The organism is Blastocatellia bacterium (assembly GCA_035275065.1).
In the GTDB taxonomy this organism is placed as follows: Bacteria; Acidobacteriota; Blastocatellia; order UBA7656; family UBA7656; genus DATENM01.
The window spans coordinates 1-57,671 of record DATENM010000065.1 but is presented as its reverse complement, the minus strand read 5'-3'; the positions used below and the strand labels follow the sequence as shown (position 1 = coordinate 57,671).

Annotated in this window: 59 protein-coding genes and 1 pseudogene (1 of these 60 running past the window's edge); 50 read left to right on the top strand and 10 right to left on the bottom strand. The window is 58.3% G+C overall.

The window, feature by feature from the left end; translation table 11 throughout:
• From VJ464_16110 to frr, 8 genes and pseudogenes are all read left to right on the top strand, one after another.
• A protein-coding gene (locus VJ464_16110) for a hypothetical protein (protein ID HKQ06658.1) crosses the window boundary here: on the top strand, window positions 1-1,131 show its 3' portion. It extends 111 nt beyond the left edge of the window; only the last 1,131 of its 1,242 coding nucleotides appear in the window; its start codon lies beyond the left edge, outside the window; the stop codon is at window positions 1,129-1,131.
• Between the two features lie 351 nt (window positions 1,132-1,482).
• Window positions 1,483-4,164 (top strand): GNAT family N-acetyltransferase, encoded by a 2,682-nt coding sequence (locus tag VJ464_16105; GenBank protein HKQ06657.1) that lies wholly within the window; start codon window positions 1,483-1,485, stop codon window positions 4,162-4,164.
• A gap of 188 nt (window positions 4,165-4,352) precedes the next feature.
• Window positions 4,353-4,793, top strand: a complete 441-nt coding sequence (rplM, locus tag VJ464_16100) for a 50S ribosomal protein L13 (protein HKQ06656.1) — start codon at window positions 4,353-4,355, stop codon at window positions 4,791-4,793.
• A gap of 38 nt (window positions 4,794-4,831) precedes the next feature.
• Window positions 4,832-5,230: a 30S ribosomal protein S9 gene (rpsI, locus tag VJ464_16095; protein HKQ06655.1), complete on the top strand. Its 399-nt coding sequence runs from the start codon at window positions 4,832-4,834 to the stop codon at window positions 5,228-5,230.
• A 186-nt stretch (window positions 5,231-5,416) separates the two neighbouring features.
• Window positions 5,417-6,106 (top strand): annotated as a pseudogene (rpsB, locus tag VJ464_16090) (30S ribosomal protein S2).
• Between the two features lie 606 nt (window positions 6,107-6,712).
• Window positions 6,713-7,384, top strand: coding sequence for a translation elongation factor Ts (tsf, locus tag VJ464_16085; protein HKQ06654.1), 672 nt, complete (start codon window positions 6,713-6,715; stop codon window positions 7,382-7,384).
• A gap of 74 nt (window positions 7,385-7,458) precedes the next feature.
• Entirely contained in the window at window positions 7,459-8,226 is a 768-nt protein-coding gene (pyrH, locus tag VJ464_16080) for a UMP kinase (protein ID HKQ06653.1), read from the top strand.
• A gap of 127 nt (window positions 8,227-8,353) precedes the next feature.
• Window positions 8,354-8,914, top strand: a complete 561-nt coding sequence (gene frr / locus VJ464_16075; protein ID HKQ06652.1) for a ribosome recycling factor — start codon at window positions 8,354-8,356, stop codon at window positions 8,912-8,914.
• A 304-nt stretch (window positions 8,915-9,218) separates the two neighbouring features.
• Here the strand turns inward: frr and VJ464_16070 are convergent, their stop codons facing one another.
• From VJ464_16070 to VJ464_16040, 7 genes are all read right to left on the bottom strand, one after another.
• Entirely contained in the window at window positions 9,219-10,193 is a 975-nt protein-coding gene (locus tag VJ464_16070; protein HKQ06651.1) for a DUF6328 family protein, read from the bottom strand.
• 159 nt (window positions 10,194-10,352) lie between these two features.
• A complete protein-coding gene (tsaE, locus tag VJ464_16065; GenBank protein ID HKQ06650.1) occupies window positions 10,353-10,811 on the bottom strand; it encodes a tRNA (adenosine(37)-N6)-threonylcarbamoyltransferase complex ATPase subunit type 1 TsaE in 459 nt (152 codons plus the stop codon).
• A 10-nt stretch (window positions 10,812-10,821) separates the two neighbouring features.
• Window positions 10,822-12,432: an NAD(P)H-hydrate dehydratase gene (locus VJ464_16060; GenBank protein ID HKQ06649.1), complete on the bottom strand. Its 1,611-nt coding sequence runs from the start codon at window positions 12,430-12,432 to the stop codon at window positions 10,822-10,824.
• A gap of 49 nt (window positions 12,433-12,481) precedes the next feature.
• Window positions 12,482-14,683, bottom strand: coding sequence for a WD40 repeat domain-containing protein (locus tag VJ464_16055; protein HKQ06648.1), 2,202 nt, complete (start codon window positions 14,681-14,683; stop codon window positions 12,482-12,484).
• 238 nt (window positions 14,684-14,921) lie between these two features.
• Window positions 14,922-16,922, bottom strand: a complete 2,001-nt coding sequence (locus VJ464_16050) for an alpha/beta hydrolase domain-containing protein (protein ID HKQ06647.1) — start codon at window positions 16,920-16,922, stop codon at window positions 14,922-14,924.
• 20 nt (window positions 16,923-16,942) lie between these two features.
• The gene (locus VJ464_16045) at window positions 16,943-19,102 is read right to left on the bottom strand and encodes a hydantoinase/oxoprolinase family protein (GenBank protein HKQ06646.1); all 2,160 of its coding nucleotides are present in this window, start codon (window positions 19,100-19,102) and stop codon (window positions 16,943-16,945) included.
• Between the two features lie 75 nt (window positions 19,103-19,177).
• On the bottom strand, window positions 19,178-19,618 hold the full coding sequence (locus VJ464_16040) for a peptidylprolyl isomerase (GenBank protein ID HKQ06645.1): 441 nt from the start codon (window positions 19,616-19,618) through the stop codon (window positions 19,178-19,180).
• Window positions 19,619-19,799: 181 nt separating this feature from the next.
• Here VJ464_16040 and VJ464_16035 point away from each other — a divergent pair, with 181 nt between their 5' ends.
• Both VJ464_16035 and VJ464_16030 read left to right on the top strand, forming a co-directional pair.
• Entirely contained in the window at window positions 19,800-20,918 is a 1,119-nt protein-coding gene (locus VJ464_16035) for a VWA domain-containing protein (GenBank protein HKQ06644.1), read from the top strand.
• Window positions 20,919-20,942: 24 nt separating this feature from the next.
• A complete protein-coding gene (locus VJ464_16030; GenBank protein ID HKQ06643.1) occupies window positions 20,943-21,908 on the top strand; it encodes an ornithine cyclodeaminase family protein in 966 nt (321 codons plus the stop codon).
• Between the two features lie 267 nt (window positions 21,909-22,175).
• On the opposite strand, the gene VJ464_16025 is transcribed toward VJ464_16030, so the two are convergent.
• Window positions 22,176-23,012, bottom strand: coding sequence for a hypothetical protein (locus tag VJ464_16025; GenBank protein HKQ06642.1), 837 nt, complete (start codon window positions 23,010-23,012; stop codon window positions 22,176-22,178).
• 698 nt (window positions 23,013-23,710) lie between these two features.
• On the opposite strand from VJ464_16025, the gene VJ464_16020 reads away from it, so the two are divergent.
• Window positions 23,711-24,802 (top strand): hypothetical protein, encoded by a 1,092-nt coding sequence (locus tag VJ464_16020; protein ID HKQ06641.1) that lies wholly within the window; start codon window positions 23,711-23,713, stop codon window positions 24,800-24,802.
• Between the two features lies 1 nt (window position 24,803).
• On the opposite strand, the gene VJ464_16015 is transcribed toward VJ464_16020, so the two are convergent.
• Window positions 24,804-25,199, bottom strand: coding sequence for a helix-turn-helix domain-containing protein (locus tag VJ464_16015; GenBank protein HKQ06640.1), 396 nt, complete (start codon window positions 25,197-25,199; stop codon window positions 24,804-24,806).
• A 58-nt stretch (window positions 25,200-25,257) separates the two neighbouring features.
• Between VJ464_16015 and VJ464_16010 the strand changes: the two genes are divergently transcribed.
• The 5 genes from VJ464_16010 (at window position 25,258) to VJ464_15990 (ending at window position 30,213) form a co-directional block, all read left to right on the top strand.
• Window positions 25,258-25,479 (top strand): hypothetical protein, encoded by a 222-nt coding sequence (locus tag VJ464_16010; GenBank protein ID HKQ06639.1) that lies wholly within the window; start codon window positions 25,258-25,260, stop codon window positions 25,477-25,479.
• Window position 25,480: 1 nt separating this feature from the next.
• Entirely contained in the window at window positions 25,481-27,895 is a 2,415-nt protein-coding gene (locus tag VJ464_16005; protein HKQ06638.1) for a hypothetical protein, read from the top strand.
• Window position 27,896: 1 nt separating this feature from the next.
• Window positions 27,897-28,172: a hypothetical protein gene (locus VJ464_16000; GenBank protein ID HKQ06637.1), complete on the top strand. Its 276-nt coding sequence runs from the start codon at window positions 27,897-27,899 to the stop codon at window positions 28,170-28,172.
• 523 nt (window positions 28,173-28,695) lie between these two features.
• The gene (locus VJ464_15995) at window positions 28,696-29,139 is read left to right on the top strand and encodes a hypothetical protein (GenBank protein HKQ06636.1); all 444 of its coding nucleotides are present in this window, start codon (window positions 28,696-28,698) and stop codon (window positions 29,137-29,139) included.
• Between the two features lie 54 nt (window positions 29,140-29,193).
• Entirely contained in the window at window positions 29,194-30,213 is a 1,020-nt protein-coding gene (locus VJ464_15990) for an ATP-binding protein (protein HKQ06635.1), read from the top strand.
• A gap of 12 nt (window positions 30,214-30,225) precedes the next feature.
• On the opposite strand, the gene VJ464_15985 is transcribed toward VJ464_15990, so the two are convergent.
• Window positions 30,226-30,504, bottom strand: a complete 279-nt coding sequence (locus tag VJ464_15985; protein ID HKQ06634.1) for a hypothetical protein — start codon at window positions 30,502-30,504, stop codon at window positions 30,226-30,228.
• Window positions 30,505-30,537: 33 nt separating this feature from the next.
• Between VJ464_15985 and VJ464_15980 the strand changes: the two genes are divergently transcribed.
• The 34 genes from VJ464_15980 to VJ464_15815 form a co-directional block, all read left to right on the top strand.
• The gene (locus tag VJ464_15980) at window positions 30,538-31,185 is read left to right on the top strand and encodes a hypothetical protein (GenBank protein HKQ06633.1); all 648 of its coding nucleotides are present in this window, start codon (window positions 30,538-30,540) and stop codon (window positions 31,183-31,185) included.
• Window positions 31,182-31,637 carry a hypothetical protein gene (locus VJ464_15975; protein HKQ06632.1) on the top strand — a complete coding sequence of 152 codons (456 nt, stop codon included), beginning with the start codon at window positions 31,182-31,184 and terminating at the stop codon, window positions 31,635-31,637. Before VJ464_15980 ends, VJ464_15975 begins: the two co-directional genes overlap by 4 nt.
• Complete coding sequence (locus VJ464_15970) at window positions 31,634-31,831, top strand: hypothetical protein (protein ID HKQ06631.1); 198 nt, start codon at window positions 31,634-31,636, stop codon at window positions 31,829-31,831. The genes VJ464_15975 and VJ464_15970 overlap by 4 nt, the downstream gene beginning before the upstream one ends.
• Window positions 31,828-32,283: a hypothetical protein gene (locus VJ464_15965; protein HKQ06630.1), complete on the top strand. Its 456-nt coding sequence runs from the start codon at window positions 31,828-31,830 to the stop codon at window positions 32,281-32,283. The genes VJ464_15970 and VJ464_15965 overlap by 4 nt, the downstream gene beginning before the upstream one ends.
• 7 nt (window positions 32,284-32,290) lie before the next feature.
• Window positions 32,291-32,533, top strand: coding sequence for a hypothetical protein (locus VJ464_15960; GenBank protein ID HKQ06629.1), 243 nt, complete (start codon window positions 32,291-32,293; stop codon window positions 32,531-32,533).
• A gap of 249 nt (window positions 32,534-32,782) precedes the next feature.
• Window positions 32,783-33,367, top strand: a complete 585-nt coding sequence (locus VJ464_15955) for a hypothetical protein (protein HKQ06628.1) — start codon at window positions 32,783-32,785, stop codon at window positions 33,365-33,367.
• Window positions 33,368-33,801: 434 nt separating this feature from the next.
• Window positions 33,802-33,993 (top strand): hypothetical protein, encoded by a 192-nt coding sequence (locus tag VJ464_15950; GenBank protein ID HKQ06627.1) that lies wholly within the window; start codon window positions 33,802-33,804, stop codon window positions 33,991-33,993.
• Window positions 33,990-34,187, top strand: coding sequence for a hypothetical protein (locus tag VJ464_15945; GenBank protein HKQ06626.1), 198 nt, complete (start codon window positions 33,990-33,992; stop codon window positions 34,185-34,187). Before VJ464_15950 ends, VJ464_15945 begins: the two co-directional genes overlap by 4 nt.
• 1 nt (window position 34,188) lies before the next feature.
• A complete protein-coding gene (locus tag VJ464_15940) occupies window positions 34,189-34,428 on the top strand; it encodes a hypothetical protein (protein ID HKQ06625.1) in 240 nt (79 codons plus the stop codon).
• Window positions 34,418-34,729: a hypothetical protein gene (locus VJ464_15935; protein HKQ06624.1), complete on the top strand. Its 312-nt coding sequence runs from the start codon at window positions 34,418-34,420 to the stop codon at window positions 34,727-34,729. The genes VJ464_15940 and VJ464_15935 overlap by 11 nt, the downstream gene beginning before the upstream one ends.
• Window positions 34,730-34,733: 4 nt before the next feature.
• Complete coding sequence (locus VJ464_15930) at window positions 34,734-35,756, top strand: phage Gp37/Gp68 family protein (protein ID HKQ06623.1); 1,023 nt, start codon at window positions 34,734-34,736, stop codon at window positions 35,754-35,756.
• Window positions 35,757-35,773: 17 nt separating this feature from the next.
• Entirely contained in the window at window positions 35,774-35,968 is a 195-nt protein-coding gene (locus VJ464_15925) for a hypothetical protein (protein ID HKQ06622.1), read from the top strand.
• 289 nt (window positions 35,969-36,257) lie between these two features.
• Window positions 36,258-36,710 carry a hypothetical protein gene (locus tag VJ464_15920; protein ID HKQ06621.1) on the top strand — a complete coding sequence of 151 codons (453 nt, stop codon included), beginning with the start codon at window positions 36,258-36,260 and terminating at the stop codon, window positions 36,708-36,710.
• A 3-nt stretch (window positions 36,711-36,713) separates the two neighbouring features.
• Window positions 36,714-37,049, top strand: coding sequence for a hypothetical protein (locus tag VJ464_15915; protein ID HKQ06620.1), 336 nt, complete (start codon window positions 36,714-36,716; stop codon window positions 37,047-37,049).
• Window positions 37,046-37,414, top strand: a complete 369-nt coding sequence (locus tag VJ464_15910) for a hypothetical protein (protein ID HKQ06619.1) — start codon at window positions 37,046-37,048, stop codon at window positions 37,412-37,414. Before VJ464_15915 ends, VJ464_15910 begins: the two co-directional genes overlap by 4 nt.
• A complete protein-coding gene (locus tag VJ464_15905) occupies window positions 37,414-38,067 on the top strand; it encodes a hypothetical protein (protein HKQ06618.1) in 654 nt (217 codons plus the stop codon). Before VJ464_15910 ends, VJ464_15905 begins: the two co-directional genes overlap by 1 nt.
• Window positions 38,060-39,859: a hypothetical protein gene (locus tag VJ464_15900; protein ID HKQ06617.1), complete on the top strand. Its 1,800-nt coding sequence runs from the start codon at window positions 38,060-38,062 to the stop codon at window positions 39,857-39,859. The genes VJ464_15905 and VJ464_15900 overlap by 8 nt, the downstream gene beginning before the upstream one ends.
• A 37-nt stretch (window positions 39,860-39,896) precedes the next feature.
• Complete coding sequence (locus VJ464_15895) at window positions 39,897-40,211, top strand: hypothetical protein (protein ID HKQ06616.1); 315 nt, start codon at window positions 39,897-39,899, stop codon at window positions 40,209-40,211.
• A 124-nt stretch (window positions 40,212-40,335) separates the two neighbouring features.
• A complete protein-coding gene (locus VJ464_15890) occupies window positions 40,336-40,566 on the top strand; it encodes a hypothetical protein (GenBank protein ID HKQ06615.1) in 231 nt (76 codons plus the stop codon).
• Window positions 40,566-42,077: a hypothetical protein gene (locus tag VJ464_15885; protein ID HKQ06614.1), complete on the top strand. Its 1,512-nt coding sequence runs from the start codon at window positions 40,566-40,568 to the stop codon at window positions 42,075-42,077. The genes VJ464_15890 and VJ464_15885 overlap by 1 nt, the downstream gene beginning before the upstream one ends.
• Window position 42,078: 1 nt before the next feature.
• Entirely contained in the window at window positions 42,079-42,945 is an 867-nt protein-coding gene (locus VJ464_15880) for a hypothetical protein (GenBank protein ID HKQ06613.1), read from the top strand.
• 2 nt (window positions 42,946-42,947) lie between these two features.
• Window positions 42,948-43,226, top strand: coding sequence for a hypothetical protein (locus tag VJ464_15875; protein HKQ06612.1), 279 nt, complete (start codon window positions 42,948-42,950; stop codon window positions 43,224-43,226).
• Between the two features lie 169 nt (window positions 43,227-43,395).
• Window positions 43,396-45,831, top strand: coding sequence for a hypothetical protein (locus VJ464_15870; GenBank protein HKQ06611.1), 2,436 nt, complete (start codon window positions 43,396-43,398; stop codon window positions 45,829-45,831).
• A gap of 82 nt (window positions 45,832-45,913) precedes the next feature.
• Entirely contained in the window at window positions 45,914-46,837 is a 924-nt protein-coding gene (locus VJ464_15865; GenBank protein ID HKQ06610.1) for a hypothetical protein, read from the top strand.
• 13 nt (window positions 46,838-46,850) lie between these two features.
• A complete protein-coding gene (locus VJ464_15860) occupies window positions 46,851-47,558 on the top strand; it encodes a hypothetical protein (protein HKQ06609.1) in 708 nt (235 codons plus the stop codon).
• Window positions 47,555-48,073 carry a hypothetical protein gene (locus VJ464_15855; protein HKQ06608.1) on the top strand — a complete coding sequence of 173 codons (519 nt, stop codon included), beginning with the start codon at window positions 47,555-47,557 and terminating at the stop codon, window positions 48,071-48,073. The genes VJ464_15860 and VJ464_15855 overlap by 4 nt, the downstream gene beginning before the upstream one ends.
• 7 nt (window positions 48,074-48,080) lie before the next feature.
• The gene (locus VJ464_15850; GenBank protein HKQ06607.1) at window positions 48,081-48,563 is read left to right on the top strand and encodes a hypothetical protein; all 483 of its coding nucleotides are present in this window, start codon (window positions 48,081-48,083) and stop codon (window positions 48,561-48,563) included.
• Between the two features lie 7 nt (window positions 48,564-48,570).
• A complete protein-coding gene (locus VJ464_15845; protein ID HKQ06606.1) occupies window positions 48,571-48,894 on the top strand; it encodes a hypothetical protein in 324 nt (107 codons plus the stop codon).
• A gap of 34 nt (window positions 48,895-48,928) precedes the next feature.
• Window positions 48,929-49,963 carry a hypothetical protein gene (locus VJ464_15840; GenBank protein HKQ06605.1) on the top strand — a complete coding sequence of 345 codons (1,035 nt, stop codon included), beginning with the start codon at window positions 48,929-48,931 and terminating at the stop codon, window positions 49,961-49,963.
• 90 nt (window positions 49,964-50,053) lie between these two features.
• Window positions 50,054-50,458 (top strand): hypothetical protein, encoded by a 405-nt coding sequence (locus VJ464_15835; GenBank protein ID HKQ06604.1) that lies wholly within the window; start codon window positions 50,054-50,056, stop codon window positions 50,456-50,458.
• Between the two features lie 107 nt (window positions 50,459-50,565).
• Window positions 50,566-50,859, top strand: coding sequence for a hypothetical protein (locus tag VJ464_15830; GenBank protein ID HKQ06603.1), 294 nt, complete (start codon window positions 50,566-50,568; stop codon window positions 50,857-50,859).
• Window positions 50,860-53,835 carry a hypothetical protein gene (locus VJ464_15825; protein ID HKQ06602.1) on the top strand — a complete coding sequence of 992 codons (2,976 nt, stop codon included), beginning with the start codon at window positions 50,860-50,862 and terminating at the stop codon, window positions 53,833-53,835.
• 1 nt (window position 53,836) lies between these two features.
• The gene (locus VJ464_15820) at window positions 53,837-54,250 is read left to right on the top strand and encodes a hypothetical protein (GenBank protein HKQ06601.1); all 414 of its coding nucleotides are present in this window, start codon (window positions 53,837-53,839) and stop codon (window positions 54,248-54,250) included.
• A 1-nt stretch (window position 54,251) separates the two neighbouring features.
• Window positions 54,252-57,671 (top strand): hypothetical protein (locus VJ464_15815; GenBank protein HKQ06600.1); only part of this gene is annotated, 3,420 nt, incomplete at its 3' end.

The following is a 57,671-nucleotide window of genomic DNA, read 5'->3' as shown; positions in this document are numbered from 1 at the left end:
GCCTACGTCGAGCGCCGGCTGTCGGCAAGCGCGGTGGCGGGCTACGAGTCGCACCTCGCGGCATGCTCGCCCTGCCGCAAGTCAATCATCGCTCTGACGCGACTGGCACAGGCCGAGGCCGCGCCGACGCCGGCAGTGGCGACCGTCGAGCGCCGGCCAGCCATCTCGCCGGCCAGACGCTGGCTCGGGGCGCTGACCGCGCCGCAATGGGCGATGGCGGCGGCGGCGGCGATTGTGCTTGCGATTACCTTGCCGCTGGCCGTGTCGCACCGCGCGACGCCCGCCGGGCAGCCTCCTTCGACTACTGAACCGGCCAACGCCCAGGCGACGGCAAGCGCGCCCGCTGCTAACCCTGTTCAGGATAACGCGACCGGCGGCTCAGTCGCCGCAGCGAATACCGCGACGGAAGCGCCCGCGACAAAGACCGTGGCCGCAGCGCCGAGTGAAAAGCCGGCACCGGGCGCGACAGCAGACGCTAAAGACGCAGCCGGCGGCGCTGCGGCGCCATCGAACGTACAGCCGGGTGTCGTGGCGGCGTCACAGCCTGCCGAGCCGAAGCCTGCTGATCAGACCATCGCCAAAAACGAAACACAGACGCCGCCTGCCGCGCCGGCTACGGCTGCCGGAGCGCCGCAGTCAAAGAGTGACGAGAAAGAATCGAAGCCGGTCGCCGGCGACCGTGACGCCGCGAAGGCTGCGACCGCGCAACCGAGCCGCACCGAAGAGCGCGCCAAAGCCGACAGCGCCGTTGCATCCGAAACGATTGCGCCGCCGCCGCCGCCGCCGACTCGCGGTCGCGACCGTGAGTATTCAAGGACGCGACGCGACGACGCAGTGAGCGGCCCGGCTGCTTCATTTCTCCGCCCAAGCGCCGCGCCGCGCGTGGCTTCGCGCAAAGTCGGCAGTCATCAGTTCTGGCTGCACGACGGCACCTGGATGGATCGGGATTACGATTCCGGCAAAGGTCTGCCGGTCGTCCAGGTCATTCGCGACAGCGATGTCTACCGCGACCTGCTGGCTAAAGAAGAGAAGATCAAGCCGTTCTTTACCGGCTTCCCGTCGGATGCGCGCGTCATCTTTGTGTTCAAAGACAAAGTCTACATTCTCATCCCGCAGAAGGGTGAGCAGTAAGCCAATCGCTTTAGGTTAGCAATCCACGGCGCGGTGACGCGACAGGTCACCGCGCCGTTTTCTTTCCTGCCCGCAGAGCCATTCAGTTCTCGACATTCATAAAGATGAGTTAAACACGGAGGCACGGAGGCACGGAGGGAACACAGAGGAGCCGCCGTGTTTTCTCCGTGTCTCCATACCTCTGTGCCTCTGTGTTTTTCTTTCTTCCCTGTTTCGCAAAACTGAATGTCCCTTGCTGCCCGCGCTCCCAGGCTGCTGCGCGCCGAATAACGATTCATTCGCCCGCCGTTTCGCCGTATAATCATGTAGAAATCATACCGCTGGACTATCACCCTTTTCTGGAGACCCTGCATGAGTCATTATCCTGCACGCTACGAGTCCGACACCTTGCTTCGCGATGGCTCGACGTTGCGCCTGCGCCCCATCCGTCCAGATGACGTGGACGGACTGATCGCCTTTCATCTGCGGCTGTCGCCGCGCAGCGTCTACTTCCGATTCTTCAGCCCGCTGCCTGAACTGACCCGCGAGAAGGCCATCGAGCTTTGCGCCGTGGATTACAACGACACCTTCGCGCTGGTCGGCGAACACGCGGGCCGCATCGTCGCCGTCGCCCGCTACTACCGCGATCACGAAGCGGACGACCGCGCCGAAGTCGCCTTTCTCACCGAAGACGCGCTGCAAGGGCGCGGCATCGCCACGCGCATGCTCGAACGGCTCGCGGTGATCGCCCGCGAGAATCGCGTCAAGACCTTCGAGGCGTACGTCCTCGGCGACAACCGCAAGATGATGGACGTTTTTCTCAACACCGGCTTCCGGGTCGAGCGGCGGCTCGACGGCGGTGTGTTCTACGTTACTTTTTCCATCGCGGCGACGCCGGAGCTTGAAGAGAAGCTGGCGCGGCGCGGGCAGGCGGCGGCCTCTGCATCGATGAAGGTTTTCTTCGAGCCGAAGTCGGTGGCGGTCATCGGTGCCGGTCGGCGGCGCGGCCAGATCGGCGCCGAAGTCTTTCACAACCTCGTGAGCGCCGGCTTTCAAGGCGTCGTCTATCCGGTGAACGAGCAGGCCCGCGTCGTCGGCTCGGCGCGGGCTTATGCGCGCATCACAGAGATTGCGGATGACGTTGATCTGGCCATCATCGTCGTGCCGGCGGCGCGCGTTGAAGCGGCGGTTGACGATTGCATCAGCAAAGGCGTGCGCGGCATGGTCATCATCAGCGCAGGCTTCGGCGAAACCGGCGGCGAAGGCCGCGCCCGCGAAGCCGCTATCCTCGAAAAAGTTCGCGGCGCCGGCATCCGTTTGATCGGCCCGAACTGCATGGGCATCATCAACACAGACCCCGAAGTCACGCTCAACGCGACCTTCTCGCCGGTCTACCCGCCGGCAGGCCGCGTCGCGATGTCAACGCAGAGTGGCGCGCTCGGCCTGGCCATTCTCGATTACGCGCGCGACCTCAACATCGGCATCTCGACTTTCGTTTCGGTCGGCAATAAGGCGGATGTGTCGGGCAACGATTTGATTCAATACTGGGCCGAAGACCCGCGCACGGACGTCATCCTGCTCTACCTCGAATCGTTCGGCAATCCGCGCAACTTCGGGCGCATCGCCAAGCGCATCGCCCGCGACAAGCCTATCGCCGTGGTGAAGTCCGGGCGCTCGCAGGCGGGCCAGCGCGCCGCCTCGTCGCACACCGGAGCACTCGCCTCTACCGACCGCGCCGCCGACGCGCTCTTCCGCCAGGCCGGCATCATTCGCACGGATACCCTCGAAGAGCTGTTCGATGTCGCCAACCTGTTGGCGCACCAGCCTGTGCCCGCCGGGCGTCGTGTAGCCATCCTTACAAATGCCGGGGGGCCGGGAATCCTCGCCGCCGACGCCTGCGAATCCAATGGGCTGGAACTGCCGACGCTGACGGACGCGACGGTGGCCGAGCTACGTAGCTTCCTGCCGCCGGCGGCAAGCGTTGCTAATCCTGTAGACATGATCGCCTCGGCGACCGCCGAGCAGTACGAGCGGGCCATGCGCGCGCTGCTCGCGGACGAGCGCGTAGACGCGCTGATCGTCGTCTTCATCCCGCCCCTGCTCACACAGGCCGAAGCCGTAGCGGCGGCCATCGTCGAAGGCGCTCAACAGGCCAGCGGCAAGCCGGTCATTGCCAATTTCATGTCGGCCAAGGGCGCGCCTGCCATACTCGCCAGCATTCCGAGCTACGCTTTTCCCGAAGCGGCGGCCAAGGCTCTGGCGAAAGTGACGACCTACGGCGAATGGCGGCAACAGCCCGCGGGCGCGCTGCCGCTGTTCGACAACATCCGCGTTGACGATGCCCACCGCGTCGTCGAGCAGGCGCTCGAACGCGGCGACGGCTGGCTGAGTCCCGTCGAGTTACATGATTTATTCAATGCTGTCGGCGTCAGCATGGCGCAATCGCGGTTGGTCACGAAAACGGACGAAGCGGCGAAGGCGGCGCGAGCCATCGGCTACCCGGTCGTCTTGAAGGCCGTCGGCCCGCGCATCCTGCACAAGACGGAAGTCGGCGGCGTGCGCTTGAATCTGGCGAATGAGCGAATGGTGCGCGCGGCGGCTGAAGAGATGCGCGGGCGGCTCGGCGAAGAGCTGTCAGGGATGGTGGTGCAGGAGATGGTTACGGGCGGCGTCGAAGTCGTCGTCGGCGCGACGCTCGACCCGACCTTCGGCCCTCTGGTGGCGTACGGCAGCGGCGGCATCCTGGTCGAACTGCTGAATGATATGGCGTTTCGCATCAACCCGCTAACCGACGCAGACGTTCAAGAGATGCTTGACACAGTGCGAGGCACGGCCTTGCTGCGCGGCTGGCGCGGCGCGAAGGCGGCGGATGAAGCGGCGCTGAGAGAGTTGATTCTGCGCGTTTCGGTGTTGCTCGAAATCTGCCCGCAGATTCACGAGATGGATGCTAACCCTGTGAAAGTGCTGGAACAGGGCGCGAAGGTCGTTGATGCGCGTATCCGCGTTGCGCGCCTCGGCGAACCGCCGCCGACGCGCCGCATCGCTTACTTTTAAGAGAGGGGGAGCGAGGCGCGAGCTTTCCCCTTGATGAGGGTTCAACCGGTTTCGGCGACCTGATGGCGGCGGGCCGGTCGGCCAATTCATTGAGCCAAAACAGAGGCGAACGGCTAACTTGACAATGCAAAGGCCATTTCGTATCCTATCTGTTCGTCTTCTTTACGCTAAATTTGGAGATTCGCACCATGAGTACATTCGTCCCGAGCGGCAAGAATCTTGAGCAAAGCCGCAAGTGGTTCATCATCGACGCCAATGGCAAGACTGTGGGCCGGCTGGCAACCGAAGCCGCTCGCATATTGATGGGCAAGAATAAACCTACCTATACGCCTTACATTGATGTTGGCGACCATGTCGTCGTCATCAATGCCGAGAAGGTCGTCTTCACCGGCAACAAGTGGAAGGACAAAGTCTATCGCCATCACACCGGCTGGCCCGGCGGCCTCAAAGAGATCACCGCGCAAAAGCAATTGCAGCAGCACCCGACGCGCATCCTTGAGTCGGCGATTCGCGGCATGTTGCCGAAGAATAAGCTCGGCCGCAAGATGGGCAAGAAGCTCAAGGTCTATGTCGGCACAGATCACCCGCATCAGGCGCAGCAGCCCGAGACGTTCGAGGTCAAGCGATAAGTCATTGCGGCCATCCCGCATGAGTTGAAGGAGATTCGATAGTGGCAGAGACGATTCAAAACTACGGAACGGGCCGCCGCAAGAGCGCCACGGCGCGCGTCTTCATCAAGCCCGGCACCGGCGAAATTATTGTCAACAAGCGCAAGCTCGAAGAGTATTTCGATAACGAAGTGCATCGCATGGTGATTCGCCAGCCATTGCATCTGACAGACACCGCCGGCAAGTTCGACATTCTGGTGAATGTCGATGGCGGCGGCAAAGCCGGTCAGGCAGGCGCCGTGCGCCACGGCGTGACGCGGGCGCTGGTCGAATTCAATCCCGAATTTCGCACGCGCTTGAAGCGCGCCGGCTTCGTCACCCGCGACCCGCGCGCCAAAGAGCGTAAGAAGTACGGCCAGAAGGGCGCGCGCAAGCGCTTCCAGTTCTCGAAACGCTAACGCGATTGCGGATTGCGGATTGCGGATTGCGGATTTTGGAACGAGGTTCCCGAATCTACCAATCCGCAATCCGCAATCCGCAATCCGCAATCCCATTGTCGGCCCAGGCGATTGGTTGTTCCAGCAGGACAATTGGAACCGCGGGCCGGCGAGCACATAAACCAATTCAACGAGTAGGAGGATCGATTGGCTACTGTAACGATGAAGGAGCTGCTTGAAGCTGGCGTCCACTTCGGGCATCAGGTCAGGCGGTGGAATCCGAAGATGAAGGAATACATCTTCGGCGAACGCAACGGCATTTACATCATTGACCTTCAGAAGACCCAGCGACTCTTCAAAGAGGCTGTGAAATTCGTCACCCAGGCGGCTATGGATGGCCGCAGTTTCCTGTTCGTCGGCACCAAGCGCCAGGCCCAGGACGCCGTCGCCGAAGAGGCGAAGCGCTGCAACCAGTTCTACGTCAATCAGCGCTGGCTCGGCGGCCTGCTCACCAACTTCCAGACGGTGCAGAAGTCCATTCAGAAGATGAAGGACATCGAGGCCATGCGCACCGACGGGCGCTTCGACGCGCTCACCAAGAAAGAGCGCTTGCAGCTCGACCGCGAGCATGCGGCGCTGGAAAAGAACCTCGCGGGCATCCGCGACATGCGCCACCTGCCGGACGTTATCTTCATCATCGACTCGAACAAGGAAGAGATCGCCGTCCACGAAGCCAACAAGCTCGGCATCACGACCGTCGCCATCGTTGACACCAACTGCAACCCCGACGGCATCGATTATGTCGTCCCCGGCAACGACGACGCGTTGCGCGCCGTGCGCTTGTTCGCCGCGAAGATGGCCGACGCCATCGTCGAAGGCCAGCAGATGCTCAAGGAAGGCGCGGCGGATGAAGGCCAGGCCGAGAGCAGCGCCGGCGACGGCGCCGAAGCCGCGCCGCGTGGCGAGCGGCCCGAGCGCGGTGAGCGCGGCGACCGCGGCGACCGCGGGCGCGGGCGCGGACGTGGCGACCGGCGCGGCGGACGCCGCACGACCTATGTGCCGCCTGGAGCGCCGGCCATGCCTGAAGCGGCATCGCCTGTGCCTCCGCAGACCGGCGCGGCGGCGCCTTCAGGGGCCCAGGTCGCTGCTACCGTAACCCAGAACGACGTGCAGATGTCGCAGCCCGGTCATCGCGGCCATCACGAATCGTTCACCGCCGAAAAAGAGAGCGTGCCTGCCGCGACCGTTCCGGCAGCCGAGCCGGTGCCGGGCGCCTTTGCCCGCGAAGAAGCGCCGGCGGCTGCTGACCGCGAGCCCGGCGCGCAATTCCCGGCTGACAAGGCCGCCGGCAAAGCCGAAACCGCTGAGTAAGGCGGACACGACGCGGCGACACGGAGACGCGGCGACGCGGCGACAGATAGATTAATCAGTCTGTCGCCGCGTCTCTTCATCGCCCTGTTTCCGCGTCGGTTTTTTATTATCGAAGAGGAGAACCAGGTCGTAATGTCAAACGCAATTTCAGCATCAGCAATTAAAGCACTCAGAGAGAAGACCGGCGCCGGCATGATGGAATGCAAAGCGGCGCTCAATGAATCGGCCGGCGACGAAGAGAAAGCCATCGAAATCCTCCGCAAGCGCGGTCAGGCGACGGCGGCCAAGAAATCGGGCCGCATCACCGCCGAGGGCCTGGTTGATGCTTACATCCACGCCGGCGGCAAGATCGGCGTGATCGTCGAAGTCAACTGCGAGTCCGATTTCGTGGCGCGCACTGACGATTTCCGCGGCTTCGTTCATGACCTGGCCATGCACATCGCCGCCAGCGAGCCGCGCTACGTCACCAAAGACGAAGTGCCGGCGGAAGTGCTGGACAAGGAGCGCGAGATCGCTCTGGATCAGGCGAAGCAAGATCCGAAGAACGCCAACAAGCCGCAGCAGGTGCTGGATAAGATCGTCGAGGGCCGCCTCAACAAGTACTATCAAGAAGTCGTGCTGATGGAGCAGCCATTCGTTAAGGATCAAAACATCACCATCGGCCAGCTGGTCACGACCATGACAGGCAAGACCGGCGAGAACGTCAAGGTGCGCCGCTTCACGCGCTTCAAGATGGGCGAGGGGTTAGAGAAACGTAGCGCCGACCTCGGTGCAGAGGTACAGGAACTGCTCGGCAATCAGTAAACGGCAAAAAAGCCTCTCGTCAAGAGAGGCTTTTTTGTTGGGCGGAAGATGGGTTAACGGTTCGACGGTGTACTATGGCATCAGAACGCAAGGCGGTCTATAAGCGCATCCTCCTGAAGCTTTCGGGCGAAGCCCTGATGGGCGACCAGGGCTTTGGCATCGACCCGACGACGATTACCCGCATCGCCAAAGAGATCAAAGGGATTCACGACCTCGGCGTCGAGATCGCTATCGTCGTCGGCGGCGGCAACATCTTCCGCGGCGTGGCGCTCTCGGCCAAGGGCATGGATCGCGCCTCTGCCGATTACATGGGCATGTTGGCGACGGCGATCAACGCGCTCGCCTTGCAGGACGCGCTTGAAAAGCAGGGCGCCTTTACACGCGTAATGTCAGCGCTCGAAATGAACAAGATCGCCGAGCCGTTCATCCGCCGCCGCGCCATCCGTCACGTCGAGAAAGGCCGCCTGGTCATCTTTGCCGCAGGCACCGGCAATCCCTATTTCACGACCGACTCGGCGGCGGCGCTGCGCGCCTTGGAGATTCGCGCCGACGCCATTTTGAAAGCCACCAAAGTCGAGGGCATCTACACCGCCGACCCGGCCACCGACGCCACCGCGACCATGTTCGATCACCTGACCTACCTCGATGTGATTCAGCGCGACTTGAAAGTCATGGATACGTCGGCGATCAGTTTGGTGCGCCAGCGCAATATCCCCATCCATGTCTTCAATCTTTATAAAGAAGGCAACATCGCCCGCGTCGTCTGCGGCGAGAAGATCGGCACCGTCGTGCGCAACGAGCTGCCGGAAGACCTGGCCGGGGAATCCGGCGCATCAGCCTAATTTTGGATTTTGGATTTTCGATTGAAAGCACATCGCGGCTTTTCAATCGTTCCGGGAATAATCTAAAATCCAAAATCGCCGGCGCGCAGCGCTAAGCCATGAAAATCCAAAATCGGGAGGGGCTTGCATGGAGATCAAAGACATCATCAACGATGCCCGCCGCCGCATGGACTCGGCGGTCGAGGACGGGCGCAAAAAACTCGCCAGCGTGCGCACAGGCCGCGCCGCGGTGAGCCTGCTCGACAACGTCCGCGTTGAATACTACGGCACAGAGATGCCGATCAATCAGGTGGCGACGATTCACGCGCCCGAGCCGACGCTCATCACCGTGCAGCCGTTCGACCCGACGCAGCTCGGGCCGATTGAAAAGGCCATCCGCGCCTCCGACCTGGGGCTGAACCCCGCCAATGACGGCAAGCTGATCCGCGTGCCGATCCCGCCGCTCACCGAAGAGCGCCGCCGCCAGATGGTCAAGGTGGTTCACGAAATCAGCGAAGAACACCGCACCGCCATCCGCAACGTCCGCCGCGACGCCAACGACCACCTCAAGAAGATGCTCAAAGAGAAGAGCATCTCCGAAGACCAGGAACGCGACGCCCTCGATCAGGTGCAGAAGCTGACCGACCAGCACATCGCCAGGATCAACGAAGCCTCGGAGCATAAAGAAAAAGAAGTGATGACCGTGTAAGCTGTGCGACGGGCAGGCTAACCGCAGAGAGCGCAGAGTGTCGCAGAGGATTATCCGTCCTCTGCGACACTCTGCGCTCTCTGCGGTTAAAAGCGCCCAAAAAAGAAAAGAGCCTTGAGCAGGCTCTGGGGTTATCGAAATTCTAAATTCTAAATTCTAATTGGCCAAGAGGCTCAGGGGGGCGTCCACTTCCCCCTGATTCCAACTACTCTCTAACAATGGAGACACTATACACCAGAATGCCGGGAAATAATCATTGCAATTCGCTTGCGCTTTTTGCCCCGCCCGCCGCTCGCCTCCCGGCTTAATCCGCCGCCTCTTGGCGGTCAATGCGCCACCCCGCCTCTGCCTGTCGCTGGCCGCGGCGGTAAGCGGTGAAGCCGAACCACAGGCCATAAAACAGCGCCAGCAAAGCCAACGCCAGCCCGGCGGCCAACGCCGTTGACTCGGTCACCTTGCGCGTGACGACGAAGAAGTCGCCGCTCAGTCCGAGCGCCAGCGGCACCATCGCCGCCAGCAGCACGCGGCTGGCAAAGCGGTGAAAATGCCTGGTTTCTTCGCCGCGCTCGACAATTCGGTGGTAAGCCGCCGGCGTCATCAGCAGGACGATGCTCAGGGCGACCATCGCCAGGCTGGCGAAGTGGATGTAGCGCGACGAATCGGGGAGCTTGTCGAAGCTCTCCATCAGGAAGGTGATGAACTGAAAGCCGAGCAGCGTCTGTGCGCCCGGCAGCACGACGCGCGATTCGGTCAGCACGTGCTTGATCTTGTCTTTGATCTTGGTGCCGCCCGCCGCTTTCTTCTCCTGTTGTTTTTCCATCTCTCGCTTCTCCGTTATTTCAGGCTCGTATTTCGCTCTGTGCATCGCCCCAAGGCCATACCAGAAGAAGAGCGCCGTTAGCGTCATCAACAGCCCGGCGACCACCGCGAACGTCTGGCTCATCAGCTTTTCGGCGGCGACAAACATATCGATGCCGAAGCCGAGCGCAAACGGCAACAAGGCTATCTCAGCAATGCCGGTCGTGAAGCGGTGGACGCGCTGGCTGTCTTCGCCGTCTTCGACAATCTGGTGATACGCGCCCGGCGCCATCAACAACCCGACGGCAAGCGTCATCAGGCCGAGGCCGCTAAGCTTTAAGTATTGGGCGTGCGCGGGCAGCGTCTCGAAGGCTTTCTCGAAGATCGAGCGGAATTGAAAGCCGAGCAGCACCTGTGAACCGAGAATCAGGATGCGCACTTCGTCGAGCGCGTTCTGAACTTTGTCTTTGAGCTTCGCCATATGATTTCGCCGGTCAAGCCAGAATGTAGACCGAACCCTGCGGCGTCGGGCGGGACAGGTGGAAAGGATGTCGGCTAGTCGCGACGCGCATCTCACAGCGTCAGCGTGCCCACAGCAAAATTATAGATTTATCGCTGAAGAGTTGTCTATCCGGGTAGGTCAGGTGGCCGGAGTGATGCGGATGCGGCGCTCGTCGTCGGAGAGGTATTCGATCTCGACGCGGGTTGCGCCCGCGGGCACTTCTTCCAGGCGCTCGGCCCACTCGATGACCGTGACCGCCTGCTCGTCGGCGAAGATTTCTTCGAGACCCAGCTCGCGGCAGGCGCCCGTGTCGAGCCGATAAAGATCGATGTGATAGAGCCGCAGCCGGCCCGCGTATTCATTGACGAGCGTGAACGACGGGCTGGTCACTTCCGTCGGGTCAATCCCCAAACCTGCGGCGAGGCCCTTGGCAAAGACCGTTTTGCCGGCGCCGAGGTCGCCGCTCAACAGCAAGACCGTGCGGGCCTTGAGCTGCGCGCCGGTGCGCTCGGCCAAGTCAAACGTCTCTTGCGCCGAATGGCTAACGAATTCGCCGCTGATTATCGGCCCGTTTTGTGTGGATGGCTCTTCGGTCACCTGGATTCGTTTATGCCGGCTGGAAGCGTTCGGTTTCGCCGCCCACATGGATGAAGGCTTCGCCGAGATGCGCCGTGATGTCCGTGGCGATCATCGCGCGAGTGCCGAACTTTGCCGCCGCCAGATCGCCCGCGAGTCCGTGCAGGTAGACGGCAGCTATCGTCGCCGCGAGCGGGTCGTCCGACTTTTGCGCCAGCAGCCCGGCGATCACGCCGGTCAGCACGTCACCCGTTCCGCCCGTCGCCATGCCGGCGTTGCCCGTCGGGTTGACGTAGACCTGACCATCGGGCGCGGCGACCAGCGTGCGGCTGCCCTTGAGCACGAGAATCACCGCGTGCGAGATCGCGAACTGACGAGCCACCTCGACGCGGTTATGAAGTATGTCCTCAATCTTCTGGCCCATGAGCCGCGCCATCTCGCCGGGATGCGGCGTCAGGATAAGCGGATGCTCACGGCTGCCGGCGACGTTCTCGGCCCACGGCACCAGGGCGTTGAGCGCGTCGGCATCCAGCACCATCGGGCGCTCGCGCTGCACCACCAGCGTCCGCACAAAAGCCCGCGTTGTCTCTTCCGATGAGCCGAGCCCCGGCCCCATTGCCACCACGTCGCGGGCCGCCGCCAATTCCATCGCTCGCTCCGCCGCTTCCCTGGAAACGGCTCCCAGAGCCGTCTCTGCCAGCGCCTCAGTCATGCACTCGCTGATGACGTGAGCGGCGACGACCTTCTGCGATGATTCGGGCGTGGCGACGGTGACCAGCCCCGCGCCGCTGCGCATGGCCGCTTCGCCTACCATGCAGGCGGCGCCGGTTTTGCCGGACGAGCCGGCGATGACCAGCACTTTGCCGGCATCGCCTTTGTTGGCCTGCGGGCCGCGGCGCGAGGCGGCGAGCCACCGCGCCACCTCATCGGCTTCGACGAGATTCAACTGTGAGCCGCACCCAGCGATCAATTCATCGGGCGAGCCGATCTGCCCAACAATCAGCGTGCCGTTGGCTTCGCAAGCAGGCGGCAAGACGTTCGCCACTTTCGGCGCGGTGAAGGTGACCGTAAGGCGGGCGCGCACCGCCGGGCCGATCAATTCCGCCGCATCCGAGGCGATGCCCGAAGGCACGTCAACGGCGACGACCGGCAGGCGCTCGCCGAGTGTGTTGATCAGCTCGATGGCTTCGGCATATAAGCCTGCTGCCGGTCGCGTCAGGCCGGTGCCGAATATCGCATCGACAATCAGGTCAGGCGGATTCATCGCCGCGGCGTCGCGCAACTGCTCGGCGCTTTCAATCTCAACCAGTCGCAATTGCTTTGATGATGCGGCGAGCGCGCGGACGACTTCAAAGTTGGTTCGGGCATCGCCGCGCGCATCGTCCACGTGACCGAGCAGCAGCACATCCGCCCTTGCGCCTCTGCTCACCAGCAATCGGGCGATTGCCGCGCCATCGCCGCCGTTGTTGCCTTTGCCGCAAAAGATCAGCGCCCGCCGCCCAGCGATAGCGCCGAACTTCTTCTCAACCGCTTCAACCGTGCGCGCCGCGGCGTTCTCCATCAGCAGCGCGCTCGGCACTTTGTAATTTTCAGTCGTCAGCCGATCCACGTCGCGCATCTGCTCGGCGGTGAGTATCTTCATAGAAGCGATGATAGGCGAGCGTCGAGAGAGAGTCAAAAACGATAGTTGCTCAAGGCTTGCGCAGCGGAAGCTTCATTGCTTCTTTTAAGACGCGCTTGATCTCGCCGGTTTGCGGGTCCCAGAAGACGATCTCGTTGTTGCCGGTCGCCGCTGCCAGCGTCGCGCCGTCGGGAGAGAAGGCCACGGCGCGCACGGCGATTTCATGGCCTTTGAGCCGGCGCAACGCTTTGCCTTCGGGCAGGCTCCACAGCCGCACCGCGCCGTCGTCGCTGCCGCTCGCAAGCAGGCGGCCATCGGGCGAAAAGGCGACGGTGTTGACGGCGGCTTCATGGCCCGTGAGCGGCTTCAACAACGCGCTGGTCTCCGTGTTCCACAGGCGCACGGCCTTGTCCGCGCCGGCGCTTGCCACCCAGCGGCCATCGGGCGAGATGGCCACGGCGTTGATGGCGGCGTGACCGATCATCGAACGGATCATCGTGCCGGTAGCCACATCCCATAACTTGACTGTGCCGTCCACCCCGGCGCTCACCAGCCGCTGGCCATCGGGCGAAAACAACACGCTCGTTGCCGCGCCGTGATGCGCGGCGATCTCTGAAGTGAGCCTGGCGGTTGCCGCTTCCAAGACTTGCAGCGTACCCTTTGCGGTCGCCGCCGCCATCCACTTGCCGTCGGGCGAAAAGCTGAGCGATGCAATCGCGCCATCATTGCCGGCGATCTCTAGCCGAGCTTCCATCGTCGCCGTGTCCAGTAGCATGATGCCGCCGCCTTGCTCGCCCAGTGCCAGCCGCGCGGCGTCGGGCGAAAAGGCGAGGCAGGTGAAGGCGCTTTCGCCGCCCGCCGACTGTGTGCGCAAGGTCGCGGCGCGGGCGTCCCACAGCTTCACGCCGCCGCTGTCGCTGAGGCCGGCCAGTGTCGCGCCGTCCGCCGAAAAGGCGAGCGCGATGACCGCCTCTGCGGAGACCACCAGCCGTTCAATGTTCAGCATGTTCGCCGCGCCGGGCGTTGCGCCGGTCGGGGCGAGGAATCGCTGCTTGAGCGCGCCGGTGGCGCTATTCCACAGGCTGACGGTCGTATCAAGAGTCGCAAAGGCGATCATCTGACCGTTCGCGCCAAAAGCGCCGACCACGGCAGGCTCGTCGCTTTTGCCGGACCATTGCGCCTGTCCCGTCTCGCTGTCCCAGGCCAGCACGCACAGGCTGCCATAAACGCTGCCGACCATCAGATAATCTCCCGGCTTGGTGATGTCCCCCGTCCGGTTGAACGCCACAATCGTTCGACTGTCTGCCAAGTAGACCAACGCATCGATTGCATGGCGATTGCTCTCGGCTGCGGCTGGCAAAAGACGCCGGGTGACCATGACGCCATTCGCCTGTCGTTGCCGCACCGCCTGGCCCGCGGGCAGCGACGCGTGGTGTGCAATGATGGCGCGCTGGAGCTTCCCCGTCTGTGTGTCAAAGCAGCAAATCTGATGAACCAGCTCGCCCGCCTTTACCCCCGACAGGCTGAGCGCGAGCTTTCGACCGTCCGGTGAAAAAGCGAGGTGCTGTAGCTCGTCGAGGCGAGACTGATTTGCCGCATTCATCACGCCATAGTCGAGCCAGTAGTCTTTGGCCTCCGGTATGATGTCAACGTCTTTCGGTTCTTCAATCGTCAGCCGCTCGGTGAGAGCAGGACAGTTATAGATTTTTACTTCGCTGCGGGGCGTGCCGTAGATGAGCTTGCGGACGGCGAGCGTGTTGCCATCCGGCGAAAACGCCAGCCCGCCGACCTGTGCGCGATAGTTCTCTTTGTTCAACACCGCGCCGGTCTGCACGTCAAACAGTTTCATGGCCCCCGGCGCGATCCATTCGCTGCCGATGACGGCGAGGCGCTGGCCATCAGGCGAAAACGAAGCGATGGCGATATCCGCGCCGAAAGCCTGCTTCGCCCAGCGCAACTCGCCCGTGCTGACATCCCAGAGCCGGATGAAGCCTTCGCCATCCTCAAGCCCTGATGTGGCCATTTTCTTCGGGCGGTCGGTCTTGACTTCCCAGGTCGTCGTCGCCAGAAATCGACCGTCGGGCGAAAGGCTGATCGCGCGCAGCCGCGCGCCAAAGTCCGCAAACGTCCGCCGCAGTTTGCCGCCGTTGGTCTCCCACACTTCGACCTGATCGTTGGCCAGCGTCGGGTCTTCGTCTGAGGCCCGAAGCCCGCTGAGTAGCGCGCCTCTGACCAGCGCCGCAAACTGGCCGTCCGCCGAAAAGACAATCACTTTAATTTTCTGATGAGCCTGTGGCGCAGGCGGGCAAGTTCGCAAACTGGCGGACAACGCCGCGCTCTTGAAACCAGGCAGCAGGACGAGTGACAGACAGGCGAGCAGCAAACTTGTGGCGCAAGCTGTTAGCTTGCGCATTGGCTCGCGCAAGCTAACAGCTTGCGCCACATCGAAAACTGCTCTATACACATCGCACTCCGGGGTGCAGAGAATCTACTCTCCCATCTGCGGTCTGCTACTTTACCACACCTTTCCAGTACTGCGCGGCGCGATCCGTCACGGCCGGCAGATCGTCGGCAAGCAAGTAGCCGCCTTTGATCAACTCGTTGGCCGCCTGTTCGATCTGGGCGAGGTAATGCTCGCGGTCGCCATAACGTTCTTCGATGGAAAGGCGCGGGTCGCCTGCGCGCTCGCGTTCGGCTTTGGTTTTAGCGAAGGGAATGAACGAGCCGGCGAAGTCAGCCAGTTGATCCGTCGCGCCGGTCTTCGGGTCGCGCGGGTTCCATCCCGTGTAGGTCGCGAGCGGCACGGCGACTTCGGGCAAACGAACGCCGCCCAGGTCTATGCCATCGCGATCAACCTGTGGAACGTACATCACAAACGCATGGCCGACCTTTGGCGGCTCAAGCGTGGCGATGCCCCTGGACTTGAACTGCGGCCCGTAATCAACGCGGTAGGCTTCGTGAATGGCGCGCGTGAAATTGATGCCGGGAATCTTCGGAAAAGCGACCGCCTCGGGCCGCGCGAGGGTCTGGTCGCTCAGGCGCGGATAACGGCTCACCGGCGGCAGCGCGCCGGCTCTGGCCCACCGGTCGAGCGCGACGATCAAGGCGCGCATCGCCCAGGTGTAGTCGTTCGGACTGGTCAGGTTCTGCGTGCCATTCGTCCGCGGCGGGAACGGCGACGGGCCGTGCTGGCCGCCCACGAAGTAATAGATGCGCACGTTGTCCGGCAGCGGCGCGTCCTTGCCGTCAAGCGTCGTGTGAATCAACGCCGCGGCGCGGCCCCAGTACTCATAAGAAGAGAAGGTATAAAAAATCTTCGGCAGCGGTTGTTGCTTCGCGTGCGTCAGCAGGCCGTCGCGCTCACCGGTCAGCGGGTCGCGTTGCTCAAGGTCGGTGAACGGAAAGACGTCTGTCGGGTAAAAGAAGGTCGAGTACTGGCTGGCGTCGCGCGACGCTTCACCAAAGCGATAATTGAAACTGCCGCGCCCGCCGCCGGCAACGTGCGCGTCAATGGCGTCGAAAACTTTGCGGTCGCCTTCGTCAGCGTTGAAGCCATCATATAGAAAATGTCTGAGAAACCGCCCTGATTGCGAGATGCCGAAGCCGATGGCGCGCGTGACCGCGAGCGCGTCGTTCTTGTCATACTTGAAAAACGCCACTGCATCACGCACCGCAGCCAGCCCCAACCCGACGACCACGGGGTTCTCGGCGCGGTAGACGACTTCGTAAATCTTGCCCGGCTCGAAGCCGCCTTTGAGGTAAAGGGAACTGGCATCGCTCACCGGCTGACCATTGACCAGGCGGGCGAATTGCCACTGATCACGCGGCACCGCGCGCCGCCCGCCCAGGATTGAATCGCGCACCGTCAATGTATAGCTCGCGTCGTCGAGGTCAAGCGCCGGGTAAGGTTTCTGGCCGCGGTGGCCGAGCGACGTGTCATACACTCTGGTCGAGAAGACGAAATCGGCGCGCACCAGACCGCGAATCGGCTTGCCGTTGTCGGTCGCGACCGGCGCGATCAGGCGCAGCAGATTCGGCTCATCCGGCACGTCGAACTGCCAGCCGACCCAGACCAGCGCGAAGCCTTGCCGCAGCAGAAAGCCATCGCCCATCTCTTCTTCGCTCATTGGATCGGGCGAGCTGCGGGCATGATTGAAGAAACGCAGCAGCGCCTTGCCGCCGCGATTCGGAATCTCGACCAGCGCCGCGCCGTTGCCGCGGCTTGCGTCTTTCGGCCTGAGAATGAAGAGATCAGCGGTGAACTCGACCATGCCGCGGGCGTTGCGCGGCGCTTTGTCGAGATCAACGATCTGGCGATTGCGCGCCGCCGTCGGGTCTACCTCGAAGTAGAGCTTGCCGACGATCTTCTCGTATGGCCCAGCAGCGCCGAACGTCTTGCCGCCAGCGACGTCAGCGCGCGAGATGATTTCAAGGCGCGTGACTTTCGCATGCGCGGTCACCGCCAGAAAGGCGAGCGCAAGCAACAGAGAAACTGTCCGCATGATTTTCATTACGTTCCTCCGGGTTGGCATCAAGTGACGATCAGGTTCAGCCACTCGTCAACGGTGACGGTGCGCGCCGCCGGGATCAGCGTCGTCGAGCTATATTCGCTGATGATGGCCGGCCCTTGCAGCTTGAGCCCGGCAGTGAAATCGTCGCGCACATAAACCGGCACGCGCGCGGCGCGCTCGTTGAGATAGACCTTCACTTCGTGGCGCGGCGCGACTTTGTGCCGCTGGCTTGATGCGCGGCGCAGACGCGGCTTGTCTGTGACGCCGGTGGCGCGCACCCGCAGCGAGACAATCTCGGTCGCGCGCTTGGCGTCGGCGTAGCCATAACGCTCGTGGTGCGCCGCGTGGAAACGCGACTCGAAGCGATTGCCCCACGCCACATCAATCTCGAACGACTGGCCGACGTAGCGCATAGCCAAAGACCGCGCCAGCTTGATGCGATTGGCGGCGAAGCCTTCGCGCTTGATGTCGGTCGTCGCTTCGCGTTCGAGCTGCGCGAAGCCACGCTCTATCGCCCGGCGGTCGTGAGCGGCGGTCTTCAGCATCACCGTGCGCGAATAGTCTTTGACCACATCGCCGAGCAGCACGCCGAGCGCCGACAGCGTGCCGGGCGAGCGCGGAATGAAGACCCGCGGAATGCGCAAAGCGTCGGCCAGCGCGCAGACGTGCAGCCCACCGGCGCCGCCGAAGCTGACCAGCGTGAACAAACGCGGGTCCTGGCCGCGCTCGACCGAAACGACGCGCAGGGCCGATTCCATGTTGGCATTTGCCACGCGCACGACGCCGAGCGCGGCTCGCTCCAGCGTGACGCGGCGGGCGCTGTGCGCAGACATTGCCGCCGCCAATCGCTTCAGGGCGGCGCGCGATCTTTCGACATCGAGCGGCATCGCGCCGCCGAGCAGATCATTGCCGCCAAAGCGGCCGAGCACGAGATTGGCGTCCGTCACCGTGACCGCTTCGCCGCGACCATAGCAGGCCGGGCCGGGGTCTGCGCCCGCCGATTCGGGGCCGACGCGCAGTGCGCCGGCTTCGTCAACGCGGGCAATCGAGCCGCCGCCGGCACCGACCGTGTGAATGTCTATGATGGGCACGGCGACCGGCAAACCGGCCACCAGAGCCTCATTCGTGGTGCGCGCTGCACCGCGACAGAGGGCGACATCGGTTGACGTGCCGCCCATGTCGAAAGTGATGATGTCACGGATGCCGGCAGCCGCCGCGACTCGCAACGCCCCGACGACCCCGCCTGCCGGCCCTGAAAGAATGGCGCGCACCGGCTCGCTTGCCGCCACGCCCGCCGACACCGAGCCGCCGTTTGATTGCATCACGCGCAGCGGGACGGAGGAGGCAGGAGGCAGGAGGCAGGAAGCAGTAGGCAGGCTTGACTTGTGGCGCACCGCATAACCTTTCTGACTCTTTGCCGCCGACCTCTGGCTGGATTTCTGCTCTCGAAGGCTTCCTGATTGCATCTCACTGCTTCCTGCTTCCTGCCTCCTGCCTCCTGTTCCTAGTCCTTCCATCAGCGCGCGCAGGTAGCGCGACATGATCGGCACCAGATAGGCGTTGATGACGGTCGTCGAAGTGCGCTCATACTCGCGATACTCAGGAAGGATGCGGTGCGACAGCGACACAGGGATGTCTAATGTGGCGAGCGCCTGTGCCACCATCTGCTCGTGTGCCGGGTTGGCAAAGGAAAAGAGCAGACAGACGGCAACGGATTCAACCGGCGGGCCGGCTTGATGAAGCTGACTGATGATCCGGGCGAGGCCGCTGCGGTCGAGCGGCGTGATGATTTCCGCATCCGGCCCGGTGCGCTCGTCGAGGCCGAATCGCCGCGCCCGCGCCACCAGCGGCGCCGCCCGCGTCACCATCAGGTTGTAGAGTTCGGGCCGCGCCTGTCGGCCTATCTCGATGACATCCTCGAAGCCGGCTGTGGTGATGAGCGCCGTGCGCGCACCTTTGCGCTCAAGCAAGGCGTTGGTGGCGACGGTCGTGCCGTGAACGATTTCCGTCGGCGCGCCACCGCTTTCATTGAAGACTTGCGCCAGCCCTTCGAGAATGGCGCGGGCCGGGTTGTGCGGCGTCGAAGCGACTTTGAAGGAGGCCAGGCGAGCGCCGCGCGCGACCACGAAATCGGTGAAGGTGCCGCCGGTGTCAATGCCGACTCGGATGAATTCAGGCAAGCAGGTGTTCTCCTTCGGGCATCAGGGCAGCCGCGCCGGCTGCCCCCGGGTGAATGCGAAGGAGTAACTATACAATCAAACCGTCGCGTTGTTGATATTGACGAGGTGAATTTTGAAGTTGAGCGTTTCGCCGGCGAGCAGATGATTGGCGTCGAGGGTGATCTCGTCGTTTTCAATATCGATGATGCGCACGGGCAGGCTCTGTCCCGAGGGCAGCTCAAGCTCAAGCGTCATGCCGATCTCCGGCGACATGCCTTCGGGGAACGCCTGGCGCGGCACGACGCGCACCAGTTCTTCGTAATATTCGCCGTATGCCTGGTCGGGTGCGATGCTGATGTCGCGGGTCTCGCCGACCTCCATGCCGCGCACGCCATCGTCGAAGCCCTGAATGACTTCGCCGGAGCCGACCGTGAAGCTGAGCGGGTCGCGACCCTCGCTGGAATCGAACACCGTGCCGTCGTCGAGCGTGCCGGTATAGTGCAGGGAAATGTTGTCGCCTTCTTTGACTTGGCTCATTATGTCCTCCGAAAAAAAACATAGCATACGCCCACGAAGCTGTCCAAAATATGCGATAGCAGGCCCGAATTATATCAATGAAACTTTTCCGCGTTGCCGGAGTTGCATTCAAGTAAGCCGCCGACGCGCGTCGAAACCGAGGCGTTGTGCAAAGCGGCGGCGCACGGGTAGGATTGATCTCATGCCGCAAGTGCGGCAACAAGTCATGGGGAATTTCGGCAAACCGATTTTATCATTGCTCATCGCCTTGCTGGCCGCGTCAACCACGGCGCGCGCCCAGGATCAGGACGAGCCGATCAAGCTGAAAGCCGACCTGGTTTCGCTGACGGCATCGGTCTCGGATCGCGGCGGGCGGCCGCTGCGCTCGTTGAAGGCGACGGACTTCACGATCTATGAGGACGGCGCGCGCCAGCGCATCGAGCATTTCGCCGCCACCGAAGAGCCTTTCTCGCTGCTGCTGCTACTGGACATCAGCGGCTCGACGCGCGACGACATTGAATTGATGAAGCGGGCGGCGCGCAACTTTCTCGCCGAGCTGCGCTTTGACGACCGTGTTGGCGTCATCGTCTTCAGCCGCGATGTCGAGATGATCGGCGAGTTCACAGACCCGCGCGCCCGCGTCATTTCGGCCCTTGAGCAGATCGCGACCGCGCCGGGCAGCGCCACGTCGCGGTTCTCGAACGCCACCGGCACGTCGTTTTATGACGCCCTGTACCTCGCGCTTCAGGACAGCCCGCTGCAACAGATCGAAGGCCGCAAAGCCATCGTCTGCATGTCGGACGGCGTTGATTCGACGAGCATGAAGACCTATCAAGCCATCGCGCCGCTCGTCGAGCGCTCGGAAGTTTCACTCTACTTCCTTGAGCTAAACACCGAAGCGGCGACGCTCGAAGGCTTGCTCAAAGACCGCTCGGACCCCGATCATCTGAATTTCTCGCCCGGCCAACTGGCGCGCTACTTCGACGAGTTTGACAAAGATTCGCCCGACCGCCTGCGCCCGCGCGAGACGCTGTCGCCGCTGGTGAAGCGCGAGATCAACACCGGCCTTTACGACATGGCGCGGCACCAGATGAGCGAGATGGCGACGCGCAGCGGCGGCCACGAGTATCCGGTGAAGACGCTCGCCGACCTGAGCGGCGTCTATAAGCAGATCGCTGACGATTTGCGCTCGCAGTACTCCTTGAGTTATTACCCGACGAATCGCCGCCACGATGGCACCTGGCGGCAGATTCGCGTCGAAGTCAAACCCGCCGGCGCGGTGGTGCGCACACGCTCGGGCTACCGCGCGCCGGAGAAGTGACGCGGCGACGCGTCGGTGAATCTTATGGCTCTATTGCTCAGAGAACGACACGTCAGCGAGTTGCTCACCATCGAGACGGCGCTCGAAGCGGTCGAAGAGGTGTTGCGCGATCAGGCCACGGGCCAAGCGACCAACCGCCCGCGCTATCGCGTTGCCATGCCGGCTTCGCAACTGCACGTTATGGCAGCGGGCGACAAACGGCTCGGCGTTTATGGCTTGAAGACCTATACTGCGTCGCGCAAAGGGGCGCGGTTTCTGGTGCTGCTCTATGAGGCGGCGAGCGGCGATCTGCTGGCGATGATCGAAGCCGACCGCTTGGGGCAGATGCGCACCGGCGCGGCTTCGGGCGTCGCGACGAAATACATGGCGCGACCGTCGGCGGACGTGCTCGGCGTCTACGGCAGCGGCTGGCAGGCCGAGAGCCAGGTCATGGCGGTCTGCGCCGCGCGGCAGCTTCGACAGGTGCGCGTCTACAGCCGCCAGGCCGAGAGGCGCGAAGCCTTTGCCCGCCGCATGGCATCCCTCGTGCGCTGTGAAGTCGTCGCGGTCGCCGAGCCGGAAGCGGCGGCGCGCAGCTGCTCGATCATTGTAACGGCGACCACATCGCGCGAGCCTGTGCTGCAAGGCGAATGGGTCGAGCCGGGCACGCACATCAACGCCGCCGGCTCGAACTTCTTATCGAAGGCCGAGATTGATGTCGAGACGGTGCGCCGCTCAGCGGTGATCGCCGTAGATTCGATTGAGCAATCGCGACTGGAAGCCGGTGACCTGCTGCCGGCCCTTGATCGCGGCGTCATCACCTGGGAATCGGTCACCGAGCTGGGCCGCATCATCGCCGGCTCCGACCAGGGCCGCACAAGCGACGACCAGATCACGCTGTTCAAATCAAACGGCATCGCGCTTGAGGATATCTCGACCGCGCTGCGCGTTTACCACCTGGCCCGCGAGCGCGGCGTCGGCGAAGAGATCACCTTGTGGTCGGCAAGCTAGTCGCTAGACTAATCGAAAGACCGGCTGATTCTGCAACCTTTGCGCGCCGCCTGCTATTGTTTTGCACATTAAGTGCCATGATGTATTTTGGCGGAATTTTCGCGGAAAACCCGGAAAGTCAATCACTTAGGGCGCACTCAGCCCGCTTGGCCGTTTGCACAATTGCTGTCATGATCTCAGCCGCCCCAGCCCGCGTTTGCATAATTTCCGTCATGCCGAAATCCGCGCCGGTCGCCATCTGGTCAAGTGCTGCGCAGCCTGGTCGCTTTATGATTCGAGTTTTTGCCTTTGATAAACCTCGCCGGTTTGCCTGTTGAAAAGCCAGATTTCACGCACATTCACCATTAGACATCTCTCGGTGACTATGTATTCTTCAGGCTCGGAGATTGTAGGCTCTGAGTGGTAGATATATTCAAATGTCATAAGGGGCACAATCTTTGAAATCGCCAAATCGCATACAAAAAGAACGCTCAAAGAAGGCTTTAATCTATAAGCTTCTGCTGGGGCAACTTTTAATTCAAAATGCCAATCAGGAAGTTTTTTGTTGTCAGCGATCTTATAGCTTATTCGGCGAGCACGCTTGACCCTCACCTTTCTTCCAAAGGAATTTGAGGCGATGTAATAGCTAATCGAATCCTTGCTATCCAGTAGCGGATAAGAGCCTCCGACCGTTCTGGAAAGCTTTTGCAGCTCCATTGTGACGTAATGAGAAGTAAATTCGCATTCGAAAACGCCTAATGAATAGCCTGATACTTTTAGGGTTCCGGCGTCAGCATCATACTTAACCCAGCCTTTATCGATCTCCGGGTCATATCTAAAAGCGTATTGCTTTTTCCCAGCATGTTGAGCTAAACGAGCAAAATATTCACCGGTTTTCTCATATTCTCCCCTTGGAGGAGTTAAGGCTTTAATTGCAAGGTATACACCTTCAATATAGTGACCTCTGAAATTGGCAGGAAGTTTATCAATGTTTGAATCAAAGGGAGATGTTATATACCCAGAGACCGGCGACAGCCTGCGAGTAGGTTTGCTGCTTTGTGCTGAAATCGTAGTGTCAGAAGCAGTAATAATTAGGGCAAGAAGTATTGCAATGATCCTTTTCATTCATTTCTCCTTTGCGTGCGTCGGGCCGCAGCTCGGCTTCGTGATGTGATGGGGTATTCAAACGAATACCCCATCAGAATAAGCCATCATTTACCATGAGTGATGGCTTATTAGTATATTATTGACTGAATTGAATTTCCATCGAATTCTCCTAACAAAGAGCCAAAGGAATAACCCATCAATAACCCATCAGTGAAAAATGATGCGGAAAGAACCATAACCGCCTCTTCTGGTTTTAACTTGTTTTGGCGTGCATTTTTTGATATAACGAGCCTGCATAAAGGCACAAAAATACTAAGCTGCCGAGTAAGACGGTAGCGAATTCAATCAGACAAGTCAGCGCCGTGCGACTACTATAATTTGTAATTTATGCGCGCAATCTAGCCCGCAGCCGAAACGCTAAGCCTATTATCAAGGTGACTGAGCCATAGTCAAAGCCGGCATTATTCGGAGTCCTCTGATGATCATAATTAAGACCCTCAGCGGCATATTTCCCGATGCTAGCGCGGTGTCGGAGCGGCAGTTGCCCGGCACGAATGCAAACAGGCTGCTCGCCTGGATCGCATATGCAGTTGGGAGCACAGCCACAATCGCATTCCTCGCCACCGGGGAATACATGGCCAGCTAGTGCTACCGACATGAATGGAGCCGAAGAGTTTACGCCCTGATAAGGCGTGAAACAAACCGGGAGAAATACGATGCATGCAGCAAACAACAATCTCTTAAGCATAGAGGTTCCTTTCAGGTTTCAACGGTTTGTGAGCCTGATTCGCCCATCGTCATCTTTCATCCGATGGCTCACATGCATACTGAATCAGGGCGGAAAAGATGAGCAGGTTGAACGTCTAATCAATCTAGCAGATTATACCTATACTCAACGTCGATTCGATTTACTTGAACAGGTCGGGATACTCTTACATCAAATAAGCAATAAAAGAGCAGGGGAGTATTATCTTGCGCTGGTGGCGAAAAACAAAGGCTATGTTGACGAGTCGCTATTATTGTTAGACAGGGTGGTTGAATCAAGTGATCAGCGATTTAGGGCAAGGGGTTTTATGACGTTGGGCAGTATATGTTTTCAGGAAAACAAACTAGCAGATTCCTTCACCTACGAACTTATGGCTTTGGAAACGGCAAGAGAAGGCAACTGCGATCCGTTTGTTGCTGTGGAAGCGCAAAGGTCGATTGCGCTATTCAGGAGCCTAGATGGAGATCGCCGACAAGCTATTACAGTTTTAGAAAACCTCTTTCCCTTAGTACGCATATTTTCACGACAGCAGCCGCTTCTTTATTACCAGTTTCATAATTCATATGCGGTTGAATTAGGGGGGGTCGGAAGGCATCACGAAGCTCTCAGCGCAATCGGTATCGCCCTTGCGTCTCGATACGCTTCTGCGTATCCTGAGTGGCAAGAAACGCGCGCCGAATTGGTTGAAAGGGGCAAGCGCGCTTCACGGTCGGTTGTAGAAGTGGCAGGTGAATTAACACGAGCGGTGAATGTCGTACGGCTTGATGAGTGGTCGCACGACCAAGCTATAAGTGACATTCCTGGCAGTGGAACAGATACCGGAAAAAAAGTCCTTAAATGGAAGATCGAGATGGCCAAGCAACCTAAGAGCGAAGCCGAGAAAGAATCAAGCGGCCCGAACTTCAAACGCCTTTCCCGGCCCGAAAAAGTGAATTATCTAGCCCGCGAAATTCTAAAAGACGAGCTTTCGGAAGAGGCTTTAAATGAGTTGATGGATAACATGGAAAAACTTAGAAGTACGAAGACGCAAGAAACTAAGTAGATCAACGATCTGATGACGCGCGGTTCAATCCCTTTGCTCCCCTTTTTTCTTTCCTCAAAAGATTCTTTGCTTCATCTAAGAAGTATTCAATCAAGGCATCGCGCCTTATTTCATCGAGGTTCACCACTCCATCCTTGATAGCCTTTACTATTGTCCTTTCTTTTGGGCCTTCACCTGTAAGTAGCCAATGAATTGACACGTCTGTAGAATTAGCAATCTTCATCAGCTCTTCAGCTTTGGGTAATCGCCCGGAAAGATAATTCTTCGCGCCTTGATAGCTAAGCCCTACTTTTCTTTGGATTTCAGCCGGCTCATCTGTCCCGCAAGCTTCAATAAGTCTTGTGACGAATTCAACGTTTTCCACGTTTGTTGATGTTTGTGTTGACCGTTTTAACATATTTGTGTAATATCTCCGCCGAGATAAATGTCAAAATTTTGACAAGGGGAGAATATCAGTGACACCTGATCTGGTCAAGATTTACCTCATTACGCAGAAAATCACTCAGACTGACATCGCTAAGGCGATCAATCGTGAGCCTAATGAGGTGGGGCGAACACTCAGCGGCGAGCGACGCAATGAGAAAATCCGCGCTGAGATTGAAGACTTTCTTGGGGTCAAGGTATTCGACGTTGAGTTCGATACCATTGTCGCGCTAAGGAAGAGCGGAACGGCCTAAAGTGGAAATCTGGCTTACTGCAAAGGATTTGCTGGGATTGGGTGCGAAGCCCGCGACCATTTACCGCAAGACCGCAAGCGGTGAATGGGTTTCGCGCCGCGCGAAACCCAAAGGGCCCGGACAGCCATCGAGAGAATACCTGCTCGACTCATTGCCCGCAGACATTCAGCTCGCCTGGGCAAAACTTGACGGCGAGCGGCGAGCTGGCGCGGCTCCTATCGGGATAGACGATGAGACATCAAGCGGGAGTCCTACGGCGCTCGATTCACGCCTCTCGGCATTAGTAGCCGCGCTTTCGCGCTTCAGCCCGCCGCAATACACCCTGGAAGAGAAGGACGCGGTACAGCGCCGTTGCGTCGCACTCGGCAAGCTTTGTGACCAAGCCATCGCACTGATCGCCCGCCTCAAGAGCATCTCGGTCGTCTCACCCGGATCGCGCGAAGCTGGCAAAGATCGCGCTTATCATCCCAACCTGGCGCAGCTCGCGGCGCGCTCGGCATCAACGGATTCCCTTTACCTCGAAATGTACCCTTCGGCAGCAAAGCCGCTCTCAACTTCAACCTTCCTAAGACTCATTGATAAGTATCGGACGGATGGCCCGGTCGTATTCATTCCAAAAGGTCAAACCCTTTCACCGGACAATGACAAACGCTTCTTAAACGTGCCTCAAGAGGCGGTTGATTGGCTTCATTCAAATCTCAAATCTTATGAGAAGGCATCGTTGACCGAGTTCGGCAGGGCGTGGCTTGCCGCCGCCGGGCGCAAAAACTGGAAGCTGCCCTTTGCTGATCATCGGCCTGGTGCGAAGGATTCCTGCTACACGTGGCTCTATCGCTGGCGGCAGAAAGTGCCGGCGACGACCGTGACGATGATCACAAAAGGCGAGCGCGGATTTGAAGCTACCTATGCATGGATTCAGCGCCAGTATGAAGACCTGAAGCCGCGCGATGGCTTTACGATGGATTGGCGCATCTTCGACATGATGTGCTGGGTGCCAGCCAAAAAAGGTGGCGGCAAGCCGGCCCTAGTGCGGCGTTGGTTCTGTCCGGTGCTTGACCTGGCCAGCCGCGCGATCTTCGGATTCCACATTGATGACCGCCCGTCGGCGCGGGGCGTGACGCTCGCTTATCTCAACGCAATCGGGGATGCCGCTTGGAAGACCGAGCCGGGGCTCGAACTGCTGCGCGGGATGCAGCGGTCGCGCGATGGGATGCAGGCATTTGTCCATTTTGACAATGGCAAGGATTTCCGCGCCAAATCCATCGAAGGGCGAATGATCCAGGTTTCACGCTTTGATCTTGAAGACGCCCTGGCTGTGGCGCTGAATGCGCAAGATGTCGGGCTTGCGGCTGAAGTGCAATTGAGGATTCGCCATGCCAAACCGTTTAACGCGAAATCGAAAATCATCGAGACCTGGTTCCGCATCATCGCCGAGTGGGAAAAGACCCAGCCCGGCTACGCTGGAAACAAGCCGGAAAACAGGCCGCACTACTTCAAAGCCGCCGTGCGGCTTCACGAAGCGTTCTGCAAGCGCAAGGATGGTAGCCTTGCGGACTACAAGCAGTTGCCTGAGTTGTGGCGTGAAGCCTTCGACCGCAACAAGGAAAAATACAAAGTCGGGACGCCGTTCCTCAGCGAAGACGATCTGAAAGCCGGTTTCACCTCTCGCCTGCTCGAATACCTGCACCGGCCACACGGTTCATTGATGGATGACATCGGCGAAATGTCGCCGCTCGATCATCTGCGAATGTATGCCGACACGCCGCACATGATGACGTCGACAACGACGGCGGCATTGCTGATGACGCCGATGCCGGCGACGGTTCGCGGGGCGATCATCACGATCCAATGGAACCGAGAAAAATTCTTCTACAAAGAAGTGGCCAGCGATTTGAGCGACGGCGGCGCACTCTATCGCCTGCCGCAAAGCACCAAAGTTGAGTTCCGGGTTGACGACAACAATCGAGGCCGGGGAATGGTGTTGACCGGCGGGACGCCGCTGTGCTGGGTCGAGAACAAGGAACTGCTGGGCTGGAACGCGACAGCAGAGGATTTCAAGCGCGCTAACGCCGAGAAGAAATTCGCTCGCAAAGTGGCGAATGAATTCTTTGAGACGCAAACCAACCCTGCCGATTGGCGAGACATTGCGGCAGAGCGAATGCCGGAAGCGTTGCCCATTGCAGTCGGCGCGGGCGATGTATTCGATCCTTCTGAATCGGACGATCAGCCTCCAGGATCGGTGACTGTGATAACGCGCTTTGACCGCAAGTCACCCGACGCGCCAGCACGGCCCGCATTACTCTCACCCCTGCGCGTTGTTCCCGATCCACTGCAAGAGCGAGACGACTTCGATTCATTGAAGAGCTTCGACAGCGGCGCTGATACGACCGAGATCAAAGCCGAATGGGAGAGATGAGATGCCTTACGAACAGACAGACGTTGAAATCGAAATCAGCGGCATACTCGACCGGCTAGGTAGTGAGATGCAGGCTGCTGCAAAGCGGCTGCGCTTCGCGCCTTACACGAATATCGAAGACTTCCTTGCTCAATCAAGACAAGCATTGCGCCAGGTCAATCTTGCTGGCGCTTCTATGAAAAGGGGCAATTTCAATACGGCTCTCGCGATGCTGCGTTGCATCGAGGTGCCCGAAATCGATTTCACCGACGAAGACGAAGAGGAGCCACGCTTTTGATGCGAAGGTTTTACGCAAAGCGATTACTGCGCGGCATCTGCTCAGGCTGCCCGAATAAGAAGCTGTCAGGAAAGACCCTGTGTGCAGATTGCAGTAAGGCGATGTCGCAGCGGGTCAAGAGTCTCAGAGATGAGCGCAAGGCGGCAGGGCTTTGCATTCAATGCGGCAATTCTCGAGGTGAGAAGGGCACAGCAACTTATTGTGAATTGCACGCGGCGAAGAAAGCGGAAGCGATGAAGAGGGTGATCAAGAAGCGCCTCGCAAGGGGCAAGTGCCGTTGCGGAGCAGAAGTTACTAAATTCAAGAATTGTCTCAACTGTCGCATTGTTGCAGGCAGAGCGGTAGCCCGGCGCCGGGCTGCAAGTATTTCTGGATTCGGCTCGTAATTCGAGCCTGCAAGTTGGTGACGGGCACCCATCGCGAATCAATCGCCAACTCTACTGAGTCATGTAGGGGCAGCGAAGCGGTTGCGAGTTCACCGTTCCAAAGGGTGCCCGTCGCCTGGTCAATGAGGAGGTGAACGATGGGCAGAGGTTGGTGGTCAGCGCGTAAATCAAGAGCCGAAGCCGAAGCCGAGATGGCCCGGCTGGCGATCAACCTCAAGGCGCTGCCTACCGAGATTCTGCGCCTCCTCAGCGCCGGGCAAATTAACAAGTGCTTTGACACTTATCTATCACACGAAACGATTTTGCAATGTAAGAAGAAGATTTTGAAGGCAAAGGAGGGGCAGGCAGTGGCAGGCAAGGGGATGCAGCAACCAATTGCAGAAGACGTGAAGGCGCAAGTCGTGCTGGATCGGATTGCCGCGATCATCACGAAGGGTTACGCCCATCTGGGAGATAACGAGAAGGTCGGTGCCGAGGACGTGCAGATGATGATCTATCGCGAACTGAAAACTTACGACTTATCGCTTTTGACCAGGAATGAAAAAAAGCGACTGCCGAAACAGTCGCCCGCTAAAACTTAATAACCGAAGCTGATCTTAATTCTTACGAGATCGGCTTGTCAAATTGGAGGCTGAATGCAAGCAAATCCAAAACCTAGCTTCGTGACTGAGGTTCGCCGCACAGGCGTGAATTGGGACGAGGTGTTGCGTTCCCGGCTGGTGGTTTTCAAAGAAAAGTATGGCTGGACAAACAACCAGGTCAGCCGCGAGATGCAGCGCTTTTATGGTAGGCAAAAGGGCGACAGTGGTCGCGCCAACAATACGGGGATGGGTCAAAGCACGATCTATAACTACCTGGCGTGCAAATGGGCATCCTCGCAAGAGATGTTGGAGCGATTTGAGAATCGGCTGCGGGGTTGGCTCGATCATCGTGAGGCGAGCGGGAAGACTGAAGAAGTTGACGAAGATGTGACCTCTGCGCGATTGATCCAGCACGGCCTGGCAGAAGCTTATAGCAGCCGTCAATTTGTAACGATCATCGGCCCGTCCGGTATGGGGAAGACGATCATCGCTAAACACTTCGCCAATCTCAACACGCGCGGCGGAATGATTATCGTTGAAGCCTATGACGGTATGACGCCACGCGCATTTTTGGCGGCGATCTGCTCTGCTCTCGGAGATATAGACACCGGCTCCAAAGATGCGCTCATTAAGCGCGCCAGGGGCCTACTCGCTGAACAGCCCAAGCTGCTGGCCATAGATGAAGCGAACTTCTTGAGAGACGAGTCAATCAATCACCTCGTCCACATCTGGAATCAAGCGAAGAGCGGCATCGTCCTCCTCGGCACACAGGAGTTGGAGCTGTCGATCCGGTCTTCGAAGTTGCAGCGCGTCCAGTCGCGGCTAAAGGTTTCGATCACTCTGGGCGTGCTTTCAGATGAGGAGATACGAAGACGGCTTGAAGAAAGCTTTGAGCCGAAAGAGGTCACCGCACAGGTTGTGCAGGTGGCGCGGGCCGGCAGCTTTGGGCGCTATCGTGATCTCGATACGTTGATCAACACCGTCAGCGATAAGCGCGAAGAATACCCGACCGCGACGCTCGAAAAACTCTTCGAGCGATTCTCAACACGGCAGGAAGGCAAAAAGAAGGGGTGAGCTATGGGAGTATTACTCACCGATCCGGGGCTTGCCCTCGCTGATGCTGATTGCCTCTTTGCGGAAGGCATCAGCCATCGCGAACCAACGGTATTCGTTGATCGGCCCGAAGTCGCGCCGCGCGGGATCACTGAGACGATGATCGTCTGCGGGAACTGCGCCGGCGAGGCTGCCAATCCGGTCAAGACATTGCTGACGAAAGCGGGCTGCTGCGCGAGCTGTGGCGGTCGCAGCTATGTCCTTGCCGTCAACCTCGAAGTTGCGCGCCGGGTCGCCCTGGCGCTTGAACAAATCGCATTAGTTTCTTGAAAGGAGATAGGAGTGTTGCAACCACGACAATATACCGTAGAACAATCCCTGGTCGTTTCCACATTATCAAAGGAATACGGAATCGACCCAGACCGGGTTTTCTTTCCTGATGAGAAGAACCCTTCAAAGCCCTGGCTCGGCGCAGATGAATTGCTGGCGATTGCTCGCAAGTCAGACCGATTTATGGAAGTGATCGAAGGGTACGACGACTTCATTCCCGCGCTGAATCAGGTTGTCCATCGCGCTCGCGTGGTGGATCGCGACGGCCACGCCTTCGAGCGTTGCGGCATTGCCACTATCAGCGAGCCGGCACCGGATGGCTCTCCCGCTGACGGGCACAGCCTGGCTGGCTCGCGGGCATTGGTGGCGACTCTTACCGCAGCAGGCTTCAACCCTCTCCGCGGAATCACCAAAGCTCGCGGTCAAGTGATCACTTATGACGACGCCGCCGAGCAGCGTAAGTCACAGTTGCGACAGATTCACGCGCTGGCTGAAGAGGGGGGGCTCATCCTCTACAGCGACGGAGGGCGGGATGATGGCCGATACCGGCAATTCCTGCGTGACCACTTCAACGTTGACTCGGTTACTTCGATGAACGCGACCGAGCGGGCGTCGGTGATCAACAAGCTGAAGCTGTTCAATCAGGGGATCGAAAACCTGTGAGCAAAGCCGCGCTCAAAACTTATCGCAAAGAGATCGGCGACGCCTGGCTACCCTTGGCCGGGCGTCACCGATTGACTTCGCATGAATACCAATTGGTAGCGACATGGTTTTCCGATGGCACGCCGCTGCACCTCATCTTGAAGGCAATCCGCGATGTGGCGAAGCGGGCCAAGGAACAAAATCTGACTGTTTACTCGCTCGGTGTGATTCGAGCCGATCTTGTGAAGCGACAGCGACAAGACGCGAGAGTACATGTTGGGTCACAGCGCAAACACACACAGGTGGACTGGCGAATACATTTTTCTGAATGCCTCCAAGACTTGGGGGATATGGAAAAAGATGAATCCAAATTCGAGCTATTGAAATCACTTTTTACCGATCTTCCAGGATTGACGAAAGATGAAGCAGAAGCCCGATTACAAAGAATTTATAACCCAGAAAGGCAGCAATGAGCGACAAAAAGCACGAAGGCAATGATTGGCGCAAAAAATGGGACAACGATCTTATCTATTTGATCGATCAAGTCGATGAGCCTTTTCGCAGTGGATACCAGGAATTGCTTCTCGACCTTGACCAGCTCTCGCGCGACCAGGCGCAGGAGCGATGGGATGCAATTCAGAAGCTGTCAGAGGAGGGTAAGCAGTGAAGTATATCCGGCGTAGAGACGATGACAAGCGACACACGCACGGATGGGACGTGCGGATTCAATCAATTGGCGCGCGACGAATGTTCAGTGACCGCGAATATGGCAATAGCGAGCGAGCGCTACAAGCGGCAACCAACTGGCGCAACCAGCGGCTGTTCGATGCGGGCATACCTTTGAGCGCCCGCAACGTGGTGACACGCTCGCCGCGCAACTCCAGCGGCATCATTGGCGTCACCGTGGCGAACGAACGCGGAGGCAACTATTACGTCGTCAACTATCCGGTCGAGCCGGGCCGCTCGAAGCGCAAGCGATTCCCCATCCCGGATGACTATGCCGGGGCGCAGCGTGCCCTCAAAGAGGCGGTCGCCTTCCGTCGCGCCCAGGAAGAAAAGCTACACGGACAGACAATCAAGGCAAACTGGCACAAGGCGATAGGCAAAGTATGTCAATGAGGTGCTTATGCTCGTCCGCAAATTTTGTGCATGTGGCAAGAAGCTTGAGCGCGAGGTCGCTGATGAAATGAGTGCCTATCAGACGGTAATGCGCTTTTGGCTTGAGCATAGCGGAAGAGGTCACGGGCCGGTTTCTGGAGGCCAATACCTCAAGATCATTCAGCGCATCATCCAGAGCAAAGCAAGGAAGCGCCAACGTAAACGCGCGAACTCTTACGGGCCGTTATTGAGCCTGACCGAAGTGGAGTAGGTATGGTTTCCCAGCAATTGACCTTATTCGCATCGCCTATGATCTGCTGCTCTAGTTGCGGCGCGATCATACGTGATCTAAATGACCTCCGCGCGCCTTGTTCGAAAAATAATGGGGGGGGCATCTGGTCGCCACGGCTGACTACTTTGCTCTCTACCGCCTCACTGAATCGTCCTCGCTCACAGCAGCCCTAAGCCGATAAATGAGGTGATTATGTCCGCTCAACCTAACCCATCCTCCGCAGCAGCCATGAAAGAACGCCGCCGCAAGATGTACGCGAAGATCAGCCTCGACTGGAAGCAGATGCGGCCCGATCTGCACCACGGATCACAGGAAGCCCGTGACGCGCTGCACGATTTCGCCAGCGCGGAGTTGCGGCTGCCGCCGATTGCTTCTCTGCGGGAGTTGACCATTCCTCAACTAAAGAAGCTTATCGAGGCGATGCAGCGCGAGATCGCCCAGCCACAGATCGCCGGCTTGAACCTGACGGCGTTTGCCGTTCAGGTGCCGGCGACCCAAGCTGCGGCCCAAGCCGCGCCAGGCGAAGTGGTACACCTCTGCTCGAATGAACAAGCCTGGGCGATTGGCCGTGTCTTCAGTTATCTGGGTTGGACTGATGCCGGACGGGAGGCTTTCCTGAAGCGGAATTTTCGACGCACCAACCAGAGGATGCTCACAGTGCGTCAGGCCGGCAGCGCCATCAGGATTTTGTTGAACATCGCCGCTTCTGGCGACATCAAGCTGCGCAAGGGCAAAGACTTCAAAGTGCCGGCGTGGATGATCCGCGCTGAGATTCCCGCATTGAAGCGTCGGATTGGCTTGGAGGCCAAATGAAAGCCTTCGAGTGGATTTGGCGACAATGGTGGGCCTTCGTTTGGGATTGCTCTGAATCAAGCGGGATCGGGCTAGGCAAGGCAGCGCCCTGGGTTTTCTCTCAAATGATCGGCAGGCAGGGAAGGGAGTCAAATGATAAAGATTGAGAAGTCTTGGGCAATGCAGTCTGGAAAGTGCGATGACTGTAACAAGCCTCCGAAGCAAGAAGCGGTTTCCGATTATGTGGTGTGGATTTTGACTTGGGGCGATTATGAGTATGCGCCAACCGTGACCTTATGCACCAGATGCCTAGAGCAATCAAACGACAAGATTTGTGACGCTTTGTTGGAGTTCGCTCACCAATGAAATTGAGGACGTGCAAAGCGGGCCGGCCAACCGGCAAATGGCGCAAGGGCCGGCGCGTCACCAGCTCCACGGAAGTAAGAGTTGGCGTCTTGCTCATCGCCGACTCGCACCAATTTGAAGCCACTAATCTGGTCAAGGTGGCTCAGATTATTAGCCTACCTAAAGGCTTCACTTACACATACGCAACGCCTGCGGGTGATGTGATCAAAGAACCGCTGATGATGGCTCACGAATTCGAGTTGAGCAAAGACGATTTAGTTTTTTACGAGGCTCAGAGATGAGCGATGCCGACGCTTACACCGCTCGCTTTCGATTTCGCTTGGAGCAGGAAGTAAGGATTGTGGCCCTGAAGCTTCCGGGTCGCATCATTGCTAGATGTCAAAAGGTCAATGCGGTGCCCAGCTATGAAGTGATCTGGTGGGCCGATGGGCAACGGCATGATGAATGGCTATTCGAGTTCGAGTTGGGCGAATGATATGAAGAAGCTCCTAAGACTCAAACCACAGCGACCGCTCGGCGAGCTGATCGGCCCGGTGCGGATCATCGAGACTGACCTGTTCGCGCATTTTATTGTTGAGCAAGTCTCAACAGGGAAAGCACTCGGCTGGAGATCGGAGCTTGATGAGGTGATCGGCTACTGCCATCAGAATCTGATCCCGATTCAAAGCGTAGAGCGATTGAACGTGAGCAAGGAGGTTGCTACTGATGTCGGATGATCTACTGGCCTGGCTTGAGCGGGATATAAAGCTGAGGCATCCCGCTTTGCTCAAATTCTCGAAAGAGGCGCTGGCCCTCTATATCGAAAAATGCTCTCTATTTTCTATTGAAATAATTCTCAAGGATTTGGGCGTCTTTGAGGGGTATTTACGCGCTTATCGTAAGTTGGAAAACTCGAAAAGGATGGAGGAGATCAATCACCTCTTAAAAACCGAAACGGATAAGAAAAAGCGCCTCCAGCTACTGGAAGAATTTGAACAATGCTGCCGCCGCGCGGGCATCAAGTTGCGAAAGGGGTAACTGTATGGGTGATAAATCTGGAATCGAATGGACTGATGCAACGTGGAATCCAGTTCGTGGCTGCTCGCGTGTGAGTGAGGGCTGCCGCAATTGTTACGCCGAGCGCGTTGCTGCGAGATTTAGCGGCATCGGCCAGCCCCACGATGGTTTGGCGAAGATGACGCCGAGCGGCCCGCGATGGACTGGCAAATTGCGATTCATTCCTCAGCATCTTGAAGACCCTTTGAGGTGGCAAAGGCCGCGTAGAATCTTCGTCAACTCAATGAGCGACCTGTTCCATGATGAAGTCAGCAACGAAGAGATAGCAGCTATCTTTGCGGTGATGATGGCAACCCCGCATCACATTTATCAGGTACTGACGAAGCGGCCACAGCGAATGCTTGAATGGTTTCAGTGGGCAAGCTCAAGTTCTGAATATGATCCGCGTGAACTCTGTGAGAATCACGGCCTGGACTATGTTGCAGCCTGTCATCTTCAAGCCGATATGTGCGACAAATGGCCGCTGCCAAATGTATGGATTGGTGTTTCCGTCGAAGATCAGAAGACCGCAAACGAACGCATACCTTATCTTCTGAAGACACCGGCTGCCATACGTTTTCTTTCGTGCGAGCCGCTGCTAAGGCGGATTGATTTAGGGCAAGCGCATCCCTGTGGTTACTACTGCGAAGAACCGACCGCCAATTCCGAAGGCGCACATCATGACCACGACTTCTGGACGCCCGGTATCAACACATCAATTAAGTGGGTGATCGTTGGCGGCGAAAGTGGCCCGAATGCGCGACCGATGCATCCTACTTGGGTGCGCTCGCTGCGCGATCAATGCGAGACTGCCGGAGTTGCCTTTTTCTTCAAGCAATGGGGTGAATGGTTGCCTGATGATCAGCTAGACGAACGCAACAGGCGAGACCCGATGATCGGCGAGACCGACATGACGTGGATGCGTGTCGGCAAGAAGAAGGCAGGTCGGCTACTTGATGGCGTTGAATGGAATCAGTTTCCGCAGGTGTTAGAATTCAGTAGAGTTTGATCAGAGGTATAGAAACAATGGCTGATTTTGTCGATGAGTTGCTTAACCAGATCGCAGGCCGTGGTGGTATAAAGCCGCCCCGCGAAGTCGTAGAAAAATGGCTGGTAAAAAAAGGCGTTCGCACTCGCGAAGAACTAAATGCTCAAGCGGTCAACACTGCGAGGGAAGAGATAAAGAAAGTGCTGGCTAGAATGGGGCGAAAAGATGTCTAGCATAGACGAACGAAGTCAATTCGACAGAGAGCTGCGTTGCCCGATCTGCCGCAAGCGGCTTCTCGCAGCCACCTGCGAGACATCCGGCGCGGTAGAGCTACCGTGCAGCCGCTGTAAAAAAATAGTCGTGATTAAAATTCCCATTGCATCTGGTCATGAAGAGGGGTATATTGCTTCAGACATAGAGCGCCAGTGAGCGCCTGAATCGAATTTAGAGGCTCAGGGAAGCCCGTTAGTCCGAAAGGACTGGCGGGCTTTTCTTATTTTGGCAAGGTTGGAGGCAAGCAAAATGATCAAACGTTCTGTAGCGGCAATCGCCGCCTCTCTACTCTGCGCCGCGCTGGTCTCCAGCGCCTGTGACGCGAATCAAGTTCAGAAAGTCAAGAATGCCAGCGCCCGCATCGAGAGAGCTACGGGAGCGGTGATTCAGCTTCTTCCCGCATTCAGAGACGAAGGACTTTTTGACACCGGCGAAGAAGCAAAGATCGCCGAGGGATTGAATGGGGTGAAGCTTGCCCTCTCGCAATTCAATCAACGGGCCGCGAGCTATAAGACCTTCGATGCTACGGCAAAGGTTGACCTCTCGAAAGCTCTGGCGGATGTCACCGCCGCGCTGGCCGTGCTTAATGAACAGGGCGTGCTGCACATCAAAAATCCGAAAGTAAAGGGTCGCGTGCAAATGGCCTTCGTGGCTGCGAACCTGGCCGCTCAAGAGATCGCCGACGCGCTCAACCAGGAGTAGGCGATGGAGGCGCTGAAAGACCTGACACCTTACGCGGCGACGCTTGCTGTTTTCGTGATTATCGTTCGGTTCATTCTTCCGCACTGGAAGGCTGTCAGGCTGGACGATAACAAGGTGCGGCTGGCAGAGCTGGAGGTCAGGATCAAAGAGGCCGAAGTCAGACAGGCCGAGGCGACATCAATCGGGCGGCTAACGGATGTTTTTAAGCAGTCGAGCGAGGCAACCGAGGAACTGAAAATTATGCTGCGGGCAGTAATAACTCAGCACAGAGTGATCGAAGCCCGTGTGCTGGCCCTCGAAACAAAATCACCGAACCCCGTTGACCAGGAGAGGAAGTGAAAAGTCTGGACCAAATCCAAACCGAAGAGACGCGGCGCTGCATGTTGGTCGTGCTGAATGAAGCCGGCTCGGCGCTCAGGGCCAAGCGGGTTCGCGCGATCATGGACAGCCTCAACAGCTCGACCTCCTGGGAGGATTTCTTTAGCCAGGTCGAATACCTGGCTGGCGAAGAACTGCTGAGAATCTTCCCCGCCGACGCAGAGGCCGCACTGAATGATGTGCAGCAGGCCCGCTATCTCGCGACTTGCAAGCGTATGAGCTTCGACTCGTTTGAGGCGGAAAAGATCATGCTGCGCATCCGCCAGCGGGGTCGCCGCTTTATGGAAGGCAACGACGACTCCGTTGTGGGAGTGGCAAAAGCCTGATGGACCATCGAGGCTCAGAGCGCGGGTTTTATGATAAGTTGCAGCTTCCTGAACACCAGGAAGCGCGAGACCTGCTCGAATCCCTGCTCGCCGACCCACGCCGAACTTACGAAGAGATTTGCATAAGCTGCAAATCGTCAGGGCTGTTTGAAGACTTGAAGGATGTGACGCCACAAGACCTTTCGCGCTACCGCCAGCGCCAAGCCCGCGAAGAATCACGCGCCAGCGTTTTGGCGCTGATCGAGGCCGAGGGCGAAACGCTGATCAAGGCGGCGGCGAAGAACCCGACAGGGATGATCGCCCGCTTCCTGCGCAAGCAGCTGACCGAGCGCGCGGTGGCGAAGTTCGATCAGGAATTCGAGACCATTGATGCGGTGAATGTCTCGCGTGAGGCGGCGCGACATGCACTGGTCGAACAGCGCGACCGCAAGCTCGATCTCGATGCAGAGAAGATCAGGCTTGAAGAGCGTCGGCTTGAGTTACAGCGGGAGCAACAGGAGTTGGCTAAAGACAAGTTCGGCATCGCCTCAACGACTTGGCGATTCATCCTTCAATGGATGATAGGCAAAGAGCCGAGAGTGGCGGATGCATTGACGGAACGCAGCGAAGAGCTGTTGAACGATCTCGAAGCTTTCATTGAAGTAAATGGCTAAGACGCGAATCAAAATACCGAAGAAGCGCCTGAGCAAGAAAGAGTTTCGCCAGCTTGCTCAGGAGGCCACCGAAGCAGTGCAGCAGTTACGCGCAGCCGCGCAGATCGCTTCGGAAGAGATTGCTGCGGGCCGCGCCGCCTTTACTGACGCTGATGGCACGCGCGAGCAACGTCTTGCGCGGACGACCAACTCAGCCCTTGAATTTGGGCGCACTTATCTTTCGCACTATTTTGAGGAGCCTTCAGCGGAGTTTCATGAGGCACTCGATAAGCTGATCACCGGGGATTACGACACGGAGGATTTGAATCGCTGGGTAGAAGAGTTCGGCATCGAAGTTCACGAAGGCGACCCGGAGTTGCGGTTGCTCGCGGTGATGATCCCGCGTGGGTTTGGCAAGTCCGTCATCGTCAATCTCTGCGATAACCTGCGGCGCATCTGTCATGGCCTCGACCCATACATCATCCTCGGCAGTGATACCTATGAGCAGGCGAGTAGCCAGTTAGAGGACATAAAAGAAGAGCTTGAGAGCAACGAGAAAATCAAGGCTGACTTCGGAAACCTGAAGCCTGAGCGTGGCGGCATCTGGCGAGAAGCCGAGTTGATCCAGCGCAAAGACGGGCGAGTCACCTGGCGTGAAGGGCGGATCATCACGACGAACCGGGTACGCCTGGACGCTGTGGGCCGTGGCGGGAAGATGCGCGGTCGCCGCTTCGGTCGCCAGCGGCCAACCGTTTTCAACGGCGATGACCTTGATAATGACGAGAATGTTGTAACCAAAGAGCAGCGGGACAAGAGCTGGAATTGGTTGATGAGCGCGGTGATGCCGGCTCTCGATCCAAAGCGCGGCGTCCTGCGCGTCATCGGCACCAATATCAATTTCGATTGCTCAATTGCAAGGGCACAGCGGAAGACCGACGCCAGCGGCAACCGGCTGTTCACTTCGATCAAGTTCGCAGCGATGCGCCGCAACGATGCCGGCGAAATGGAGTCTACCTGGCCGGCGCGATTCAGCATCAAGCGACTTCTGGCGCTGCGCGAGCTGCTTGGCCCGATCAAGTTTGGCGCGGAGTACATGAACGATCCGCGCGATCCGGAGACACAGCTCTTCGATCTTGAAAAGCTTTTCTTTTATTCGCCGGTCGAGTTGGAAGGCAAATCGCTCAAACATATTTGCTACGTCGATCCTTCAAAGGGCAAGAAGGGCAAAGGGAGAAAGAAGTCTGATTTCTCTGGTTATGCCGAGATTCTCTACTGGCAAGAGGGGCGCATTAGCTACGTCGTTGATGCGTTCCGGGAGCGACTCAGCCCGACCGCTGCCCGTAGCAAAATACTTGAATGGATTCCCCCCATCGTGAAGGCCGACCAATCGGCTGAATTAACCGTTGAGGAGAATTCCTTCGGTGACATTCTCGGTGCGGATTTTCAAGACGACCTGCGTAGAGCCGGCGTGGACAAGGTTGTTCATACGCTCCTGCATACAGAGGAGAAACCAGCTCGGATAGAGCGCCTGTCGATTCGGGTGGCTAATGGCGGTATGCGCTTCCCGCAAAAGTGGAAAGACGAGAATCGAAGGCCCGGCTGGTTTTCAGAAATGCAAGACTATCCGGGGCCTTACGATGACACCATTGATGCGCTCGAAAGCGCGGATTCAATAGGCAACAAATCGGTGGCGGCAGCGAGCGCCGGCAAAGACCCTGAAGGAAACACCTCGCGCGAGCGGATGCAGCGTGATCGTGAAGCGCGTCGAATGGCGCAATTGATGGGCATCAGGCGGCTCAGGCGGGCCGCGTAACAGGTTCCTCATTTCGATTTTTCAGAAAGGGGTTTTTATGAAACAACCGCTGACGTTAAACACAGACCTTCTTGCGCATCTGTTCGGCTCGGTCGAGCCGATAGCCGGCAAGCCGATTCTCTATCAGCTCACCAATGAAGAAGGTGGCACAGACGAGCCGGGCGGGCGCAAGGTGCCGGCGCAGATTCACCGACATTACTTCGATGGCAGGCGCGACGGTCAGGGCAGGGCCGTTGATCGAATTGTCTTTGTGAATGCCTGGGGAACCGTCTGCGTGAAGGATGCGCCGCTGGATTCGAGCCGCGAGCCGGGCACCTGGGACATCTACCAGCCCGGCGATCTGCGGACGTAACGCGATGCCATTGACAACAACGAGCCGGGCGTAGCGAGGAGCCGCCCACGCGCCGACCGCAAGGCTTATATCGTCGGCAATGTAAAAGCTCACGAACTGGCAGGGGATTCTATAGCGAGGAGCCGTGAATCCCCTGCGCGACGGCCTGATCGAAATGAAAGACGCGAATCGCGGAAAGAAGCTAACTGCCAAGGAAGCGCAAGAGGCGCTCAACAGCGAAATTGACCGCGCCTCGGTGTTGGGTGTGACGCCGGATGGCAATATCGCGGCGCTTTCAATTCTTCTGCGTAACGGTAGCAAATTGACTTTTGAATCAAAACAGTGGATTCGCGCCAGGATTGAGCCAGCAGACTAATGCCGAAGAAGAAAGACAAAAAGAAGCCAGCGGATAAGGCGCTTGTGAAGCAAGCGGCGCGCGACCTCGGTGTCACCTATCAGAAGGGGATGCAGATGGGCGACCTGGTACGCGCTGAGGCGGATCGCGTGGTGCGCCAATCAGCGGCTTCAAGCGGCATCGATCCTGAAGATGGTCGCTGGCGTCGTCTGGGGAATTCCAGGCGTGATCTCACTCCCATTGAGCAAGATCGGCTCATTGACATCGCTAACTATCTCGCCTGTCAGAACCCGCTCGGCAAGCGCATCCGCGAGATTCGGCGAGATTTTGTGATCGGCGACGGCGTCACTTTCGACGCCGAGGATAAGAAGATTATTCAGCCCATATTGGATGACTTCATCGCCGATCCGGTGACGAACTTCGACGAGTATCAGTTCGACCTGGTTGATTACATCGGCATCAACGGCGAACTGTTACTGCCGACGTTCGTGAATGACGTTTCGGGCCACGTCGCGCTCGGCTGGATTGACCCGGTTGAAGTCGAGCAGGTACTCGCCGACCAACGCAACCGGCGCATTATGCGCGTCGTGAAGATGAAGCCTGGTGCGGGCGCGGGTGCGGCGACTTTCTACGACCTGAGCGTGCGCAAGTATTACACGGTTGCAAACGTAGACACCGACACGGCCAGCGCGACTTATGGCCTGAGAGTCGGCGACCTGCTCTTCTTCCGCATCAACTGCGCACCGGACGGCACCAGAGGGCGCTCTGACTTTGAAGCCATTGCCGACCTTTGCGACGCGTGGGATCAGGCCACATTCAACGACCTGGAGCGCGTGGCGTTGCTGTTGAATTTCATCTGGGACGTGGAGTTGAAAAGCAAGACCGAGCCGGAAATTGAAAAGTGGCTTGAGGGCCAGGCAGAGCCGAAGCCGGGCGCGATCCGCGCCCACAACGAGAATGTGACATGGCAAGCTGTTGCCCCCGATCTGAAGTTTACGGAGACGGCTGTGCTGTCGAAATCAATTCGCAATAACACGCTCGGCTCGGCGGGACTTGCGCCCTTCTTCTACGGGGACACCGAGAACTCGAATCGCGCATCGAGCGAAAACCTCGATCTGCCGATCCTGCGCGGCCTGGCGTCGCGGCAGCGCAAGATGAAAGCCGTTTTCAGAGAGATCGGCGACTACCAGATTGATCAGTTTTTGATGCGCCGGCCTGCGCTGAGGCGGCAATTCCTGAATAGGAAGCTGTCGCGAAAGTTCGCGGTGAATATGCCGGAGCTTTCAACCCGTGATCTCTCACGAGTCGGAACTGTTCTTGCTCAAGTCACGGGCGCTCTTGATCTGGCCGTCGGGCGTAAATGGGTCATGCGTGAAACGGCGGCTCTGGTCTTCGGCTCAATCATCGCGCAATTCGGTGTCGAGTACGACGCAAAGAAAGAACTGGCGGAAGCCGATAAGCAACAGCAAGACGAGTCCGAGTCGGATTACACGCCAACACGCATAAGCCAACTGCGCGAGGCTGTGGCGTGAGATGGGCGACGCGGAAATCCAAGAGGAATTTGACCGCAGGGTCAAAGCGATCATTGAAAACATACTTCGCCAGGAGCGCCAACTCATTGAAGAATCGCGCGGCCTGCTAGATCAGGCACGGAGCGACATCGTCGCCCGGATGGCTGAAGGGGGGCATACCGAATGGGATGCCTACTGGCTGCGCCAGGTGCGCGCGGCGGTCGAGCGGCGCCTTGAGCATCTGAAAAGAGACCTGGAAACCAGTCTCAATCAGGGCATCAACCGCGCCTTCGATCTAGGCAATGAGCTGGTGAGCGATCCTGTGCGCGCGGCCCTCGGCGTCAACCAGCCGATAGGCATCTCGCGCGAGATCGTGCAGGTCGCGACGCAGTTCAGCGCTTCACTGATCACCGACGTGACGACCTCGGCGCAGGCCGCGATTGACGGCGTACTCCAACGTGCGGCGCTGGGCAGTGTGACGGTGCAAACGTCCATCGCGGAGATCGGCAGGTCGCTCGACGACCCGAAGATATTCCGCTCGATTGCGGCACGCGCGGAGACGATCTTCCGCACCGAGTTTTTGCGGATGCAATCCATCGCCACGCAAGCGAGGATGCGGTCAGACGCCGAAGCGATGCGACGGGCTGGCTGGGCGCTGGGCAAGCGGTGGCTGCCGCCGCCGCTGACAAAGCGCTCCCGGCTATCTCATTTTGCAGCGATGGGGCAGGAGCGGGCGCTGGATGATCCGTTCGAGGTAGGCGGCGAAGAGCTGATGTTTCCAAGAGACCCAGCCGGCTCGGCTGGCAACACAATTAACTGTCGATGCGTTTCACAGCCAACGATGAAGCGCATCTTCAAGCTTGATAGAGACCGGAAATTCGAGAGGTGAATATGGCGACTGACATTACTCAATTCAAATCGATCAAGGACGTTCCAGAGGATCAGATTTTTCAAAAGTCCACTGACAACAAAGTGCTGTTGCTCAGGGATGGCACGAAGGTCAGCGACGCGCTGATCGCACAGGCCAAACAGGAAGTGAAGGCGAAGGCGGCGGGCGCGGCGGCGGCTCAAGCGGCGGTCGAGAACGGCATGAGCCGCGCAGAGATCGTGACGCTGGTCGAGGAGACCGTGCGCCGGGTGCTGGCCGAAGAAGGCAAGGCGCAGAAATAGCGTTTATTTGCCCTCAGACGCGTCGGAGAAAAAAAAATTCCCCAGCGCGGACTTTCGGCTCCGAGCGTTTTTGAGGCCATTTGAACGCAATTAAATGGCCCTCTGCGGTGTCGGCCTGGATTTTGGCTTCAGGCGGCGACCAGGGAATGCGGAAGACAGGGTTTCAGCGATGAAAATTCATCTGACAAAGCAGTCCGGCATCAGCCTTACCGATCTGATTGAGAGGCTCGCGGCGGCTCTGCGAGAGCAGTTCAGGCGCGGCGGCGAGCCGATCTATTACTACCCGGACGAAGTATTTGATGACTCGGTCATCGTCTGCGACTCAAATGAAGCCAAGAAGTATCGCATTCCTTACACCATCGAAGGCGACAAGGTAACGTTCGGCACGCCGGTCGAAGTCAGGGAAGAGTACGTGCCGGTTGACGGCCCTCAAACCGTCGAGGTGATGCAGGGCATCGGCCTGATCTGCCAGTCGCTCGATCCGGAAGGGTGGAAGTGGCGGTTTCAGGTTGTCGCCTGGGGCCTGAGCGCGACCCGCCACATCTGGCGCAAAGAGGTCTTCGCACAATCGTTGCGTGACTATCAATGGGAGAACCTCAAAGCCTTTGCCGACCACGCGACCGAAGACGCAATGCGCAACCAGCCGGAGCGTTCCATTAAAGACCTGGTCGGCTGGTGGACTAACTTCGAGATCACCGACCAGGGGATGGATGCGACACTGAACATCAAGCCCTCAGCCGACTGGCTGCGCCAGGATTTGATCGCCGCATTCAAGGCCGGGAACAAGAGCTTTTATGGTGCGTCGATTTTCGTTGGCATCCAGGCGAAGCAAGTCACCTGGAGTGACCAAAAATCTGCAACGGAAGCCGAGAAGGTGAAGCCGATCACTATCGACATCGTCACCGACGCGGCTGCGAACGGTTATCCAAAATACGCCCTCGCGTCTCGCAGGGCGCGAACAATTGAAGAAGGAGCAAATGCAATGAACAAGAAGATACTGGCGTTGCTTTTCAAGAGGAACGCGCAAGGTTTTCAGCTCGTGCGCCAGACGTTGGTGACTGCGAGCACGGAGGGCGTAACGGCGGAAACGACTGAAGACCAGCTCGCGGAAGCCATTGGCGATAATGAAGCGCTCGTCACCCAGGCGATGGGCCTCCTCGAAACTCAACCTGCCGCGCCCGCGACGGCGGCCACGCCGACAGATGATGAAGGATGGGCGCAGCTCCCGCAGCGCGTTCGGGAAGAAATGGTCGCGCAGGCGCTGCGCGGTTCGGGGCTGGATCAGGCGGTGCAGCAGACGATTGCCGAGCGGCTCGGCGACGACGCGACGCTCAATGACGTTGACCGCGAAGTCGAGAACGCCCGCGCCGTTTTGGCCGCCACGACACAGTCGGGCCGCGTCGACAACCCGCGCGTCGTGACGGTCGGCGCGAACCGCTACGACAAGTACGCAATCGGCGTTGCCAAGGCGATGGGGATGAGGCGGGCAGAGTTCGATTGCGTTGAGAGCTACGTCGAGCGTGACGTGCGCCAGTCCACGGGCAATCGGCGATTCACGCCGGAGCAGTCGACCTGGGACGATGTGTCGGCGATTCCGAGCCTGCGCCAGCTCTACGTCGAGCTGACGGGAGACGATGGGCTGACGGGCCGCGCCCGCCGCTCGATGCGGATGACGCGGCAGTCGCAGTCGCCGTGGCTCACGTCGGACTTCCCCGACCTGATGAGCAACCTGATGCACAAGCAACTGATCGCGGCTTACCGGGAAGTTGACTGGCAGTGGCGTCGGGTGGTGACGATCAAGCGCCTGACCGATTTCAAACAGCAGCAACTGATCCTGCTCGGCTATTTCGCTGACCTGCCGACCGTCAGTCAGAACGGCGAGTACACGACGCCGGCGGCGCTGACCGACGATAAGGAGTATTACTCGCCGGGCAAGCGTGGGTTGATCGTCGAGCTGACGATTGAGGACATCGCCAACGACGACCTGATGGGGCTGGGCACCAGACAGCAGCGCCTGGGCCGCGCGGCGGCGCGTACGCTCGCCAAGTTCGTCTGGCTGACCTGTCTATTCAACAACCCGACGTTGAACCAGGACGGCAAGACAATGTTCCACGCCGACCATAACAATTTGATCAGCGATCCGCTCGGCCCGGATGGGTTGAAAAATGGCGTGACGAAGCTGCTCACCCAGACCGAGCCGGGCAGCAACGAGCCGTTTATGGTCGACCCGCGTGACCTGACGCTGGCGCTGCACCCGACCCAATACCTCGATGCCATCGCGGCAACCGACTTCAACCAGCAGCCAGGCGGCGAGACCAGTGCGCTGGCGCAGACGATTCGCCGGCTCGGCATCACGCCGGTGCCTCTGCCGATTGCGACAGACACCAACGACTTTCTGCTCACCGCGAACCCGCGCGACATTGACATCGTCGTGATCGGTTTCTTCATGGGCAACGAAGAGCCGGAGTATTACTCGTTGAGCGGCGAGACGCACGAAAAAGCGATGAACAACGACGTGATTCTGCGCGACAAGATTCGCCACATTTATGGCGGCTATCCGGTCGATCCTCGCGGCGCCGTCAAGTCGTCGCCTGTGGGCGGCTAACCTTTTCCTCCCAATGTGAGTGGGCTCAGAGGGCCGGAGGGCCGGCCCTCATTTTCTAAGGAGAGCTGAAAGGAGATTTGCGATGAAGCTGAAACGAATCTTTTCTGATCTGGTGATGGCGGCGGTTGTCGTGGCGATCAGCTTGCTGCCGATCACGCCGCTCGGCGTGGCAAAGCCGGCGTTGGCTCAGACGGTCGTTAAAACCATAAAACAGCCGCTGGCATCGGCGGCGCGCACGTCCTCAGATGTGAGCAGTTGGATCGATCTGCCGGCTGGCGATGATCACGTTGTTGTCTTCTTGACCGTGACGGCCACCACGGGCGGCACGCTCAACGTCAAGCTTCAGGATTCGCCGGATGGCGGTACGACGGCCTTTGATCTAACCGGTGCGAGCTTTGCCCAGGTGTCGAGCGGGACATCCTCACAGACGGTCTATGCGACGCGGGTGCCGGCGGGCAAGGTGCGTGTTAGTTATACCATCGCAGGCGGTGGCTTTACCTTCCATGTCGAGATTCTGAGCTATCGGGGATCGCCCACAATTGTTTCGAGTGCCGACGCAAACGCCAGCAATCTGACTGCTGGCACGCTATCGACGCTGAGACTGAATGAAGACATCGCGCGCACGGCGTCAGTGACGGTGCCCACCGCGAGCGTGCTGGCGTTGAACACGACGCCTTACACGCTGATCAGCGCGCCCGGCGCGGGCAAGATCATTCTGATAGACGAGATCACCTGCAAGCTCGTCTTCAATTCGGTCGCCTATACCGGATCAAATGCACTTGAGCTTCGTTACACGAACGGCTCAGGCGCAAAGGTGACGGCTGATCTCTCGTCTGCCTTCTTGAATTCGTCGTCAGGCACCAACTACGCGACGGTCAAATCGGTCGTCACGCAACTGACTCCGGTGGCCAACGCAGCCGTCGTGGTCTTTGTGCCCACCGCGAATCCTGGAGCGGGCAACTCAGACCTGGTGTTTTCGATCAAGTACCGGATCGTGACCCCATAGCCGAGGCGAGCCGATGCCGACGAAAGTCCGATCAAATTACATCGCCGAGGTTCAGCGGCTGATTCGCGATGGCGCGGGCATTCTCGCGAACGACTATGACGCGCTGATCGACCGCGCGCTCGAAGTCTACAAGCGCAAGCGCCCGCTCGACATCGTGATTGAGCTGACGAGCGATAGCAGCGACTTCGCGGTGTCTGCTCTGGCCGGGTTTGATGAAGAGATTTCCGGCGACCCGATGATCGAGTGGCCAGTGACAACCAGCGGCGAGCCTGAATTCCTCGACCGGCGCGACTGGCAGTTCTACCGCAAGCCGGCGCCTGACGGCCTGGTGATCCGCGTCAGCGCCGGGATCGGCAGCGGCGAGAAGGTTCGCTTTCATTTCAAGGGTGGCCACACGATTGATGCCGATGGCTCGACCATCCCAGCAAGCGACTTCTTCACCTTCTGCAAGCTGGCGGCGGCGGAGGGCTGTGACGACCTGGCGCGGCACTTCACGCAGACCGGCGAGCAAGCGATGTTTTCGGCAATGAGCGGCTCTTACTATCAATCGAAGGCCAAGGAGTATGAACAACGCGGGGCCAGCTTGCGCAAGCAGGCGAATGAAGCGCTGGGCGCGGGAGCTAACGAGTCCGGGCCGCCAGCGGCCAGTGTCACGAGGAATTGGGATACGGCGAACTCGCGCGGCGGCGACCGCCTGACGCATTCGAGGCGATTCAGATGATCAGAAACTTCGACATCGAAATCAAAGTCGAAGACAACATCCGCTTCGATGATTTTGCCCGTGTCTTTGATGACACGATGCCGGGCTTCATCAACGCAGGTCTATACAAGGTGCAGGGCGAAGCGCAGCAGAATTCTCCGGTCTACCGTAGCCTCTTTCGCGGCAGCATTCAGACGGCGGTCGAGCAGCAGCCGGCGACGATCAGGGGCTTCGTTTTTTCGAGCATCAACTATGCGCCGATCATCGAGGGTGTTGACGAAGCCGGGAATGACGTTGAATTCGGTCGCCGGCCCGGCGCAGCCTTCCCGAATCTCGGCGAGCTGAAGCTCTGGGTTGAGCGCGTCATCAGCCCGCCGGTCGAAAAGCTCGATGATGTGACTTATCGAGTAGGGCGAAAGATCAGCACCCAGGGCATCAAGGCGAAGCGGCCCATCGGCAATGCCTTTGAGCGCAACCGCGACTTCGTCAACCGCGAGATTGATCGCGGCGTGAAAGAAGTCTTTGACCAGTTGTGATTGATCTATGTTGACAGAGCCGCAAATTCGCAGCGCCCTCATGACGGCGATTCAAGCCGCCGACAACAAGGCGCGTGTGTATCGGCGCTGGCGCTATCCGGCAGAGAATCGGCTTGCGGAATGGGCTGCTCTCTTCCGCGATGTCGATAGAAAGCTCAATTGCTACTGGATTCGCCGAGTCCGCCGCTTCCCGACGATAAAGGGCACACCAGGACGGCTGGCCAAAGTCGAGCTGGTCTATGAGATTCGCTTTTACTTCGGCCTCTTTGACAGCAACGACGACGCGGCGGCTTCCGAAGAGATCGCGCAGGCGCGCGTTGACACGCTGGCCGCGCAGCTCGAAGCCGACGTGACGCTCGGACTTGGGCGCTGTGTTGGACACGGCGGCCTGGAGTTGCCGAACGATTTTGAAGACGTGCTTATCGGCGACTGGCCGGCGCACCGCGCGGTGATGCGGTTGTCGGTTGAAGTCGCAAACGTCAATTGCTGAGGTGAATATGGCTGACGAAGAAAAAGACTCAACGCAAATGACTCAGGCCACCGCGCCAAGCGGCTCGGCGACCTCCGCGACGACACAGCCGGCTGGCGATCCCGACAGCCGCCGCGTGGGCATCGTCCGCGTCGAGCGCGAAGATGGCCCGATGCACGATGTACCTTACGAAGACGGGAGCGGGCACCAACGGCACTGGTATCCCGGAGCCGACAAGGATGAATTTGAAGTTCCCGCCATGATCGCGGTGGCGGCAGTGGCCAGCGGCTTTTTTGAGCAAGCCGCAAATAGCAGGACGAAGTTGAAGCGCTCGAATCGAGACCGCCAGTAAGCAAAGGTGACGGTCAAAAAGGAGAAGAAGAATCATGAGCGGAACGACCAAAGCCTATCGCTGGATGATTAATTACGGAAAGTCGGAGGGGCAGTTCGGTATCCAGGAAGCCGACGCAGACATTGCTGCGGGTTCCTGGTACGAGGTCAATGACTTCAAGCCGACCGAAATTGAGAAGACCTACCGCACGAATCAGAACCGCATCAACGGAACGCGGGGCAAGACGCTGCGCCAGTTGAAGGGGCGTAGCGGCAAACTCGCGCGCACGTCGGATGCGAGCGTCGAGGTGATCACCAACCTGCTCTTGCAGGGGCTTGGGAATTTCAGCGTCAGCGGCTCCGGTGATCCTTATACCTTAACGATCAAACACCCGAGCGTTTGCACGCTTTATCCCATCAGCAAGAGCTATGTCGAGGGCGTTGTCTGCAATGGGCTGACCAGCGGCTACAAACTTTACAAGGGTGCGGTCGTCAGTAAGATCACCATCGAAGGCGGCGGCGGGCAGGATGAGATCAAGCTGACCTATGAGTATATGACCGACGGGTCGGAAACGACGAAGGCATCGTTCACCTTCACGACCACGCCCGCAGTGCTGAATTATCTAATCGGCGCTCATCTCAACTTCAAGCTCTACCCAAATGGTGGTGGCCCGATTGACATCACCACCGACATCCTTTCGTGGAAAATCACTTACGATTTCGCGCCACAGCCGAGGAAGACGGGGAGCAGTAGCAGTAGCGTGCTGGTGCCGAAATACAAATACGGCAAGGACACGCCCAAGCTCGATGTCGAATTCGTCTATTGCGGGGACAAGAGCGGCACCGTTTATGGCTACTTCGACAACGACACGTTGCTGACGCTGCAGATCACGCTCGACGCCGGCGTCACGCCGGCGCGGTCGGTGTCGCTGCTGATGAACCAGTGCTACATCACGGCGACGGAAGGCGAGGATGATCTGGAGCCAACACTCAACTGCAAGGTCGATACGATTGACGTGATCGCCGACAGCGGCCCAGCCGTCTGGACTTGCAAAGCGGGCTCAAACTCCTGGCTGGTGGCCTCGCCATAGATCTGAGAAGCCATCGTAAACATAGAACCCTCTTCAAAACAGAGGGCGCTACGTGCCCTCTGCGTTTTTCATCAAAGGAAAGGATTCAAAATGGCCGACCCAGTTGAACTCAGCGCGGACGCTTTCGAACCGCAGGCTGAAACCCCCGAAGAAGAGAACCTGCACCGATACGAAGTGCCGAACGTGAAGACCGGCGAGCCGCTCGGTGAAATGGTGATGCGTGGCTTTAAGCAGCCGGTGCTCGACCGCTATCGAGAGATTCGCAACGGCACTGGCCGCGCCAAAGGCGACAACGGCAAGGCGCGCGAATACCTTTTCAGGAGAACATTCGTCCGCTTCGAGCCCTACCCGGTTGATGGAGTGACGCCGACGCTCAACCTTGGCCAATGTAAGACGCCGCTTGAATTCTTTTTGGCCAAGGCGCTGATGGTCGTTGATGCAGTGGTCCAACAGCACGTCGCCGCTGTCTTCCCGGATGTTGACGAAAAAAAATAGCCATCGCTGCTCGGCTGATCCTCAAGAGCGGTGAGGGGGATAACCCGTATTCGACCGCCTTTCACCGAGAGGGATGTCCCGAATATCTGTGGGAGAGCGACGGCGAGTTGATCAGCCCCGAGGAGCGGAGGAGTCGCAAATGCGAAGCGTGCAGTCATGCGCGGCAACTATGGCAATCCATTCTCGATCACACGGCGGATGAAACCACCGATCCGCCGACGCTTTATGGCGATCTGGCGAACCACGGCCTCTACATTCACCGCAAAGTGACTGAGTTCGGCTGTCGGATCGAGCAACTCGACGCATTCGATTATGAATTGCTGCTGATCGTCAGCGCCGAGATCAAGCGGCGAGAATCATTCAAGGTCTGGGAGCAAAACCGCAAGCTAGAGCAAAAGTAGATGCCAGAAGGCAGTAGAAAAATTGGCGCTGAGGTCTTCGTTCAAGCAAGCCAGGCCCGCGACGAGCTGAAGGGCGTGCAGGCCGACGTGAAAGGAGTAGGCGCGGCGGCTCAAGAGACGAACGCCAAGGCAAGTGCCGCAATGAATGGTGTAGCTTCATCAACCAAAGCGGCGGCAGCAGCCTTTGGTGAGCAATCAAAGGCTGCGATGGGTGCTGCTGCGTCTACCGCAGAGCTGGCTAATCAGAAGGCGGCGCTTCTAGGTCAGATCAAAAATGTTGAGGGACTGATTCGCGGCGAGACGAAGGTGCTGGCCGACGCACAGAGCGCAGTCAAGCAATACGGGGCAGGGCAAAAGGCCCTGGATACTGCGCTTGCTGATAGCCAGGCCAAACTCGCGGGATACATTCAGCAGCAAGATTCTTTGAAGGCGCAATTGAATGACGTAACGGCCCAGATGCGTCGGTCGACAGTCGCCACCGATGAGAAGGCAGCCAGTGAAGAAGTTCAGAAGATAAGCGCCCTGGAAGCGGCAAGGGCCGAACAAGCATTAGCCCTGGCGAATGTGGAGACTGCCGAAACGGCGACACTCACTGCCGGCGCGACAATTAGAACAGGCGCGGCAGTCGATAAGCTCGCCGGCGTGAGTGTGGGAGGGGCAAGGGCCTTGAGCCTGCTCGCGGGTGGGATTTCAGCCGTCGGCATCGGACAAATTGCGCTGATCGCTGGAGCCTCGCTCTTGATCGGCGAGCTGCTGGCCCTCGCCAAAGCCAAAGATGAACTAATTCAACTCGATGAAGAGGGGTTAAAGATAGACGCAGATCGGAATGTGTCTATGCATACGGGGGCACTGTTCACGAAAGAGCGTGCCACGGTTATGCATGACTTCGTCGCGAGCAATGTCGCGTTAGGGCAGGCGTTGGTTGATCTTTCGCAGAAAGAAAAAGCCGAAGAGGCGGCGAGAAGGGCAGCCACCGAATCTCTGGTCAGTGAAAAAAGGGAGGCAAGTGAGGTTGCCCTTTTATTTGGCGTTTTTGGGCAGACAACGGAGCAGTTGACCAAGAAAGAGGCACTGGCAACGGCGGCAAGAGTCGAAGCTACAGCAGCGGTACATAAGCAGATTGAAAGCTACATCAAGCTGGCATTAGAAACCCACCTATCCGCAGAAGCCACACTTGAGATGGCGAGACATACGGGGGCCGAAAAGGCTGTCTTGGATGCTCTGACCGCCGCGCTTGACAGCGCCTATTTTGCGACTCTTCGGTTCAAGAGTGGACAGAACCTTATCAGTGAAACCCGCTTCAAGGTGGCTTTTGATGCTGCTAAAGCCGGCGAGGTTTTGAATCATGCCGAAGCGCAGCGCCGGTACAATGCAGAAATTGCCAAGGGCGGCGAAGAGACTGTGAAGCTGGCGAGAGAAACCGAGCTTGCAGAAAAAAATATGCATGCATTCACCGAAACGCACCACGGCGGCGCGGCGGCGGCGCGGGCCTATGCAAACGAACTGGTGAACCTTAAAAAGCAGGCACAAGATGCGCTCGCTGCCTTGAACGCTGACAACTTCGCGGCGCGCGACGCGAGGATTGCTAACGACATACAGGCAGAGCGCGATCATCTCAAGATCAACAAGCGGGATCGTGAAGAGGCGCTTCAGTACATCGCCGTCAGAGAAAAAGCACTACACGATAAGGTGGCACAAGATAGGGCGATTGCTGAACAGAGGCTGGCTGATGAGATTCGCGGTATAGAGATCGCAGGCATACAGGATGCCTACGACAGAGAGGTTGCATCCTTAAATCTGAAACTTCAACAAAAATCCCTGGCTTTACAGCAGGAATTTGGCGTAACCGAACAGTCAGAGCAACTCATATTGCGGATGAAGCGGGCTTATGAAGACGAGTTTCAGCGTTGGTTTGTTGAAAGAAACCTCAAGACATTCGAGCAATTGACCACCGAAGGCGGGCGGTTCGAGCATCAACTCAATGCAGCGAGGGCGAAAGAAGACGAAGCCTATTTCAAAGGGCAACTAAAAGAATGGGAGCAGCACGAAAAACAGATTCAAGCTCTCATAGATAAATTCAGCCAACGCTCAGGCGGGCACGTTTCTGTAGTCAACATCAATGAAATTGAAAGAATCAACAGCAGGCTCAATGCGCTTGGGTTAAGCGTTAAAGGTGTTGATGATCATTTCGGCCACGCTACTTCAAACATCCGAGTTTTTGAGCTTAGATTGAAGGCCCTTGAGCTGTACAACAAAGGTGATTTCTTCGGTGGCTTGAGAGCGTCCATTAAAGCCGTTGCTTTAGATTTTCTTGAAAGCGGCAGGGCCGCAGATCAGATGGGCAACCTGATTCAGTCGACGTTCGATAGTGCGACTTCCGCTGGTGGTGATTTCATCTCGGCATTCGGCGCGGCGCTTGTCCAGGGTGTGACGCAAATCGTTGCGCAAGTGTTGGGGCAACTCGGCATCCAGTTGATCGCGAAAGGTATTGCGGATGTCCTTCAAGGGATAGCCTGGAACGCCAACCCGCTTACTCCCGGCCTGGGTACTCCACTGATTGCCGCCGGTCATGCTGAGATTATTCAGGGAGCTGCTTTTTCTGCCCTTGCGGGAATTGCGAGCGGGCTTGGCAATCTCGCATCAAACGCTATCAAAGGTGGTGACAGCGCGGCATCCGGCGCAGCAGGCGGCGGTTCGACATCATCAACCGTAGGCGGCACGCCTCGCGCGACTCAGCCGCAGCCGATCATCATTGATCTTTCGAATGCAAGCGCAAACCGGCAGCAGAATGATTTCAGCAGAATTGGGTTTACTGACCAAAGCAGGTCTTCATCGCAAAGACCGATGCAGGTTTCAATTCAGCTCAACGAAAACGCCTGGTCGAAGCTTATGCGCGGCCAAAAGGTGCTGACGGCGACCAACATCCAGCACGAGCATAAATCAACTTTTGCGAAGGTGGTCAAGAGGATCAAGTGAAATGGAAGTATTCCCTTATATCGGCTATTACGGATCGACCGCCAGACACGCTTATCGAGCGACCGAGCGCGAATATGACAATGGCGATTATCGTCGCTATGTGCGCAGCAATTTCAACCATCGCGAAATTACTCTGGTATTTGAAGACATCGCACAAGATGAGCGTGATGCCATCACGGAGTTTTTCAACGCTCGAATGTCGAGCACGGATGATTTTGAATTCACTGTCTACGTCTTTGAAGAAACCTCTGCCGGCCAGTTTTCCAACGGCGGCATTGTTTATGAAGTGGACATCTCGGCGCTTGAGGAAACCGGCCAGCACAAAGCCAGGTTCCCATCTGACTTTTTGCTTGAGTGGACGCTCAGCGGCTCTTGTTCCTGGGACACGTCGCTGACAATAAAGCTTCTGGATTGATATGCCACGCACTCTACCATCCGAATTCATCGAGCTTGAGGGCAAGAGGAACGTTTACGCGCCCGTCCTGCTGATGGAGTGGCATCTCAACTCAGGGACGCGCTACTTTAGCAGCGGCGATAACGTCACCTGGAATGGCGCGAGCTGGGAGGGCAATCGCCTGACCGCGCCGACTGTGACCTTCGGCGTCGTTGATGCCGAGCATCGGGAATTCCCAAAGATCACGCTCAATTTGGATAACCTGCCTGCCAGTGGCGAATCGGCTTTCCCCTTTCAGGCGATTGACGCAAGCGAGGTGTTTGAAGACAAGCTCGTCGTCCTCTATGTTTACTCGCCGGACAAGGAAACGGGTTTTGAATTCTGGCGCGGGCGCTCGCTCCGGCCTACATACAATGGCACTGAAAAAACCGTCGATCTCAATTTGAGTTTCATCTTCGACAGTCTCTTCCTGCCAGTGCCGAGCCAGGGCTTGCCGCAAGCCGGGTTCACTATCTCAGGAGTTGAAACCAATCAAGACGATCTCAATCCGTCCTCGATCATTCCGCTCTATTACGGCGTCGGCAATAAAAAGATTCGCCCGGTGATCTACCGCTTCGAGAATGGCGGCGCGTGGGCGTATGTCAATTTCATTGTCTCAGGTTGCGCGCCAGGCTTGCCCTTCGATCCCGATGATATTATCAACCTCAAATTATTCGACACGATTAAGGCTCAAGAGGTCGTCTTTCATCCAGGCGGCACCGATACCACGCCACACAATCTGACGAAATTCCCTGACGGATCGGCGCACGATGACATCGCTTATGGCTTTGCCTTGTTCCCCTGGGATAACAAAGACCAGGACTTGCAGCCTGATAGCGTGCGCGGCACCATCGCCAATGGCCGTCCGCTGATCGACACCGGCCTGCCATCCGAGAATTTGCCGCTGATCATCAAAGACCTTCTGCGCGATCCCAATCACGGTCTCGGCGCACCCGATAGTGACTTTGATAACGACGCGCTGGCGGAAACCGCCGACTATACGGGGACACGCTATCAGGCGAGGCTGGAGCTGCGCGAGCAGCAGCCGCTTATCGACCTGATCCAGAAGCTGCTCGGCGAGTGTCACTGCTACATTGCCTGGCCGAATGGCCAGATTCAGATTCGCGCCAAGCGCAATGACGAAGCCGCCTCGGCGACCTTCGCGACGATCAATTCAGGGCAGAGCGGGATTTTAATCGAAGACGACATCGAGAATGTTGAAGAGAAAAGTTTCGATGAAATCCCCAACCAGTTGAAGGTAGATTTCAGGCTCGCCAATCGGCATAAAGCGCAGCCTTTCTTCGTTCGTGATCGCGCCGCACAGCTATTAGCTGGTGGTAATTACCAGAAGGTTTCACAAGATGAAGTTGAGTTCATCGCTCTATTTGATGTTGAGCAGGCAAAGATCAGCGGCGCGATCCGGCTGCGCGAGGGGCTTCAGGGCAATATCTATGTAAGATTCCGCACACCTTTTTATGACAGCCTGCGGGTGGTTCACGGCGATCTCGCTAACGTCTATGGGAAAGACGTCCCGAACAATGCGAGCAACTATGTCTTCCGGGTGCTGACGGAGACCTGGAGCTTCGGCGAGGTTCCTTATCGAGAATTCTATTGCAAGCTTTATAAGCCAGCGACTTACAACCGCGATTATGCCGGCCTGGATATAGACCTGGAGCGCACGGGCACCGATACGAGCCAGTCAGGCCGGCCAGATGATGTGACGCCGGTGAGCCTTGCGGTGAGCGATCCGGTTGAAGGCGACACGGGCGGCAAGCTGACCACAATTACGGCGACCTGCACGATCCCTGCGTTTGATCCGACTGACGAGATTGCCGAGGGCATTCATCGCCTGCCGCCAATCGCGGCCTGGGAAGCCTGGTGGCACTATACGGATGAATCACCGAATCTCTGGCGGCGCGGCACCACTAAAGAAGTTGCGCAGGCCGACACGGCTTTCGATTCGTCAGGCGATTTTCAGCTCGATTTCTATAAGAACCGCAGTATTGAAGTCGTCTTCATCGCGCTGCCGCCGTCGCGCGCCAGGAGCAAGCTTGGTTACATTCCCGACCCGACCAAAGCCACGCACCTGATGGCTGACCTAACAGCCATCGCGGCGAGCGCCAGTGTTGATGATGCGACAGTCTTCGCCGGCGCACAGTATGCGATTTGCGAATTTGAAGTTGATAAGATTACCGGCACAGGCGTGGGGTCTGTCTCGTTTGATGTCGACGGCAGCGGGCATCGCAAGCCCTATTTCGAGTCAACCGCCATCGCGCACCCGGATGGGACGCAGATCGCCGTCGCCAAACTGAGTTATCCATCGCTGACTGTGGCGCTTTCGCCGCCGCGCTTCACCTACCCATTTGTGACGGCGATCAACGTCTTGCAGCGCCCGGATGGCGTGAAAATTAAGATCACCGACATCAGCGCCGAGAACACCGAAGACTACGGCACCTACTATACGACCAACGCAAGCTATGCCACCGACCCGACCAAGCTCGGCTCAGACAATCCAGCCTGGTATGCCGCTGACCCGCTATCACCGCCTGTCGGCATCAATCTGATTCTCGGCAAGGCGCTGCACTTCACGATCCCGCAAGAGGACATCGGCGCAGCGGGCACGGTCGTCTATGCCGCCTCGGTCGCCCGCAATGGCAAGCACAACTGGTCGAGCAAGCTTTCACCTCGGCAGAGCAGCGCGGTCGGTGATGATGGCGTGCCCGTGCTGGCGACCGCGCCGGCGCTGGTGCCAAAGCAGATTGGTCTGCGGGTTAAATGCCCGCTGCCGACGCTGAATATGAAAACCTTCCCGACCGCGGGAAAGGTTGAGGTCGTGCTGCAAGCGCGGGATGGCTCAAATGCGGTGCTCGGCTATGTCACCGAATCGGGCACGACATTTGGCACGCAGGTGGGCGAATATAAATTCGATTTTGGCCTGACGCACACGCACACCTTCAATCTCAAGAGAGGCGATCTGCTGACGCTCTTTCCAACCATCGTCACGCTAAAGGTTTACTACTATGTGACGAACGCTGTGGGGACTTCGGCGGCATCGCCTGTGTCATCGCTGACGGTGGCGACCTGGGAAGCCGACGCGATGCAGATCGACACCACCGCGCCTTCTGGCTTGAATCAGCCGGTCTTGCACGCGCAGAAGGGCAGCTTTGTCGCGAAGAAGATGTATGCGACGGCGAATGATAACCAGGAGCAGTACAAAGAGGTGGTCTTTGCGGTGGTCACCGATGCTGGCGCGCTCGTCAACTACGTGGATGCGGTCAACCGCGCCGCCACGGCTTCAGAAGCGACGGCGAAGATCAACATCGGCACGAGCGGCCACTACACGCTTCAGATGCGCGCTGATGAGATGATCAGCGCTTTTGGCGGGCCAACGAATCGCAACCTG

Bases quoted from the DNA above. Each gene is read 5' to 3' on its own strand.
- VJ464_16105 (HKQ06657.1), top strand. From the start codon at position 1,483: ATGAGTCATTATCCTGCACGCTACGAGTCCGACACCTTGCTTCGCGAT.
- rplM (HKQ06656.1), top strand. From the start codon at position 4,353: ATGAGTACATTCGTCCCGAGCGGCAAGAATCTTGAGCAAAGCCGCAAG.
- tsf (HKQ06654.1), top strand. From the start codon at position 6,713: ATGTCAAACGCAATTTCAGCATCAGCAATTAAAGCACTCAGAGAGAAG.
- pyrH (HKQ06653.1), top strand. From the start codon at position 7,459: ATGGCATCAGAACGCAAGGCGGTCTATAAGCGCATCCTCCTGAAGCTT.
- frr (HKQ06652.1), top strand. From the start codon at position 8,354: ATGGAGATCAAAGACATCATCAACGATGCCCGCCGCCGCATGGACTCG.
- VJ464_16070 (HKQ06651.1), bottom strand. From the start codon at position 10,193: ATGGCGAAGCTCAAAGACAAAGTTCAGAACGCGCTCGACGAAGTGCGC.
- VJ464_16060 (HKQ06649.1), bottom strand. From the start codon at position 12,432: ATGAAGATACTCACCGCCGAGCAGATGCGCGACGTGGATCGGCTGACG.
- VJ464_16050 (HKQ06647.1), bottom strand. From the start codon at position 16,922: ATGAAAATCATGCGGACAGTTTCTCTGTTGCTTGCGCTCGCCTTTCTG.
- VJ464_16040 (HKQ06645.1), bottom strand. From the start codon at position 19,618: ATGAGCCAAGTCAAAGAAGGCGACAACATTTCCCTGCACTATACCGGC.
- VJ464_16035 (HKQ06644.1), top strand. From the start codon at position 19,800: ATGCCGCAAGTGCGGCAACAAGTCATGGGGAATTTCGGCAAACCGATT.
- VJ464_16030 (HKQ06643.1), top strand. From the start codon at position 20,943: ATGGCTCTATTGCTCAGAGAACGACACGTCAGCGAGTTGCTCACCATC.
- VJ464_16025 (HKQ06642.1), bottom strand. From the start codon at position 23,012: ATGAAAAGGATCATTGCAATACTTCTTGCCCTAATTATTACTGCTTCT.
- VJ464_16020 (HKQ06641.1), top strand. From the start codon at position 23,711: ATGCATGCAGCAAACAACAATCTCTTAAGCATAGAGGTTCCTTTCAGG.
- VJ464_16015 (HKQ06640.1), bottom strand. From the start codon at position 25,199: ATGTTAAAACGGTCAACACAAACATCAACAAACGTGGAAAACGTTGAA.
- VJ464_16000 (HKQ06637.1), top strand. From the start codon at position 27,897: ATGCCTTACGAACAGACAGACGTTGAAATCGAAATCAGCGGCATACTC.
- VJ464_15995 (HKQ06636.1), top strand. From the start codon at position 28,696: ATGGGCAGAGGTTGGTGGTCAGCGCGTAAATCAAGAGCCGAAGCCGAA.
- VJ464_15990 (HKQ06635.1), top strand. From the start codon at position 29,194: ATGCAAGCAAATCCAAAACCTAGCTTCGTGACTGAGGTTCGCCGCACA.
- VJ464_15970 (HKQ06631.1), top strand. From the start codon at position 31,634: ATGAGCGACAAAAAGCACGAAGGCAATGATTGGCGCAAAAAATGGGAC.
- VJ464_15960 (HKQ06629.1), top strand. From the start codon at position 32,291: ATGCTCGTCCGCAAATTTTGTGCATGTGGCAAGAAGCTTGAGCGCGAG.
- VJ464_15955 (HKQ06628.1), top strand. From the start codon at position 32,783: ATGAAAGAACGCCGCCGCAAGATGTACGCGAAGATCAGCCTCGACTGG.
- VJ464_15945 (HKQ06626.1), top strand. From the start codon at position 33,990: ATGAGCGATGCCGACGCTTACACCGCTCGCTTTCGATTTCGCTTGGAG.
- VJ464_15940 (HKQ06625.1), top strand. From the start codon at position 34,189: ATGAAGAAGCTCCTAAGACTCAAACCACAGCGACCGCTCGGCGAGCTG.
- VJ464_15935 (HKQ06624.1), top strand. From the start codon at position 34,418: ATGTCGGATGATCTACTGGCCTGGCTTGAGCGGGATATAAAGCTGAGG.
- VJ464_15930 (HKQ06623.1), top strand. From the start codon at position 34,734: ATGGGTGATAAATCTGGAATCGAATGGACTGATGCAACGTGGAATCCA.
- VJ464_15925 (HKQ06622.1), top strand. From the start codon at position 35,774: ATGGCTGATTTTGTCGATGAGTTGCTTAACCAGATCGCAGGCCGTGGT.
- VJ464_15920 (HKQ06621.1), top strand. From the start codon at position 36,258: ATGATCAAACGTTCTGTAGCGGCAATCGCCGCCTCTCTACTCTGCGCC.
- VJ464_15915 (HKQ06620.1), top strand. From the start codon at position 36,714: ATGGAGGCGCTGAAAGACCTGACACCTTACGCGGCGACGCTTGCTGTT.
- VJ464_15905 (HKQ06618.1), top strand. From the start codon at position 37,414: ATGGACCATCGAGGCTCAGAGCGCGGGTTTTATGATAAGTTGCAGCTT.
- VJ464_15900 (HKQ06617.1), top strand. From the start codon at position 38,060: ATGGCTAAGACGCGAATCAAAATACCGAAGAAGCGCCTGAGCAAGAAA.
- VJ464_15895 (HKQ06616.1), top strand. From the start codon at position 39,897: ATGAAACAACCGCTGACGTTAAACACAGACCTTCTTGCGCATCTGTTC.
- VJ464_15885 (HKQ06614.1), top strand. From the start codon at position 40,566: ATGCCGAAGAAGAAAGACAAAAAGAAGCCAGCGGATAAGGCGCTTGTG.
- VJ464_15880 (HKQ06613.1), top strand. From the start codon at position 42,079: ATGGGCGACGCGGAAATCCAAGAGGAATTTGACCGCAGGGTCAAAGCG.
- VJ464_15875 (HKQ06612.1), top strand. From the start codon at position 42,948: ATGGCGACTGACATTACTCAATTCAAATCGATCAAGGACGTTCCAGAG.
- VJ464_15870 (HKQ06611.1), top strand. From the start codon at position 43,396: ATGAAAATTCATCTGACAAAGCAGTCCGGCATCAGCCTTACCGATCTG.
- VJ464_15865 (HKQ06610.1), top strand. From the start codon at position 45,914: ATGAAGCTGAAACGAATCTTTTCTGATCTGGTGATGGCGGCGGTTGTC.
- VJ464_15860 (HKQ06609.1), top strand. From the start codon at position 46,851: ATGCCGACGAAAGTCCGATCAAATTACATCGCCGAGGTTCAGCGGCTG.
- VJ464_15855 (HKQ06608.1), top strand. From the start codon at position 47,555: ATGATCAGAAACTTCGACATCGAAATCAAAGTCGAAGACAACATCCGC.
- VJ464_15850 (HKQ06607.1), top strand. From the start codon at position 48,081: ATGTTGACAGAGCCGCAAATTCGCAGCGCCCTCATGACGGCGATTCAA.
- VJ464_15845 (HKQ06606.1), top strand. From the start codon at position 48,571: ATGGCTGACGAAGAAAAAGACTCAACGCAAATGACTCAGGCCACCGCG.
- VJ464_15840 (HKQ06605.1), top strand. From the start codon at position 48,929: ATGAGCGGAACGACCAAAGCCTATCGCTGGATGATTAATTACGGAAAG.
- VJ464_15835 (HKQ06604.1), top strand. From the start codon at position 50,054: ATGGCCGACCCAGTTGAACTCAGCGCGGACGCTTTCGAACCGCAGGCT.
- VJ464_15825 (HKQ06602.1), top strand. From the start codon at position 50,860: ATGCCAGAAGGCAGTAGAAAAATTGGCGCTGAGGTCTTCGTTCAAGCA.
- VJ464_15820 (HKQ06601.1), top strand. From the start codon at position 53,837: ATGGAAGTATTCCCTTATATCGGCTATTACGGATCGACCGCCAGACAC.